Genomic DNA, 56671 nt, shown 5'->3' with positions numbered 1-56671 from the left:
ACAGAAGTGGCACTGGCGACCCAACTTGCCAAAGCAAACAGAAAAGCGAAAGAGAGCGCCCAAGATTGCTTTGAGTGTGGCGAGCAAATCCCATTAGCGCGAAGAGAAGCAAGCGAAGGCTGCCAATACTGCATAGATTGCCAAGTGTTGGCAGATAAGGGGCTTATATGATTCGAGATTGGTTCGACAAACTGACCAACGCCATTGCCTACTGTATGAGCTTGCTTGGCATGACCATGAGCAAACTCACCTTTGAGCAGTGGTATTTCATTCTTTCATTGCTGATCGGTGTGATTGCCCTCGTTCTGAACGTTTGGCACAAGCGCCAAATGCAAAAGATTGCTGCCGAAAAAGGAGTGACAATCAATGAAACTGACTAAAAAAATTGTTTGTTCTGTTGCTGCCATTATTGGCTTAGTCACTGGCGGTACAGCCTTAAACCAAGCGCAGCCCGTTGGCGAAGTAGTGATTGAAAACGAAGTGATCACCACTCTGCGCGTCAGCCCAATCGCCCTAGAGATTATTGGCAATGCCGAAGGGTGCCGATTAAGCCCCTATGTTTGCCCAGCAGGTTTGGTGACCAACGGCATTGGCAACACGATACATGAACCAGATGAAACCATTACCCATGAGCAAGTGGCGATCGATTGGGTGAAGAACATTGCCCACGCTGAAAAGTGCGTTCGCAAGGCCGAACAATCCAGTGGCAAAACCATGACTCAAGGCCAGTTCGATGCGTTCGCCTCGTTCGCCTTCAACACAGGCTGCACTCGTTTTAGGAAAAACAAAAACCACAGCATGACCACCATCTATCGGCTGATTTTAGTAGGTAACTACCAAAGCGCGTGTGACCAATTGCCAAGGTGGGTGTATGGCGGAGGCGTGAAGCTGCCCGGACTGATCACCAGAAGAGGGCTTGAACATGATCGCTGCCTTCATATCGATTAAGTGGGTGAAGTGGGGGGCTTTCGCTCTGATTGCCATCGCGTTTTTCGCCTTGTGGCTATTAATGATCACCGCAGACGCAAAACGAGAAAGTGCAGAGTCGAAGCTTGAAACTACCAAGCAAGAACTGGCCAATGCCCTTAATGCCAACCAAGTCAGCCAAGCCACCATTGATGCGCTCACCGCTGATAATGAATACATCAACCGTTTGCTGATAGACCGCAAGCGGAAAAGTTTAAAAGCCAAGAAGGTGTTACGAGATGAAATTCAGCTGCTGGAACAACAAATGGACAACATTGAGTGCGATATTCCCATTGATGTTACTGAGCGGTTGCGAAGTTCTTACTGATAGAACGACAGCTGTGGAAACTCACGTGATTGTGAAACTGCCGCCTGCGGGGTTAATCGTTCCGTGTGACAAACCCACCGTTCTTGGCACTTGGCCCGAAGTGGTCACTGAAGACATACCCAAATTAAAAGCCGCGCTGAGTGAATGCGCAGCTCAACCAGAAGAATATTTTCAATGGCGCGCTCAGCATGAAGCAAGTAAGCCAACAAACACAAAAGGACAAGACCATGAGTAAACCACTGTTCACTGCCGAACCTGTAAAAGCTGAAATCGCAGGCATTGATTTCATCTTCACGCCTGATGTGATGGCGGCCAATAACTATATCAACGAAATGACGATGGAAAACAAAGTGGTGCCTGCCCGAACTTACTTAATGAGAAGTGTCGATGCAGAAAACAAAGACAACCTCGCTCTGCTGTTAGATTCAGTTCCGGGTTTGATCATGGAGCTATACCAAACGGTCAGCAATAAAGCCAAAGGTGGCATCACCATTACGCTAAAAAACTAACCGAGCGGGTTGAACGACTTGACCAAAACGGCATTGAGCAAGCGTTCACCCTGCGACGATATTACTTGCCCCATGAAGATGATGATTTACAAAACCTAGCCAGAGCCGTTTGGCTAGACAAACGAGAACAGAAACGAATGGAAGTGGCCGTGCAAAACGCAGTGGGAAATCTATTCAGTAGCAAATAAGCGAGCGTTTCAATGAATGAAAAGCTGTTAATGCAGATGAGCCTAGTTGATCAGGTCACCAAACCGTTGCGAGGTATCACCAAAGAGATGACCGCCGCCACGGATTTGGGAAAGCAAGGCTTGCAGAACGTGGCAACAGGTACAGCAGGTATTGTTGCCGCAGGCTTTGCCGTTCAAAACGCATTAATGCCAGCCATTGAAATGGACAGAAAATTAGGCGAAGTGGCTTCACTTGGGGTAGTTCAAGAAGACTTAGACCAACTAGCAGCAACGGCATTAGACTTTTCAGCCGAGTATGGGAAATCAGCAACGGATTTTGTTAACGCTTCTTACGATATTAAATCAGCTATGGGTGATCTCTCTGGCGAAGATTTATCGGGAATTACTAAGAGTTCAGCCATTCTAGCAGCCGCAACAAAAGCAGATACGTCAACCATTACCAATTATATGGGCACCATGTACGGCATTTTCCAGACTCAAGCCGACAATATGGGCAAATCTGATTGGGCTGCGCAAGTGGCAGGAATGACGGCCAAATCTGTTGAAATGTTCAAAACAGACGGCAACAAAATGTCACAAGCGTTTAGCCGTTTGGGTTCGTCAGCTACGGCATTTGGCGTAGACATGAAAGAACAAATGGCAATTCTTGGCTCACTTGGGGCAAGCATGGAAGGTGGAGAAGCCGCCACGAAATACACGGCTTTCTTATCTGGAGCAGTTAAAGCACAAGACAAGTTAGGTGTGTCTTTCTTTGATAGCGCAGGGCAAATGCTACCAATGGTCGATATCCTAGAAACCTTGGAAGACCAAGTAGGTCACTTGAGTGATGACCAACAATTCAAAGTTCTGAAAGATGCGTTTGGTTCAGGGGAAGCCGTTAAGTTAATTCAAAACCTAAAAGATAAAACTGGTGAGTTGGGTAGTCAGATTGATCAGCTTGGAGACATAGAAGGCATTGGGCATGCCGAAATGATGGCCGCCAAAATGACCGACCAATGGGAGCGCCTTGAGTCCTCTTGGTTTGCCGTTCGCGCTGCCGTGTTCGGGGCCATTCTTCCTTCCATTAATGCGTTAGTCGGTTCACTGGCCGATGGCATCGCTTGGCTATCAGGTTGGACAGAACAATTCCCATGGTTAACAGAACTGCTCGGCTATGCCGCTATTGGTGCCTTGGCACTGGGTGGCGTGGTATCAGGTTTATCGCTCGCCATGGGTATCGGGCAGATGATGAGTGGAGGTTTCAGCGTTACTTTGGGTGTGTTGAAAGCGGTTTTGATTGCTACTCGATTTGCTTCATTAGGGCTAGTCAACGGTATCTATATGTTAGGCACTGCGTTGTTAGCTACCCCGATTGGTTGGTTCTTCTTGGCTTTAGGGGTAGGAATTGCAGCCGCTGTGTACTGGTGGGACGACCTAAAAGCCGCGTTCGGTGATACCGCGGTATTCAAGTTCTTGTCAGACACCATTGATTGGGTGATCGACAAACTGAACATGATACCGGGCATCGATATCGATTTATCCTCTTCTGGTTCGCCAGAGTTAGAAGCCGCCACCGTGGCCCAAAGCGTAGAACGCAAACCAATTCCAAACGCTGATGAGTTCATAGCGCCAACCAACCTGCAAAGCAATGCCCAGCTGCCGCCACAAATGGTGCAGAACTTAACGGCAACAAGCCCAACGTCAGCAGGTAGCCAAACGCACATTGGTGAAGTGAATATCACCACCGAGCAAGCTATGACCCCTGACCAATTGGAAGAGTGGAGAGAGTTGAATGCAGGATAAGAAGCACATCGACATCAAAGTGATTGAAGGCGCTTGGAATATGGACGCAGGCCAACAACCTGAACCCGCAAGTGATCTCTACAGCATTGCCCAAGACATTAAACACCGAATTATGGAATCAGGGCTTGCGCGTGAACTGGTTGGCGAACGTAACCCAACCCTACGCGCTGACGTTCTGGTTCAAGTAGAAAAGAAAGCCGAAGAAGATTATCGAGTTGTACCGGGCACCGCGTATGCGCAAGAACTTAACGGCTACAGCGACGACACACTTCGCATTCAACTGACTGCCGAAGCCTATGGCTACGATGAAAACTTAGAGATTGAGGTGACCGAATGAGCCAACGCCCACAAGTTGATTTTGTCGACATTCTAAATCAAGAAGGCATTCCCACCACAGAAGAGGCCTTGACCAAACAGCTTGAAGAAGATGTTGAAGCCGCAGGCAGTGACATTTCAAATGACTCAGACATGAGCCCATTTTGGCGTTGGGTAAAATCAGCCGTGGTTGCGCCCGTTCTTTACCTCATCAATACCGTGTTGGCGCTTCATGTTCTGCCAAACGCTTACGTGGCAACCGCAGCCCGTTGGGGTTTAGACCTGAAAGCGTGGGAACTGGATGTGGAACCAAAAGCCGCAGTAAAAATGCAAGGTGACATCACCCTAACCAAATTAAACGCAGACGATGAAACCACCATTGATGCAGGCTCAATCATTCAAAGCCCTGAGATTGATGGCGTGGTGTATCGCCTGCTTGTACTGGAAGAAACCGTGATTGCCGCAGGGCAGTTAACAGGTGATGTGTTGTGTGAAGCGGAATTTGAAGGGCAAGCGTTCAACCTTGCCGCAGGGTATTACAGCGTGATCCCCGTAGAAATCAGCGGCATTGAATCTGCCGTGAACCAACCGAACTACATCACCACATTAGGTGCCGATGAAGAGCAAGACGACGAACTGGCGTTAAGACTTCAAAACGCCTTCACCAGTTCAGGCGATTGGCACATTGGTGATGTGTATCGAACCATTATTTCCAACGTGGCAGGCATTCGCAGTGATAACGTCTATTTCCAAAACACGGGGCACATTACACCGGGCACCGCAGACGCTTTCATTTTGATGGAAGTAGGGCAAACGCCTCAAAGCATTCTTGATGATCTGAATAAGTACATTATGGACGATGGTCACCACGGCCATGGTGATGTGCTGACCTGTAAAGCCATTGCTGATAAGAACGTGACCGTGTTGGCTGAAGTGGTGCTTTCCAAAGTGGAAGAAGAGAGCGTGAGAACCGATGCGCTACTGGAAGTAGAAAACCGCATTCGTGCCGTATTCAGAGAGTCAGCTGCTTACCCAACCATGACGCGAACCAAGCCGCAAAGCCGATTTTCTCTTTCAAAGCTCGGAAGTGAAATTCATACCGCCATGGATGCCGTGGAATCAGTGAAATTCACCGTGGACGGGAAAATTCAAGAAGACATCATTTCAGCCCTAGAGCAGCCACGCCTTGAAAGCTTAACCGTGACCGAGGTGCAAGCATGAATGTGAACATTCCAAAAATGCTCAAGATTGTGCTGCCTTGGTGGCAAGACGGTGAAACCATTCCCGATGAGAAGAAAGAACCGTACTTTCTAACCGTTGGCGTTCAAGCCTTCTTTGAACGTGTTTACCAGTGGATGCTTTACCCGTTAAACCAAGCCGATGCCCTAACGTGTAGCGTGAAACTGCTCAACGTATTGGCGTGGGATAGAGACATTATTCGATTCGAAAAAGAGCCAATTGAGCTTTACCGAAAGCGCGTGAAGTATGCCGCCATTAACGCCAAAGACGCAGGCAGCGTGGCAGGGTTTATTCGTATCTTCGAACGCCTCGATGTGGGCATTATTGATTTCAAAGAACGTGAAGACCCCGTTCAATGGGACGTTTGCACCATCGAACTGACCGACAGCGACATGGCCAACGATGCCCAATTAGTTCAAACCTTAATTGAACAATACGGGCGAACGTGCCGACGCTACCGCTTTGAAGTGAGTTACCCCGGTCAATTATTTACTAACCATGGTCAGTTTGGTCATGTATTTGCCATGTATGAGGCAGGCGAACCCAACCTGAAAGGGGAAGTGGAAACCAAAGCCCAGCCGATTATGCACAGCCAACAAATCTATTCAGCAGCAATGGGAGCACTAGACAAATGACCCAAACCGCCATTCCACTAGAATTTGAAACATACATGCGAAATCAAATCGCTGTGGGTCAGCCGACCGACATGAACGAGATGATTTTTGCCTATATTCCAGACTTAGACCCCGGTGTTCCGATTGACCGAAACCAAGGCTTACCAGACCCAGCGTTGTGGGTGTATCAGCAAGATATGGATCAGGTTGGGAAACTTGGCCCGAACGCCTTGGTGCATTCCGTTGTGATCGCCAATGATGTGGCAGAATTCACCTTCAACGCAATTTACATGCACGACAAAACCACACCACTTTCATGTGGCATGGTGGTTCACACGGTTGACCAAACCAAGTTGGAAGGGCAAGCGGTGACCAAATCGTTGATGCACCAATATTTGGGCGCGGCTGAGATTGCCAATATCACCATTGATGCTGCCACTTGGCAGATTGATTATTCAGCCCGTTTAATGGGTATGGATGAAGACCACCGCTTAGCCTGCTTGGATAACTATGGGCACACCGCATACGTAGATGGTTATGACGTAACGCGACAACCAGACCCAACCCGTTATTTGGTTTCAGCAGGGGTGGTTTACATTGGCGGCCTTCGAGCGGTATTAGCTGATGAGCTGCTTGTATCTACGAACGTTTACCCAAACGGTATTTATGTGGATGTTCACCGCGACGGCAGCCCAACATCTAAGTGGGTGAATATTGTTGAAATTAAGGTTTCACCAACACCGCTTACTGACTATATCGACGAGAACGGTTTTCAGCATTATGTCGCCAGATTGGCAGGGCTTGACGGTGCAGGGGATGTGGTTGATTGGCGAGTTAATGGCCATAGAAAGAACTTGATGGAAAGCATGACTGGTATGGTTGTACCTTTTCATATGGAAGGAGTAAAACTTGGTTGGGTTGATGCTAAAGGCGGAGAGCTATCAAGAACGGTTGATAAGCGATTATGGGATTATGCACAGCTCACAGGATTGGTGATCGACCAAGCCACAAAAGATAGCGACCCTATGACATATGCAATGTATTTTGGCGATGGAGATGGGGGTAATACGTTCACCGTTCCAAATCATCATTTAGGCCATTTTACTCGTGGTAACCCGAGTGGTGTTGCACATAGTGAAACACAGGGTGATGCGATTAGAAATATTATTGGGACTTGGAGTACTCTATCAACAACAACGGGAAGTGATGCGACGGAAGCGATCCGAGGGACGGTAGAACAAACAGGTTTGGCTACGGGTGGGCCATCACATAGAAATCTAATAATGTCACTTGATATTTCAAGAGTTGTACCAACAGCAACTGAAAACCGCCCATACACAGCAAACCTTTCCATCAAAATTCACAGAGGATGGTTGTAATGAAAATAGCATATCACTTCACGCCAAATGATCGAGTTTACTCTGGGAAAGCAGAAGTCTATCTGTTAACTGGTTACGACGATTACATATTACCTCAGTTAGCAACATGGCAAGGCTTACCGAACCATGACGAGCAGACTGAGCAATGCCGATTTAACGAAGAAGGGATTTGGGAGGTTGTTAAGAAGTTTGTAGTAGTCACCGCCTACAACAAGCAAACACAGCAACCCAAAGGGTTTGAAGACGAAAGCTTAGTGGATGATGAACATACTTTACTTATACCACTGCCATATTCTATTTGGGTGACTGACAAGTGGGTTCAGCAAACCGAATTAGTTTATATAGCCAAACGAGAAGAAATTAATCGTTGGCGCGATATTGAAGAACAAAGTGAACTTAATGATGTGATTGTTGATGGTATCAAGTGGGATGCTGACCCAGCTGCGCGTTCTAGAGTTGAATCAACGTTAGCAAGTGACTTCATTCCACCTTTCTGGACGGATGCAGAAGATAATGATCAGCCAATCGATAAAAACAAGCTGCAAGCCATTCATAATGCAATTGTAGAACGTGGCTTTGATATTCATGCCCGTATGCGTGAAATGAAGCAAGAGATCACGGTATTGAAAGATGCTGATGATTTTGCAGCGTTAGAAGCGTATGTACCGAGTTGGGCTATCCAATGACCCTAATCACGTGGCCAACCTCTGCCCAAACCATTCAAACCAGTGCCGAAACGGTCACCGACCAAATCGGCACTGAAATGAATAATGCATTAAGCCGGTTAACACCTCTTGAAAGTGATGCCAATTATGGGCGTCACCCCTTAAGTGTTGAAGCCGGGGCATTGCTTGGCCTGCGTGATGATCTTGAAGCCTTGATTGAACAAGGCACGGTGATTTCTGCCACTCCTTATCAATACGAAGTGGGGCAACGTGTGGAAAGTGGGCATTACTTAACACCTGATAACGCTCGCAATCTATTGGCGCTAAAGCTTCGAGACCAATTAGATCACCATAGGCCAAACAAAGACATCATTCTTAATAAGCCGCTAGTTTGTATCGCGGTGATGTTAAGCGATACCAACAAAAACGCCTTTGCTTCAAGCCTAAACACCATTACCCAAGTGTTTGCCTTGCCTGATTGGATGCAAACCGCCAGACAAGCCAAAGCACTCACCACGCACGAACGTGACAAAATGCACGTGCCTTCACCTATCATTCAGCCACGGTTTAAACCCATGGCAACCGTGAACGCGATGCCACTGCACGATTATGAACATCATCAAGCGGGGCAAATCGCCACTCTTGAATCATTGGCCAGTGATGCCACCAATGTGATCGGTAAACTTTCCGCCTTAGCCAGTAAACGAGCTGCCACAATGGACAGGCTAAAAGCTGACATCAATGCGCTGAAAAACTTGCAGGGCAGTGTTTGGGCGCAAAAGTACACGGGAACACCAGAAAGCATTGCCAGCCAATTACGAAACACCGCTATGCCAAACAACCATCAACACACCATCATGAGTTTGATGCTTAGCCATGATCCTCTGACCTTTTTTGAACAGCTGCTCAACGTAGGGGGCTAAATGTTAAGTTTAGACGGGGAAATTATCCCACTCAAAAACCTGAAAGTGGGCTGCACCAAAGAGTTCAAATCGAAAGACATGAGCGGTCAAGCGTCATCAACCGATTCTTCAGAGCAAGGTGATAAGGGCGTGAAGATTAATGTGTCGGGGATTTTGGCGTTTCGTGATGAAGAGTGGTTAAGCACGTTGTCTGACATGTCGAGCCAAAAAGACGATAACGGCAACCGTAAAGTGTTTCGCATTGGTAACCGTGACACGCGCCTCTATAAAGTGCGCGAGGTTAAATTTGATGGCAGTTTAAAATCAAACGAGCATGATTCATTGCTTGCTTGGGTGATCAGCTTTTCTTTGCGTGAATACAGTTCAGCCGCAGAGCAAAAACAGATTCGAGAGAACCAACAGAGCCAACCGCAGCAAAGTGAAAACACCGCCCATAAACAAGCCCTGAAAGATGCCGAAGAGGTGCTGCAATGAAGTTGAACAAACGTTTATTCGTAGCAGGGCAAGAAACCAAGTTGGCGGATAATAAAGTCAGCTTGCACCATTCCCTTGGAAGTAGCGCCCATTTCACCTATCAAAGTGATACTGCACCAGAACAGTTTGATGATGTTCGCTTTGACATCGGCTATGAAGAAAACACTCAGCTATGGTTTGAAGGGTACGTTGAAAAGGTGTACCCAAGCGCAAACGGTAGCCATAAAATACTGGTAAAAGAGCACAGCTGTATTCTTTCAAAGCGTTGGCCTGTTGCTGTTGAACACGCCACTATGCGCGAAGTGATTGCCGTTCTTTCTGACTTGGTGGGTTTAACCTTCAACTTACCAAGCGATTTACCTGCCAATGCCAACTACACCGACAAACGCATACCAAACTTCACTAGCCAAGGCACGGGCTATCAATGCCTGAAGCAAATTGGCAAAGCGTTCAATATTCCCGATTTCATCTGGTTTCAAAATACCGACCAATCCATCTACATTGGCGCGTTTGAGCATAGCCGCTTCCATAATAAGAACGTGCAAATACCGGAACACCTCACCACTAAGCAAGTGGGCAATACCATCAGTTTCGCACCGTTCCCAGTGCTTCGACCTGCCGCTATTGTGAATGGCAAGCGAGTGAAGCGCCTTGACCTCATTGGTGATGAGATGTCAGCCACATGGGAAGCAAGCCAAACCGAGCAAACCCCGCAGAAAAAAGAGATGGTGAAAGAGTTTCCAGAACTGGCAGCCGGGCATCATCTTCCACGCTTTGGGCAAATCAAAGCCGTTCGTGGTGAATCAACCGCTGGTCAAATCAATGACCCGTTTCGCCCTCGCTATGCAGCAGATGTTCAGCTGCTAAACGAGAACATGCAAGTGGACACGAAAGTGCCGCTGTATAAATCCATTCCATTGCCGATCTCCATGGTGGGCCATGAAGCAGGAATGTTGGGTTACCCACTCGAAGGCAGTATTGTTGAAATCGCTTTTGCTTATGGTCGTAATGATTTACCCATCATTCGCGCCATTTACGGCAGAGAATTTGCCCTACCAACAATAGAACCAGGTGAACAACTTCAGCAGCAGCGTGAAGAAGTAAGCAAGCGCATCGACCCTGCAGGAAACACTACCGAACAGACAGACCAACAGCAAAATCAAAAGGCTTACCGCAAGTTAGATGAAGCCACACATTACCGAGGTGACTATGGATCCTACACGTTGAATGTAAGCGAACACAGCCAAGAAAACATCACAGGGAAGAAGCTCATTGAAGCACTAGGTGCAATCGACCTACTAGCTGGTGATGACATTACCCTTGGAAGCTTAGGCAACATGCAAACCGCAACGGCAGGTGATCTCATTGAGAGTATTGGCCAAGTTCGAAGAAGTATTGCAGCAGAACATCAATGGCTGCAAGCACCCAAAACGTGGATTGGTTCAAAAGAAGAAAACGTGCTGATATTACTCTCGGAATTGATGCAGGTAGTGAAAGAACTAGCCGACACACTGGCAAGCCATTCGCATGGTGGGGTAGTAGTTGGGCCTGATTCAACCAAAGTACCCAATCAGGCTAGCGCTATCACTGGGCATAGAGAGGATAGTGAAGCAATTAAGAGTCGGTTGGATGAGGTTACTCAGCGATAATAAATACCACAGAATTGATTGGATGAATGCAAAATGAGTCAGTCGATAGTTGACTGACTCGCTAATGAATATTAGATAAAAGGTTTAATTAGCAAAACTCTAGTCTAAATTTACGCGCTCAAATCTCACATTGTGACCACCTGTATTTTCGAACGAATCAATAGCGTAATACAGTGAGACTATTCCATTTGTATTGATGTAGAACTCTTCGTTGGTGTTTAGTTGAAGTGTTTTATTCTGTTGATCGCGAGGGTCTACATAATTGACTGACACTGATGAAATAATGTTGTCATTCTCATCTCTAGCCTCTCCTGATGCGATTACTCGATAGGTAGTGTCGCTGTCGATATAATGAATATTAAATTCACCATTCCCAGCACCAATATTATTATTTATTGCGTTCACCTGTATGCCGTCAGCATCAGGAATAGCTACACCACAAAACTCAGCTGTGAATTTTACAACCTCGATCGCCTCATATGAATCGGTGCGCCCTAGCCCAAGCAGAAGTCTACCATCTTCTAAACGATCAAAATATCGAGCACTATTTAGATGCATCAGAAGTTCATCTCTATTAGCGTTGTTAGATCCACCATTTGCACCGTTCTCGCCCTCTAATCTCCCAGAAATTGACATCGCTTCGGTTGTACGCTCTTTAAGTTTGACTCTAATCGAGAAGCTTCTTGCGTCTTCAATATTATAGTGACCAAAATCTAGCGAAAACTTCTCTACGTCGTCCCAATTATTAGTGTTGTAGTCAATGACGATTGGAGACGTAGGAACTATTTCATGTTTAAACCATTGCGACCCGTCGCTATCTGAGGAGAAACAGCCTGTATTCGCCATTGCTGCACCTGAACTGGCTATTGCCAACATTAGCGTTAGAAATAATTTAATAGTGTTTCTATTTAGTAAGTACATTTTATTGTCCTATTTTATGAATTTAACAAGCAGGTTAGTCAACGTTCCCTAACCATGGCCATGAATCTACATAAGATTTAGGATGCTGGCAATATATGAAATGTAAAAAAATGTAAGTAAAACAACGGCTTATGTAGCTATTGTGCCACAAGGTCCCGTTGTTGGCTAGAGTTTTTAAACATAATTTGGACTAGATGTTCGAGTCTTTCTATTACGTAATTATGAAATTACTCGTTAGAGGTCGACTTACTCACCCAATCGACCGACTCAACCACCAATTCCGTGCAACTCTACACCCGCCTGAGATGTATTTTGAACGCTTTTTTCGCACTTTTGAGTGTGCGCAATTCAGTGGGGCGCTCAATATGCTCAAACATATCGCCAAGCCTTAGCCCACAAGGGCTTTCAAATACGCTTAGAACACCAGAAACAGCCCTTAAAACGGGCAAATAAAATTTCACTCAATGATCTGTTTTGAAAAAATAACCACTCTAAACGATCTCGAAAGATCGCGTTAATCGTTGTAAGTTGTTGATATTTATAGTGCGTGATAGATTTGGTCATGTTTTATAAGGATCTAACGCAATAATTAACGATCACGTTTAACGGCGTAAAACCCTTACGGTATAAAGCGTTGAAGCAAAAACTAGAGGCCACGTACTTTTTCAAAATTGAAAAACTGATATAACTGATACATCAAGGAAGAAGTGACGAAACGGAGTGATGTTTATGGCGAACCCAATAGTTCAGGAAAGATATCAACTAAGCAGAAGAGTCTTCAAGTGCAGTTCTAATGAAGAGGTAACTCAGCAACTATTCATGTTTCAGAACATTCATATAAAAAGTAGAATGGCGGCATACCGCTTATACAAATTTAACATCGACCTCAAAAGGCTTTGGAAACTTTGTATTACCCCATTGTCCGAAAAACTTCAAAGAATCTTCAAGTGATAAAAACCAGAACGATACAAGCGGAATTAGTCGAATTTGAATGTGCCGAGTGCAACAACGGAGTGTACAGGGTTGATACTCAAAGACCGGTGATCGATGCCAATCCCGCTCAGTGGCCCCACATCTGTACCAGCTGTAATTATGAATGTTACTTAGCGATGCCGTTTCCTACTCTAAAATACAAAAACCAAGAGTTTGTTTTGGCTAAGCATGTGAAGCATCTAAGCTACGAATAGTGGCGACAAAAATGGCGGCATTCGACGTATGTAGTCGGCTTTTATCGTAGTTTTTGCTATGATTTTAGGGCTTAAATAGGCGGTGATTTACATTAAGTCGCTGTTTTTTAAGGAATTGGTGTTTTTAGTGTTGGTTCTACGCGAAGAGTGATGCACCTGTTCACTAGTTTCCAGTGTTGAGAATAGAATAGTACCAATCCGAATAGCCTGCTTTTTGCGGGCTTTTTTATCACTTTTGGGTTGAACCGAGTACGATGTTGTAAGATTGAAGGAATGTCTGTTAGGGCCATTTAAACAGAGACAGTATAAACAGATTCAATAAAGGACAGTTAACGCTAGGGAGTGCCTGTTGCCAATTTATCTCGTTACATTTATTACTATGGTCGCGTTCGCGGCAAACTCACTGTTGTGTCGTGTTGCTTTGGCTCAGAACACCATTGACCCCGGCTCTTTTACCCTTTTACGAATTGTCTCGGGTATGGCGACGTTAATCCTTATCCATTTTATCGTACGTAGCGATACACCCAAACTAAAGGCTTTGATGCCTACGAGTCGAAACAGTTTTGTCATGTTACTTTGCGGTGCATTGACGCTATTTTTATATGCCGTTGGTTTTTCTTTTGCGTATATAGAATTGACGGCTGGAACAGGGGCGCTATTGCTATTTGGCGCCGTGCAGTTAACGATGATTGGCTATCATATATGGCAGGGGAATACGTTAAATCGATATGAATGGGCAGGGCTTGCATTGTCCGTTTCTGGATTCGTTCTATTAATGCTGCCGTCAGCGAGCACGCCTGATTTGATATCAGCAATAATGATGATATTGGCCGGGATCTCCTGGGCGGTGTTTACGCTACTTGGAAAGCGTAAAACAGCAGCATCACCTCGTATCGGCATGACTCAAAGTTTTATTGGCGCGGCACTGTTGGCTTTATTTCTTAGCCCGTGGTTATTACAAGCAAATAGTGTTTCAGTTAACGGCGCGATGTGGGCGATGCTTTCTGGTGTGTTTGCATCTGGAATGGGGTATGTGCTTTGGTATTTTGCTTTAACTAAGTTAACCGTTTTACAGGCATCTGTTGCTCAACTTTCGGTACCTATAATTGCGCTTGTATTAGGTATGCTGCTATTGGACGAAGCTTTGTCGCTAATGGTGATGCTAACAAGTGCGATGATTCTTGGTGGGATACTGTTAATATTTCTGAATAAAGAATCGGTTTCTAATAAATAAAAACCGCTGATCTTTAAACGTTAAAGATCAGCGGTGTATTCATTAAGTTCAATCAAGTTTTAGCTTTTAGAAAGTCTACTTAATTGTCCATTCAATATTTTCGCCAGCGCGGATTGGTACTACTTTATCTTGACCAAAAGGCATGCTTGCATCAACTAACCAAGACTCTTTAACCAAAGTCACAGTATCGCTGTTACGTGGTTGTCCGTAAAAATCTGGGCCGTTGTGGCTTACAAATGCTTCTAGATGTTCAATCTTACCTTCAAGGTCAAATACCTCAGCATAAAGCTCTACCGCTGCGTGGGCAGTGTAAGAACCTGCACAACCACAAGCATTCTCTTTATTCTCTTTTGTGTGCGGCGCTGAGTCCGTACCGATGAAGAATTTCTTGCTTCCGCTTGTCGCGGCTTCAATCAATGCTTGCTGATGTGTATTACGCTTTAAGATTGGTAAGCAGTAAAAGTGTGGCTTAATACCGCCAACTAACATGTGGTTGCGGTTATAAAGAAGGTGGTGCGCAGTAATAGTAGCCGCTACGTTGTCACCTGCTTTTTGAACGAATGATGCAGCATCAGCCGTTGTAATATGCTCTAGAACGATTTTAAGGTTTGGGAAGTCGTTAACGATAGGAGCAAGAACCGTATCTAAGAACTCTTTCTCACGGTCGAAGATATCTACATCGTGTGTTGTTACTTCGCCGTGAATTAAAAGAAGCATACCGACTTCTTCCATCGCTTCAAAAACTGGGTAAATGTTCTTAGCTGAAGTAACACCTGAATCAGAGTTAGTTGTCGCGCCCGCCGGATAAAGCTTGGCAGCAACAACAGCGCCAGAAGCCTTTGCTTTGCGAATTTCATCTGGTGTTGTGTTGTCAGTAAGATAAAGCGCCATTAAAGGCTCAAATTGCTCGCTTGGCTTTGCAGCCATGATTCGATCGCGGTATGCGATAGCAAGCTCAGTATCCGTAACTGGTGGGACGGTATTTGGCATGATTAGAGCGCGGCCGTTGTATCGGCTAATATCGCGAACAGTATCGGTAAGAACATCGCCATCGCGAAGATGTACGTGCCAGTCGTCAGGACGAGTAATAGTAATTGTAGTCATTGAAAAGCTCCCACCAATGAGTTGTTATGTGATTGGAGCCTAAACAGAATCTATAAAGCAAACGCTTCCGTCTAGGCGACAGGATGATAGTGGAAAACCACTTTCATTTCACGCTCTTTCTAAGGTTTTGGCGATTAATCTGGTATATTCGGCAGTAAAATTCATTGTTTGATGCGTTGTATTTTCGTTATAATTTTTCTAGCTCGTTATAACGATCTCTAATTATCATAATTAAGGTAAGCCATGTCACTTGCTCATCTCTCTCAAATAAATGTATATCCAGTAAAATCGGTTGGTGGAATTTCTTTATCTAGCTCTTGGGTGGAACTTCAGGGGCTCAGTTTTGATCGTCGTTTCATGTTGGCGACATCTGATGGCACGATGGTGACTGCAAGAAAGTTCCCTCAAATGGTCAAAGTGAGTGCTAGCCTTTTACCCCAAGGCTTTATCTTCACGGCTAAGGGCAAAGATCCACTTAAACTGAGTTACTCAGACTTTAAGCAGCAGGAGACGACCGCAACGGTATGGAAAGACAGCTTTACTGCTTATACGACAACGGATGCTGCGGATGACTGGTTCAGTGACATCGTTGGTCAGAACGTCGAGCTATTGTATTGCGGTGAACAGTCGAATCGAATTCGAGAAAAGATCGGCCACAACGTGAGCTTTGCTGATGGTTACCCACTACTGCTCATTAGTGAAGCTTCACTAGAAGAGCTCAACAGACGCAGCCCTGAATCGCACGTGATGGAGCAATTTCGTACCAACCTTGTGATATCTGGTACGGAGCCGTTTGCTGAAGACAGTTGGAAAACAATCCGCATTGGTGAGGTTGTTTTTGACATTGTTAAACCGTGTGAGCGCTGTATTTTAACGACGGTTGATACAAATAAAGGTGAGTTCCGGACATCGAAAGAACCGTTGAAAACCTTAATCAGTTTCCGTTCTGACGAAAGTGGCGGTGTATTCTTTGGTCAAAACTTAGTCGCTAGAAATGAAGGCGTGATTACCGCTGATGACCAAGTTGAAATCATAGAGTATCAAGATCGCCAGCATTATATTGAGAGAGATGGTGAGAAGACAAGTCATCTCGACTTAGGCGCTAATCAAGCCGCGTCTGACGTTAAGAAAGCGACGTCAGAATTGAAGAACTTAACACTGACTATTAATGGCAAAGCGTTTGTTGGTAACAATCAGCAATCGATCCTTGATCAAGCGGAAGCGGCTGGTATTACGTTAATGAATAAGTGTCGTGTTGGGTTTTGTGGCGCATGTAAGGTTTCGGTTGTGGCAGGTAAGGTCACCCATGAAGATGTGCCTGCTTTAAAGCTAATTGAAGGTATTGAAAACGCAGCGATAGCTTGCTCTTGTATCCCTCAAACAAATTGTGAAATTACAGGTTAACAGATCACTTATCAAAGCAGCTGTACTTAAAATATCAAAAGGGGCGGAGATTGTAGAATTTCCGCCCCTTTTTGTTGTTCAAATTACGTAGGTTATTAGTCTATCCGTTCTCATTAACCTAAGAGCTTTTTAAACCAGTAGCTTCGATAGGTGACTCGATACTCGTTGGCACTGAACGTTTTTTTATTTGCGACAAAATCACCCCTGAAATTACCATCATTCCGCCAATAACGTGGTAGCTATGAACCGACTCGTTTAAAAGCCAAGTGGCTAAGCTTACCGAAATAACGGGCATTAGATTCATGAACATCGCACTTGATTCCGCACCGATAGAGTCGATGGCTTTCACCCACATCCATGGCGCAAGTACTGACGCTAGAATGGCGGCGTATGCGATCAAGGGTAATGATTCTTGTGAAGGAATTAGTTGATCACTGGTGAGCCACAGTGGGGCTAGCATTAATACAGCAAATACTCCCTGACAATAAATTAGAGTCCAGTTGCCCAGTGGCATTTTCCAACGTTTCAGTAGCACACAGTAGGTTGCGTAAATGACTGCGGCTAATACCATTAGCCCATCACCTTGAGTAATGTCTTGGTGTAAGAAAAAGCCAATGTCACCGTGACCAAGCATAAAGGTTAGCCCAGCAAGTGAAATCACTCCGCCAATCACACTGATCATGGAGATAGATTTACCTAATAACGGAACGCTGATAAATACTGAGATTAATGGCACTAATGAGATGATTAATGACATGTTTGAAGCCGTGGTTGTGAGGCCAGCGTAATAGCCTAACGACTGGTTAAGCACCATTCCGAGCATTGATAAGAAAGCGAGCTTGGATAGATAAGGCTTAATGACTTTCCACTGACGTATAACGGTTGGCAAGCAGAACGGAGTCATAATTAACATGGCAAAAAACCAACGATAGAAGCTCATTGCACTAGGCTCTATGGCGGTAGCAGCCATCTTGTTGACGATAGAGTTGCCACCCCAGATGATGACCGTAAAAAGTGGAAGTAGATAAACCATGTGAACCCTATCGCATTATTGACCGTGGAAATAAGTCTGACAGGTCGGTAGAATAACATGTATCTTTTAAAAGACATGTGACGTGATAGGAAGACAAGATTGAAAAAACCAGCTCGAATACTTCATCCATCCTTATCAATTGCGCGAGCACCATCAGATGTATTTATGAATTTTGAAGCGTTTCTATCTAATACTGAAACGCGTGTTCATAGCCATCCTTGGGGCCAAGTTCAATTGATCAGTGGTGGGATCTTAGAGATGGAAGCAGAAGGGACTCGTTTTCTTGCTCCTCCTCACCTAGCTATCTGGGTGCCAGCGGGTGCACAACATTGCAGTTTCAATCGTAAGCCCCTTGATTACTGCTCTTTAAACGTAGCCCATGAGTTAACAGCCGATTTCCCAAGCCATACCAGCCTAATCAAAGTGACCTCCATTGTTTCGGCCATTATTGATGACTTTCGTCAGCGAAAAATCAATGTCGCTGAATCTGAGCAAGATAAGCGCCTTATTCAAGTATTGTTAGATCAATTAGCGACAGAAGAGACAGAGCGTCATTTCTTGCCGACGACGAGTAATAAATACCTTGCGAGAATTTTAGAGTCTGTGGAAGAGAACCCAACAGATACTACATCACTTGGGCAGTGGGCTGAAAGGGTGCATACGACAGAGCGAACTCTTGCAAGGCATTGCCAAACGGAACTTGGAATGAGTTTTACGGAGTGGAGGCTGAGAGTGAGATATCTCTATTCAATGGATCTATTAAGAAAAGGCCACTCGGTAAAAGAGGTGGCCCTAACATTAGGCTATAACCAAGCGAGCCCGTATATTTCAATGTTTAAGAAATACTCGGGCATAACGCCAGAGCAATACAAAAAGCGGCTGCTGTAGTGTAAATGCCGTGATTATTACTTGTGATCTTTACCCGAGAAAGTAGACATCATGTTCATCTAGCCCGTCATTAGTTCACATTCTATGTAATTGATAAATAGAAGCTGTCGTTTATCAAGCGGTACTTAGTTTATTCAGAAGTTCTCGGCTACTGAACTGCTAAGTGTGCAATACCAAAATCTAGCACGCCAATGATCGCCGTCACTTGAGCATGATTACTTCTAAACACTGGTTGTAATTAATAACTCTTGAAGAAGCTGTGAAAGCAATGCATTCATCCATTGGTGAGCAGAACTGTGCTCAGTACGCTCATGTTGAACGAGATAAACAGGCACGGTGTAACGCTTCTCATTTTCCATTGAGTGCAGCAATTGGAAATCCTCATTAAACCCACTCAGTGATTGTAAACTATTAGTACCAAATAGTACGGCATCCGAGCTACACATCACGTCGATCAATATCTGCGTTTGCGAGCTCCTTAGTTTTGGCTTCCTGTCTATCATTAAATCACTGTATACCTGTAAAATAGGCGCGCTAAACGAATGGTAGATATCTTCTTCTACTAACATCCCAAGCAAAGGGTAATCCAACGCTTTATCTAACGTTATATTTTCGCTTTTTAATAGTGGGTGGTCACGACGAGCAAAAAGTTGAGGGCAGAGAATACCAAGCTCTTGAGCAATATATTTATCGTGAGTTGGCTCTAAATAGTGCAATGCAAAGTCCATGTACCCTTGATCTATGGCGGTAAACGGGTTTGCTTTAGCTGGATACTCTTTAATACTGATCCCTGGTGCAAATTCATCAAGCTGACGTAAAAGTTTTGGCGTGATTGCGCTTGAAATGAATGCTGGCAGTGCAATAGAAAATGACTGCTCGCACAGCATAGGATCAAATGCTTCTTCAGCAAAGATCTCATTGAGACTAAGAAGAATCGGCTTTAGTTGTTTCTCAAGCTCTAAGGCCTTTGGAGTAGGGATTAACCCAGTTGCGACGCGAGTAAAGAGTGGGTCATCAAATGTCTCTCTCAACCTTTTTAGTGAACGACTCATCGCCGATTGGGACACAAATAAAACTTCTGCAGCTCTAGAGACGTTACGTTCTTTCAAAAGTACATCTAAGGTAACGATTAAGTTTAGGTCCCGTCTAGATAGTAGCTTTGATATTTCATGTTCCATTAAGGGCTCATTATTCACTTTGATCATAATTAAATATGATTATAAGTCGATATACGCAAATTGGCACGCTGTGTACTATTTAACCCAAGATAAGTCACATTTAGATTAGAAGAGAATCATTATGACGAAATTTACAATTACACGATTAACTGTTGCTGTTATTACCACTCTCACTTTAGCAAATAGTGTGTGGGCTGCTAACTCACCAACTTATGAAGCGAAGGTACCTCAATCTGTTATAACGCCAAATGAAGTGAGCAGTAATTACCTCGGGGAGTTGACGTTTAATGATGGATTTCCTTCTGAACTAACGGCACAGAAAACTTATGATTACTTAGACACAGCCAGAGCTGTTGAACTGTTTATTAATGCTCTGCCTACCGCTTCAATGTATGGAATGCTGAATGGTCATAAAGAGATTGGTTTTGAAGAAAACAAAACAGTTGGTATTACTGAGCAATTAATGGATGCGCGTTCGTTATGGCTAACACCCCAAACAACGACTCCTTATGCTACAACGGAGGTGGATCTAAGAAATGGCCCGGTCGTATTGGATGTACAAACGCCTATATTAGGCATACTTGATGATGCGTATTTTCAATATGTCTCTGATATAGGCATAACGGGGCCAGATAAGGGTAAGGGTGGCAAATACTTTATTGTAGGCCCTGACTATGAGGGTGAGATCCCGCAAGGCTATCATGTAGTAAAAAGTAAAACATACCGTCACTGGTTAATCATGCGTGTGTTTATCAAAGACGGAGAGTTAGAGAAATCAGTCGCTGACTTTAAGCGTGGGTTTAAAATATACCCTTACAGCAACCCAGAGCAAAAAACCGAGTTTGTTAACTTATCTGGTAAACAATACAACACTATTCATGCAATGGACGAGACGATTTTTGATGAAATCAATGAGGTGATTCAATACGAACCAGAAGGATCATATGATCCAGAAATCCTTGGTCTAGCTGCATCAATTGGCATCAAAAAGGGTCAACCTTTTGCTCCTGATGCACGCATGAAATCAATCTTACAAGAAGCATCGAAAATCGGTTCTTCTGCAGCACGCACGACAACGTACCGTCCGAGAAATGAGGCGTTGTTCTTTTACTCAGATCGACAGTGGTATTCACCATTGGCGTCAGGTAGCTACGAGTTTTTAGATGATGGTGCAAGAGCCATCGATGATCGATTAGCTTTTCATTTTTATGCCACAGGCGTAACACCTGCAATGACTCAGCCCGCTATTGGCAAGGGCTCCGTATATGAAATCGCTTCAACCGATCAAAATGGTCAAAGACTTGATGGTGGTCAACATTATGCCGTCACTCTACCAGGGCCAGTGCCTTCGGCTAACTTTTGGTCATTCATGGTGTATGACAACCAAACTCGCTCAATATTGGAAACGGATCAGAAGTCAGGTGGGGTGGATAGCAACAGTAGTGTAATGAAATATAACGAGGATGGCTCGGTAACCATTCACTTTTCTCCAAATGTACCTGAAGGAAAAGAAGGCAACTGGGTACAAACAATGCCAGATAAGGGCTACAACGTATTACTAAGAATATATGGCCCAGAGAAAGCGTGGTTTGATAAGAGTTGGAAGCCAGGCGATTTCGTACCTGTAAAGTATCTTCAATATTAAATTTACGGCTACTTGATTGTTCAGCCGTTTCACAACTTAATAAAAAGGTGAGTTATGAAAAAAACACTGCTAACAACCATCCTATTGTCGGCATTGCTTCCTTTGTCTTCAATTGCAGGCAACAGTGCAGTTGAAGAAACCCAAATAACGGCGGAAGCATTTAATAATACCGACAACATTTTAGAACGAGCTTCTGCTATTGAAGATATCGAATACAAAATGATGGTTCAACGCGCGACTCAAACGGCAATATGGGCAATGCCAGCGGTTACGCAGGTCGACTTCTTAAAAGCGACGCGTCGCGATTTAGGTGGTGATTACAATGATGTTATTTATGTCACTAAACCTTTTGGTTCTGATAAAGGTTTTTTAACTGCCAATGATGTTACTGCGTATTCATGGAGTACTTTTACTTCTCGCAATGGGCCTATTGTTGTGGAGGTTCCGCCAGCGACAGATAAAGTGAGTTACTTCGGTACGTTTGTTAACCAATGGGAACAACCAATTGAGGATGTTGGTCCTGCAGGTGCTGATAAAGGCGAAGGAGGGAAATATCTATTTTTACCACCAAACTACCAGGGTGAAAAATCGAAGAAACAGTTAGAATCAGAAGGTTTCTTGGTTTATGAAACCGACAGTTATGACTACGGTTTTTCATTTAGACCTAGGCTGTATAACGGGGCAACAGACCAAGACGCTGCTGATTATGCTAAACGCGTGAAGATATATTCGCTTGCTGAGGAGAGCAGCCCATCGAAAACGCGCCATATTGATGCAACTGACATAGCATACGATAGTCTTCCTTATTACAACGAAACCTACTTTCAGGATATAGACTACATTGTTCAAAATAACCCGATTCGTGAGCAAGACAAGGTAATGGTGTCAATGCTTAAAGATTTGGGCATTGAAAAGGGTAAACCATTTAAACCAACGGACATACAGAAAAAAGCAATGAATGAAGGCCTACTACTTGCCTATGCTTCGATGCAAAAGTTCTTTGTTGAGCCTGGTAGTGCCACCATTCCATTGTGGAAAAGTAACAGTGGTGAATTAAAGTCGCAGTGGCTAGTTTGGGATTTTGCGCAGGGTCAGGCTAAGGTCGGTTTTCCTTATACTACTGACAGCGAAGTGTTACTAGATGATCGCGCTGGTGGTAGTTATTTTTGGATCACGTATTTACCGAAGTATTTGGGTGGTGGCACATTTTATTTAACAGGACTTCGTGACTCTGCTGGGGAGATGCTTAATGGTGATAAGACCTACAAACTTAATGTCCCTTCAGATACACCGGCAAAAGATTTTTGGTCTGCAATTGCCTATAGCATGGAAACGAAGAACTTTATCAAAGATACAGAGCGTGTCGGGTTTTCCTCTCGTAACGCAGAGGAGATGAAAGTTAATGAAGATGGTTCGTATGATATCTATTTTTCGCCAGAGGCACCAAAAGGAATGGAGTCAAACTGGGTACCAACAGGAGAAGATTTCTTTTTATTATTCCGCCTATATGGTCCTGAAACAAAAGACTTCTACAAAAGTTGGATGCTAGGGGATATAGAGCAAGTTAATTAGGTTATCTTTGATTATTTTGATTCGATGGGGCAGTAAACAATCGAACTCTATCCACCTTCTCATCACTATTAAAGTGTATGAGAAGATGGATTGAAGGGTAATGATTGATTAGAAATGATCCCTAACCCTGCTTTAAATACTCAATACCAAAATCTAGTGCACCGATAATCGCAGCAACTTGAGCATGATTACACTCTTCATCGTTTACTTTAGGGCTGTCTGGGTAAACTTCTGTTGTCGTTCCAAATTGGCAATTGCTTAGACCACCACACAACGAAAGCTCTTTTAGTGGGTAGTTAATTACGCCATGTTGCACAACATCAGAACCGATGATTCTGTTATTGCTATCAGCAGGAGCGATATGAGTGACTTGCTTCACTGAGTCGATCACTGCTTTTTGAAAGGCTTCTTGTGGGTTTTCAGTATCCCCTACGGTGTAGAAACCGTCAGGAATCATTCCTTCAATAAGCTCTTTTCCATCACGAGCAGCTAATGCCGGGCGAAACTCGGTTTCATCACTGTCAGTTGTTTCGTGGAGATCAACGTGAATGAAAATGTCTGTGTTTAGGCTTTCAACCATTGCCATCAAGTTAGCAGACTCTTCAGCAGGCGTGTCTTTATAAAATGAACGGTTTGGGTCAATTGCGTTTGGATTCCAACGGTTGATAACCTCGTAACCCCAAGGGCTTACACATGGCGCGACAACAATATTAAAGTGCTTGCTGTAAAATTCCGCCTGAGTCTCGACAAACTTAAGCGCGCCATGCACACCACTGGTTTCGTAGCCATGAACGCCACCGGTAACAAGGACCGTTGGCTTACTTTCGTCCCAATTGCGGCTTTTAATACAGAAAAGCGGGTAACGCTCAGGATCATAAGATAGAGAACCGTATTGCTCGACATCGTACTTATCGGCTAATGCTTGAATCTTAGGAACGACTTCAAGGTTGTATTCACGCTTGATGATCGCCTGATCACGCCATTCTTTACGTTCTTGGTCACCCCAAGGTTTTCCTTGTACGCCAATAGGGTACACAAATGAGCTCTTCATAACTTTACCATTTATTATTGATTTGAACTGAGCTTATGATGGCAGGCTAGTGAGAGCAACGTTTATTCGTTATTAATATGATAACCAATAGTTGTATTGACTGTATTAGAGTCTATTCACAATAGAATGTCGTTGATTATATCGGCAAGTGTCGATTCTGTTTGAGCGCCAATGAGTACCTGTTTCTGATTGAAAATAAAAGCAGGGACAGCGTTGATGCCCGCTTCTACCCATTGCAGCTCTGTTGTTGTTACTGCATCTTGCCAAGTTTTGTCGTTAATGACTTGCCTTGCAACGTCGGCATTCAGACCGACTGATTTTGCTATGTTGCATAAACTATCAATGCAATTAATGTCTATTTTTCGGGTGAAGTAGGCATTAAACAGCGCCATTTTTAGGCTGTATTGCAAACCAAATTGCGCTGACCACATCAGCAACTGATGGGCTTTGCGAGTATTATAGATTTTCATGTCAGTTGTGAAATTGAAGAAAAAATCGAGCTCTTGGCCGAGCTGGGTTATAGATTGGCGAGCACTTTCACTAGCATCGCTGGTCGCGGCGTATTTTTCAAACGTATGCTGATACAAATCCATTCCTTCTTGACTCATGGCGGGGTTTAGCTCAAAGGGGTGCCAATGTATTTCGATAGGTTGTGTTAGGGCTAGCTGATCTATGACACGCTCTAAACGTAGATAGCCAATGACACACCACGGGCAGACCACATCTGAAACAATATCGACACGTAACGCCATTATGCTTTCCTTCTATTCCTCGTTAAAAAGTGACCAACTAAGTATAGATGTGGCTTCAGCGATTGCGATGTTATGCGCGAAACTCATACGGAAGAGTGAACTATGAGGGGGAATATAAGTTTCCTGTGCGCTGAATTAGCATCTACTACGCCCCTTTACTCATACGGGTAGATAGTAAGGCGGGGGGAATGTATTTTAATAAAATGCTTATATAATGGCGACATAGAAAGTAGAACTCATAACTAAAGGATTAAATACGTATGGAAGACGTGAATTATGCCAACGTTATTTTACACGCATTTGATTGGCCCTATGCGTTAGTAGAAAAACGTGTAGAAGAGATAGCAAGTGCAGGTTATAAAACCGTATTGGTCTCTCCGCCTATGAAATCACTAACTCATCCAAATGGTACGCTGTGGTGGCAACGATATCAGCCTCAAGACTATCGAGTTATCGACAACCAACTGGGTAATACTCATGACTTCATTGCAATGATCGCGAGTTTAGCCAAGTTCAACATCTTTGTTTATGTCGATGTGGTGTTCAATCACATGGCTAATGAATCCTCTATACGCTCTGATTTGCAGTATCCGAGTGCCAATGACGTCACGGAATACCAGTCGAACTCTGAATATTATCAGTCGCTACGCCTATTTGGTGACTTATCAACGCCTCTATTCAATGAAGAAGATTTTGTCGATGCGTTCGGTATTAAAGATTGGAAAGATAAGTGGGAGGTTCAAAACGGTCGAATCACCGGAGGGCCAAAGGATCCCGGCTTACCAACGCTCCGAGACAGTGATTATGTGATCAAGCAGCAAAGATCGTATTTACTAGCTCTTAAAAAACTAGGGGTGAAAGGCTTTCGGATAGATGCAGCAAAACACATTACTTTGAAGCAACTGCAGCAAGTATGGAGTGAAGAAATCACTCAGGATGTTCATATCTTTGGAGAAATTATTACCGATGGTGGGGCAACAAAAGAAGAGTACGAACTGTTTTTGCAGCCTTACTTAAAAGAGACGCGTCTTGGGGCATATGACTTCCCACTGTTTCAAACGTTATTTGATGCACTACAACCAAAAGGGAGCCTGAAATCTTTGGTTGATCCATATTGCTTCGGTCAGGCGTTATCCAAACGTCGTGCTATAACATTTGCCATTACTCACGATATTCCAAATAACGAAGTCTTTGAGAATATGGTGATGAGTGAAGCGAATGAATGGTTAGCGTACACGTATATTTTAGGTCGAGATGGTGGTGCGCCGCTAATCTATAGCGATCTAAATACAAGTGGCGTAAAAGATATAGAAGGTGGTCCACGTTGGCAGCAAGCTTGGCACGACGAGCGAATGATAAATCGAATTCGTTTTTACAATGCAATGCAGGCATTGCCGATGGTGATGGTAGAGGCCAGTGAAGATTTACTCATCTTTAAGCGTGGAGAAGCCGGAATTGTTGTGTTGAATAAGTCAGCAAAGACAACATCGGTTGACGTTAACGCTACGGGTGAGTGGTGCGATTGTCTAAGTGGCTTTGATGTTAAATCAAAAGGTGGTCAACTTACATTTTCTGTTCCGGCACACAGCAGCATGATGCTGGTCAAGCTGTAGCTAAAGTAGAACATTCATAGGCTGACCGTTTTGATAGGGCAGCCTTGGTTCAGTACTTTATTATTCGGATAGAGAGTCTGTACTGATTACAACGAAATTAGAACGTGTGACCTAAGATGAGAGTCGCCACCTGATCACACTCTTTTTCATTTCCAGCAAAAAGCTGCTCGACAATGAGCGGCTTTTTTTGGCCTGATAGGGTGCGTTTTTTTGCTTCTCGGATGAGCAATGCAATTTGAATTTGTGCATCCAGTTTAGCTGTTGCTAAGGGCTTCCATGATGAAATCGCTTGGCTGAATCGATCAAGCTTTAGGTTTGGTTTTAGATTTAACGCTTCCAGTTTTATTAAGGTAAGAATCGCCTGAGTGTATAGTTCATCTTCAGGTTGGTTACGAAGCTCAACGAGTTGATTTAAAAGTGCTGTAAGCAGCTCTTGGGGTTTCAGTTGGCCAGAGCTCGTAGGAAAGTTTAAATCTAAGCGAGAAGAAAAATCGATAGTTTGGATTAAGCTACTAGGAAAGAACGTGATGCTACAAAGGCAATCAAGAGGAATCCAAATAGATTCTCCCTTGTGAAGCGCATATTCATTCTTACCTAAACGAACCAACATCATTCCATCAATAACACGGATTAGGCTGCTCTTAATGACCTTTTTACGAGGTGTTGTGGTTAAGAAATCGTATTGGGTAATTTGATGTTGAACTGCGTAATTCATGAGTTTCGCCTTATTCTCTGCGGCAACTAGATGTGTTGCGACCCGCTTTGGGGCGACAAGATTACCTTTTCTGTCAAAAAATGCCAATAGAACTGAAGGGTAATCACATTTATCTGGTCAGACCTTAGTTGTTATGAGAACTCTATTGCTGATAACCCTGTGAACTATGCGTAGAATAGGCGAGCTTTTTTCCTTTTTTCGATTACGTAGTAAATAATGACTTTAAATACTGATCCATATGTAGATATTCGTCCATACAATGACGATGAGATTCCAGCAGCAATTGAACGCCTTATTAATGATGAGGAGTTTATCGGTGCGATTCTTCACCATCGTTTTTCAAATCATGCTTCTTGGTTTATGGCGGTAATGAGTCCGTTTGTTAAAGCGTACTTGAAATTCAAGTGGAAAAAACTGACCAGCATTGAAGCGATTCAAATTGAAGTTAAAAAATATCTCGCAAAGACACTAAAAACGACCACCAACGGTGTGACATACAGTGGCCTTGATAAGCTAGACAAAGACACTTCTTACCTGTTTGTCTCTAATCATCGCGATATTGCCATGGATCCAGCGCTGGTAAATTACGGTCTTTACCAAAGTGGTCACAAAACAGTACGAATTGCGATTGGCGATAATCTATTGAAAAAGCCTTGTGCAACAGAGCTTATGCGTTTGAATAAAAGCTTTATTGTGAAGCGGTCGGCGAAAGGCCCGCGTGAGATGATGAAGATGCTAGGCACATTGTCTGGCTACATTAAGCACTCATTAGATTCTGGTAACTCGATTTGGATAGCGCAAAAAGAGGGTCGAGCAAAAGATGGTAACGATTTTACCGATCCGGCTATTTTGAAAATGTTCCATGTAGAAGGTCGCAAACAGAAAATCAGTTTTGCTGACTACACCAAGTCACTGAGAATAGTGCCAGTCTCTATCTCTTATGAGAATGACCCTTGTGATATTGCTAAAGCTCGTGAGCTTTATGAAAAAGCAACGCATGGCGAGTACAACAAAGGTGAGTTTGAAGACATCGAGAGCATTATTCAGGGTATTGTTGGTGACAAAGGTCGAATTCACGTTGCTTTTGGTGATGTGATTGCTGAGTCATACGAAGCCCCTGATGAGTTTGCCGCTGAAGTTGACCGCCAAATTCATGAGAACTACAAGCTTTTCCCAATTAACCAATTAGCCGCTGACATTGAGTCTGACGTAGAGCAGGGCACACGTGAACGTCTACAAGAGAAGCTTGAGCAACTCCCATTAGATGCGCACAAGTACCTGTTAGATAGCTATGCGAACCCAGTTCATAATCAGAACTAATTGAGTATTGTGTTAGAAAGCAGATATAAGAAAGAGATGCACTTAGCATCTCTTTTTTTATCCGGTAGATCTAAACGGCTTATCACGCTCGTCTCTAGCGGGCAACAGCGCCGCCAAGAGTGAGGTTAGAGGGCCACTTAGTGATGGTGTTTCCACCGAGGTAAATATTACCGTTAACGGTCATTGTATCGGGGAAGGTTGTAATACCTGAACCACCTATAAATAAACTGCCTTCAACAATAATGCCCTCAGGAAGCTGCTCTAAGGGCGTTCTAATTACGCTTAAATCTCCTTTTACTTTCATTCTCGGTGGCAAGGTTGCAACCTTTGTGTCCGTGAGATTGATGTACCCGCCCACTTTTACTCCACCTGGCCAGCGAGTCAGTTTGGATCCCAGTAAATTCGCGTAGCCCTTAATTGATGCACCTCGTTGGATCTGTTTTAACTCGCAGTTCGTTGCTTCAAGGCTCCCATTAATTTCGATGGCTTTTGGTAGCTTAGCGATAGAGGTCTTAGAGATATTCAGGTTTCCTTTCACGATCAGTCCATCGGGTAACGAAGTGTAAGGCTTATTACGTAGGTCTAAGTTGCCATAGTTATCTAGGTGATTAAGGATTTTATAGTGATCCAATGGCTCGCTAAGGGCGGCAAAAGAAAAAAGCAGTAGCAGAGTAATAAAAGTGGCTTTCATACAGAAGAGGGCCAAGCATTGCGAGTCAAGTACTCAGTATCGTTAGGATGTCGAAAGGATTCAATGATATTGAGAAAAAACTGTGATTTTCACTCTGACTAAAATAAAAGAGTAGAAAACGTAACGAGATTTACGATTCCTACTCTCTGTAATCAATGGATATTAATTAAACTTAATGCCTTTAAACCTAACGTCTGAGAGAACGCGTCTTCAGTTCAAAAATCAGCTTTTCAGCACTGACTTCAAACTTGAAACGTGCAGTGACTTCTGTAGAAGCTTCAGTAATCTCAGACAGTTCGAATTCGACGTTTTTACATACTTCTTTAGCAAGAGTTAGGTATTTATCTAATTCACTCTTTAGCTCGGCAGAATCAGGGGAGCTAATCGTAATTTCAGAAATTTCATCCCCTTCTTTAATCATGAAGCCAATTTCGCCAGCAGAACCGCAAGCTTCACATACATCATTGTCGATTTTATCGATGCTCATTACACATACTCCTAAGTAAACTGCCGACATATTACATATCAATTTGATCTCTATCCACAAAAAAGCACGCTGTTCTGCAAGACAGTAACAGAATGTTATACTGCACAGGTATCGACGATTTAACTATCAAACGTGAATTGGTTATAAGCTAATCGATCACATCGATGCTTAATTAAGTGTGATCAAGGTCGGATTTATACGTAACGATATAGAAAAAGAGCGCGAGAATCTTTGCTTGTGAGTTGTCTATTGCTTAGATATGTAACATCATTCTGTTCAATGATTTCTTGGTGATAAATAACCTGTTCTTTTGATAGGTATCTATGAGCAATCATTGCCTGTTTCTAGCCAACGTACATGTGCTACTTAGTTGAGTAACGCGTTTATAGGCACATAAACGTTTCATAGATACAAAAACATGTCATAGATACGAAAATAGTTATTACTGGGTTGAATTGTACTCAGGCTGAGTGAAGTAGTTAATAAAGAGAAGAGTTAAACCATGCCAAAGCGTAGTAAAGAAGATACTGAAATTACGATTCAAACAATTATGGATGCGGTCGTTGACCAGCTGTTAAGGTTAGGCTATGACAAAATGTCATACACCACCTTGAGCCAACAGACTGGCGTATCTCGTACTGGGATTAGTCACCACTTCCCAAAGAAAACAGACTTTACTGCGGCATTGGATGGTCGAATCTTCAAGATCTTTGTTGAGCATTTAAATGTAAGTGGTGATCTAAAACTGTTTTCAGAAAGTTGGATCAACGCATTAAGCAACAAAGAATTTTTGGCAATCCTTCGTCTGCTATTCCACCATATTGTTACTGCTGACCGTGCTCATGAGTTTGCATCGCAGGGGATTTCACGTTTATACAAAATGACTGAAACGCAATTTGGTGAAGAAAGCACTCGTGAAATTGAATGGTTAATTGGAAAGTCGCTCATCCAAATGGCGAAATAGAATCTAAGTAAAATTGAACGAATCTAAGTAAAATAACGATGAATTTTAAAAATACCCTCACTAGAGGGTATTTTTTTGTCTTGAGCTTTTCAGTATCAAAAACAGTCCGATTTCCCAGCTTAATTTATAATAGAATCAATAAAAAGAGAGAAAAATGTCTATTCGGAGAGTGATACGGTAACTATCTGTTACACTCTAATTAAAGGATAGTTAAATAATAATAGGTGAACGCATGTCTTACCCCGTTCTCATCTGTGATGACTCTGCATTAGCACGCAAACAGATGGCTCGTTCTCTCCCTGCATCACTTAACGCTGAGATTACTTTCGCAGTACATGGCCTTGATGCATTAGAGAAGTTAGAACAACAAGAATTTAAGCTAATGTTCCTAGATCTCACCATGCCTGAGTTAGATGGATTCGGAACTCTGGAAGAAATTAAAAAACGCGATTACGACATTCCCGTTGTCGTCGTGTCTGGTGATATTCAGCCGAAAGCAAAAGAGCGTGTCGATACGTTAGGTGCGAAAGCATTTATTCAAAAGCCGATCGATAAGAAGCTGCTTAATGATGTATTAAAAACTCTTGTTGCGCCAAGTGTACAACCTCAAATAATCACGCCTGCTCCTCTTGATTTGCCGATCCTTCGCCGTAGAGATATCTACATGGAAGTCGCGAACGTATCAATCGGGCGAGCTGCTGATGCGTTGGCGCGTCATTTTGATGTGTTTGTTCACCTGCCACTACCTAATGTGAATATTCTTGAGCTCAGTGAACTTCATATGGCATTGCGTGACTTGGCTGAAAATGATCAAGTCTCTGGTGTGTGCCAAGGGTTCAGTGGTGAAGGTATTGCAGGTGAAGCTTTAGTTTTATTGAGTGACTCAAGTGTTTGTGATCTAAAGAAATTGATGAAGATCCCCGCTGATAGTGAAGAGCTAGAGGAGCTAGAGCTATTGATGGATGTGTCGAATATTTTAGTCGGTTCATTTTTAAATGGCTTAGGTGAGCAATCAGAAGTCCGTTTCTTCCAAAGCTCACCAGTACTGCTAGGGCAGCATATTTCCATAGATTCCATCATCAACTCGACAAGTGGGTCGTTTACCAAAACAATGACCTTTGAAGTTAGCTACAACATAGATGGCACATCTATTCGTTGTGATTTACTGTTCATGTTTGTTGATGAATCTCTACCACTTTTAGACAACAAACTTGCTTACTTGATGGAGGACTTTTAATGTTAAATCTTCCTGCTGAATTTGAACAATTCCACTGGATGGTGGACATGGTACAGAACGTTGATATGGGGTTGATCGTTATCGATCGTGACTACAACGTTCAAGTATGGAATGGGTTTATGACTCACCATAGCGGTAAGCAAGGGCATGACGTTCTGGGTAAGTCGCTCTTCGAGTTGTTCCCTGAAATCCCTCAAGATTGGTTTCGACTAAAAACAAAGCCGGTTTATGATCTTGGTTGTCGTAGCTTTATTACTTGGCAGCAGAGACCTTATCTTTTTCATTGCCGAAACGTACGACCTATTACGCAACAAGCCGAATTCATGTATCAGAACGTTACTCTGAACCCCATGAGGACTCCGACAGGCGAAATTAAATCGATGTTTTTATCTATTCAAGACGCGACAGCAGAAGCATTAGTTTCTATTCAAGCAAAAAATGATAAATAATTGACGCGGGTAGTTTGATTTTTGACCATTGAGGCGTAACCGGTTGGTTGTTAGCGGTTACGCTTTATTATAACCGATTAAAGCTTGAAGCTCGCACCAACCAAAAATGCCGAGTTAGAGTAGTCATCTTCTAACTCTTGATGGATATACTCAATATTGATGTCTAGGTGTGGCTGAAAGAAGGTATTGATTTTAATGCCTACTCCATAGTAAGGGTGTGTTCCCGAAGTCTCGATAGGCGTATTAGGGTTACTGGTTAGGTTAGTCTCTTCTAGAGTTGTGTAACTCATCCCTCCTTTAGCGTAGACAAAACCGACACTTTGGATTGGATGCTGTATATGTGTACCTACAAAGTAACCTTGATAAGAAAGATCAATAACATCTAAATGCTCATTGGAATATTGAGGGGTGTCAGAAACGATATTGGTATACCCCACATCTAAGCCCACAAAAGGGGACAGAAAATAGCTGTAACCTATGTTCGTAACCCATGCGTTTTCACTACCTAGTTCGCCTTTAATGTTTGCATAGCCTGTATCTGCAAACAGTTGATGTGTTTTTTCGTTGGCAGTTACGCTATGAGAAAAGAGTAATGCATTACTAATTAGTACCACCATAAATAAGATACTCACTGTTTTCATTGCCATCTCCCTGACTATTTCACAATTTAACTGCCGCTTTTTTGACCGTGTTTTTCTACTGCAATAACTGATCCAAAAGTAAACCACCGTCAATCTAAAAACTTTCACTCCCATTCAGTAAAAATAGTTTCGAAAAAAGGCCACTTTTTTGCGTAAACGTCGATCGTCGACCGCTTTTTAATTAAAAAGTGATGGAAATTGACTCAGCGAAAGAGTGATTTAGATCGAGATATGGGTTGAAATTGAGTAAGAGAGTGTAACGTGGATGAAATTGGAATTTATGGATAACGAATGAGTGCAACGAAGAGTTAAGATAACTTATTGATACTTTTCTAATTTTAACCGATTGAAAGCATGAGGAGTAAACGATTGCTTTCTCTAGGTGCTTTCCTACGTAAGGTAACATAAAAAAAATTAATTTATCAGACTTGCAGGAAAAAAATCACGACCTATAATGCTGAAAACCGGAGCGTCTGCCAACGCTCCGGTTTTTTTGTGTCCGAAGAAAGGTAAACCGTCTGCCAACGAGTTACCAACGCACTATGCTTAATGATGGATGTAGTTATTCATACGAGCTAGATGCCCACTGGAACATGTACTACTAAATCAAGGAATTTACACAATGCGTATCGAACAAGAACTTAAGTTAGGCTTTAAAGATGTACTGTTTCGCCCTAAGCGTTCAACACTAAAAAGTCGTTCTCAAGTAAATTTAACCCGCGATTTTACATTTAAGCACAGTGGTCGTCAATGGTCTGGTACTCCTGTTATTGCAGCTAACATGGATTCAGTTGGTAGCTTCGAAATGGCAACCGAGCTTGCAAAGCACGGTGTTATGACTGCAATGCACAAACACTACTCTGTTGAGCAGTGGGCTGACTTCGTAAAAGGCGCGGATAAAGAGACTCTAAACAAAGTATTTGTATCAACAGGTACTTCTGACCGTGAATTTGAAAAAACAAAAGAGATCTTAGCGTTAAGCGAAGACCTAGAGTTTATTTGTATTGATATTGCAAACGGTTACTCTGAGCACCTAGTTGAGTACGTTGAGCGTGTACGCGCTGAATTCCCAACAAAGACTATCTCTGCTGGTAACGTTGTTACTGGTGATATGTGTGAAGAGCTAATCCTAGCGGGTGCTGACATTGTTAAAGTTGGAATCGGCCCTGGTTCTGTATGTACGACACGTGTTAAAACAGGTGTTGGCTACCCACAACTTTCAGCAATCATCGAGTGTGCTGACGCTGCGCACGGCCTTGGCGGTATGATCATCGGTGACGGCGGTTGTGCTTGTGCTGGTGACGTTGCTAAAGCGTTCGGCGGCGGCGCTGATTTCGTAATGCTTGGCGGTATGTTAGCAGGCCACGAACAGTCTGGCGGTGAAGTGGTTGAGCAAGACGGTAAGAAGTTCATGAAGTTCTATGGGATGTCTTCTCAGTCAGCTATGTCTAAGCACTCTGGCGGCGTTGCGAACTACCGTGCAGCTGAAGGAAAAACCGTACTGTTACCATACCGTGGTGACGTGAACGACACTATCAATGACATCCTTGGTGGCGTACGTTCAACTTGTACATACGTAGGCGCAGCAAAGCTTAAAGAGCTAACGAAGCGTACAACGTTCATCCGCGTACAAGAGCAAGAGAACAACGTTTTTGGTAAAGAGTAACCTTTACTTTAAGAAGTAAAACTTTTTATAAGAAAAACAAATAGTAAGAGCCGCTTTTGAAGTGGCTCTTTTTTTGTTCGGAACATAGTAAGTTTAGTTCTAATACCACGCATTTCTATCGTCAAACTTAATATTAACCTATCTGTCAAATTACCTATTTATCGTTCTAATCTAAAATGTGAGCAAAATACGTTATACTGTGTTTTTGTACAGTTGTTGTGGTTTTTCTATGTTTCAATCTATTCAAGTTAGCTCTGGTTACAGCATTTTGAAATTAAATGGTAGTGGGCCAATAGGGGAAAGCACAAAGAGCGATGGTAAAATTGCAGCACTATTAAAGCGCGGTAATCAATTTTGGGCGCCGTTTGGCGGCTTCATTGAGGCAGATAACATTATTGGCCTGAAGTGGATAAAACTCCTCGACATTAAATATCTTTGCACCGATGCAGAAGCTGAAGTCGTTGAGTATGTAATACAGAACGATCACTACGTGGTAGGAACGTACCGAGATAATCAACTCTACATTCTTTTGTTTGGCGGAAAGCCCAAGCATCATCAGTTGAAAGGGAAAGAGCAAGATGGGAAGAACAATGTGTATGGGTTGTTTTGAATTGAAATAAAGCTCCAATGAAAGGAGCTTTCAAACACAAGAAGAGAGGGAAAGTTCTAAGAGTTCGTTTTTCTTCTAAGGCGAACAGTCCAAGAAATTGCTAATTATCGCTTTTGTACTTTTCTAATCATCGACATGTTCAGTCATGCTTTTTTCATTATCAAGGTGTGGGAGGTTGTAGCGTTTGCAAAGAGCTTGTTGTTTTTCTTTAGATAAGTTGCCTTCACTAACGAGCTCTTGCCAATATTTGGGCTCAACAAGCCGTTCGCGAAACTTCTTTTGTTGCATTTTATATAAAATATACAGTACGAGAATACCGATTAATCCAAGCAGCTCCATCTATCGTCCCTTGTTAATTTGGTTTAAATAGAACAGGCAGTCTATATCAACTATGTCCGAACCGTCTGCTTCTTGGTGCGGTTCATTGAAACTAGTTTGCATATTACTCCTACTCTACATTCAATTGATTCAATAACTTAGTAGGGTATCACTACCGTCTCGTATCGAATAGCCATTGTTCAATTTTTTAATCAGTCTTACTAGCTAAGTATGTCTTAAAAATAACGTTGAACTTTTGATGTGTAATTAAGGAGTTGTCATTGCGGTATGGCTAGAACTAAATATGAGGAAATGTGACGATTGAGGCTGGAGTGGTGAGATATTGAGCCGCAGGCTGCTATTTTGAGAGGAATTGAAAATAGACAGCGGAAATATAATCTAGTGTGCGATTGTTAAACTTGAAATACATGCGACTAGATGATTTTTCATTTGTGCGGCTTTTTTACTTTATGATAATGGTTTTTACTTATTACGTTCTTTCTTACTACAGCAGCAATCGCTTATTCAGATTTATAGGATTGTGAAATTTCCTAATCTGGCGCCTGAAACCGATGTGACGTTACCGGTTTGTGAAACTTCATCAAATTGGAAGTTTATGGGGCTGCTGAGGTTCTTGAGCTTTGGCAGTATATGGCGAAATAAAATATCGCTGTTGAGCTGGTGTATCTCTGCGACCCAAGATAGGTCTTCGTTGTATAAGTTTATTTCTATTTTGAACATTTATTTCCTTTTGATTGAATCGTGTTTTTCTTGTTTGTTAATTTGTACCAATGGATTTGGCGGCTCGTTCTGCGAGACATAGTGTTGTACCTTTTAATAATTAATTTGTACCCTTAGATTTAGCATATAAATATGACTATTTTGTGAAGGGTAATTTATTTGGTCTGATTAAAAGCTATTGAATGAACGATTGAGGTAAAGCTGACGCAGAGATGTTGTACGAGAATATCGAGAACTGTCTATGAGGGAACTTGGACTAAATGTAACATTAACAACTCTTAGGTAAGAGCCAAGGCTGCACTATACTCCAAGTTTTGAAGATAGCTAGTACTAAATTAAACATTAATTAAAAGAATGAACAATTAAAATTAAGAGCTAAGCTTCAACTGCTGAGTTTAATGACCAAACAATTGTAGCCAAGCATCAATAGCATGGCTTTTTATTAGAATCTCATTAACTCAATACGTAAGTGACAATCGTCTTCATAAGCGACAATCGCCTGAAAATGGCTATCTTGTTCAACAGCGTTAGAAAACTGCTCTTTAAAATCCGCATTACCTACGAACAGCAGTTGTGTTGATTGGGTCATTAGGCCATCTTCATCAAAGCTTGAATCAAGACTTTCATCGACAACACAAACCAATACCTGCCCAAAACGTGCATCTAAGTCGATATCTTTCGCTAAAGAGTATTGAACCTTGGTTTTGAGCTGTGACTCAATGTTCATCACTAAACTGATAAACTGATACAAGTCTGTTGAACATGTTTCTAGAAGCTGTGAGTGCTCTCTAGTTAAGAAGACTTCGAAGTCGGCTTTTAATTGACGACCAGCTAATAGCCATTGTTTTGTTGTTTTTTTCACCGTGCGAAAACGAGCACTCTTTACTATTGGCTTTATAAATTGGACCAGTATTTGGTTTTTTTCAGCAATGTTTAAGTGACGTTCTAGCTTTTTAAATTCAAGATGCAGTAATGCATGAGTCGATATGTCTAATAGTAATTGTGATGGGTGCATGAAAATATAAGGTTACGGCAGGTAACAAGAGCATAACACACTGAAACCATGATCAGTTATCCCTCATTTCATAATGTCATATACGTTATGGATTCCGACAATAACATCCATTAAAATGGAACCAATACAGGCATAGAAAGCCAAATTAAGGACCACAGTTTAAATGAGCGAACTTACGCCACAACAAGAACATGCTAAAGCGACGTTTAAGAGTAACATTCACCTTCCAGGTGGTGGTTTCCACACGCTGATCATCGAAAAAAGTAAAGAGTTTCAGCTGCCTTTTCAAAAAGTGCGTTCAGTTGTAATGTCGGCTCAAAAAGCGGTAGAAAGAAAGATCCGCGAAGATTTTCAGAATATGGATGAAGCGGAATTAACCAAAGAGAGTTGGTTTGATGCAATTAATGTCGCGTTAATCGATCTAGCTAAGACCAATCAGTCTGTGATGGATATATTAGCTACGAATCAGAATTACATTCATGCACAAACAGCACTTAAAGCGTCGATAAAAAGTGAAGGTGAGCGTAATGAGCTTCTTGAGAACCTGTTCCTGGCGTATGAAAAGGTGGTGTTTAAACCTTTGCTAGCGATGCTGCATACTAGCCCTCTATATTGGAAGTTAATGCTACTAGAAGAGTTGTATCAAATGACCGAAGAGAAGCGTCAGCAGTTTGAGCTTTACCCTCAGTACATGCAAGCTACAGAGACGCTGTTTATACTTGATCAAAAAATTAGAAATATAGAGTTAGTCGATAGCTTGTGAGTCATTTAGTTATAATCTTTGTTATGTAAATCAGTAGAAGATTTTTACACTTATTGGTGAGGTCTATACTTGTAATTGGCCCCCAATAAGCTAGTGTTGATTGTCTTGTATTTATACGCGGTCTTCAATCCGCATGGTTTGTAGAAGGTTTTTAGTAAATGATTAGCTTGTTTGTTATTCTTATAACTATAGCTTTGCTCGATAGTACATCAATGATACCACTAGCTCTTATTCCTATGGCTGCTATTCTTGGTGGGAAACAGTACATATCTGGGGCCCTGGGTTTTATTCTTGGTATATTCGTAGTCTATTTTTTCTCTGGAATACTATTGTTGTTTGGGTTCGATTATGTATTCGAAGTTATAGGCCCGAGTTTTTCACGATGGTGGGATGAACCAAAAACATTAGAACTTGTATTTCAGACTTTAGTTGGTATTTGCGTACTGCTCTATGCTTGGAAGCAATATAAACTACCAAAAATAGAGGTAACTGAAGAATCTAGCAATAAATCAGAGGCTGCCTTTACGCCTATTAGTGCTTTTACACTAGGCATCACTTTAACAATAGTTGGTGTTCCCGGGGCTATCCCATACTTCGGTGGTATTGAACAAATCCTCAGAGCTGACTTAAATTTAGTCGCTTCAATGGCTGCTTTACTTGTCTACAATATTGCATTTGTAACAGTATTCTTCACTATGCTACTCATCCGTATAATTGCACCGAATAAGACAGAATTAGTATTTGGATCGATATCATCGGTTATGAAACGTTGGGGAAAACCTGCAATTGTAACTTTACTCGTTATTCTTGGTTCGGTATTCATAGCAGATTCGGTAGGGTGGCTATTTGGGTACCCGTTACTGACGGTTGGTTAATTGTAGTCAAATATATATTATTAACGCCTTGATCTATTGTTGATTAAGGCGTTTTATTTTGTACTGCTGTAGATATATGCAAGCTCAAAATCGTAGTCATCCATGCAGTGTGGTAGCATTCACCAAATTATACTTTAAGACCATTCCATATGAGACATCTTACAACCATGGTTCACCCGAGCATAGAGCACTTGGATGAACAAACTATCTATAAGCGTAACGCGGCAAGAGCGATTGTAATAGATGGTGAGGATATACTGCTTCTTTACACTGAAAGGTATCATGACTACACCATTCCCGGTGGTGGCCTTGATGAAGGTGAGGATGTTATTGCAGGTATGGTGCGTGAGCTCGAAGAAGAGACGGGCGCACAGAATATTCACAGTATTAAACCGTTTGGTATCGTTGAAGAGTTTCGTCCTTGGTATAAAGATGATGCTGATGTCATGCATATGATTTCGTACTGCTATACTTGTAAAATTGACCGAAATCTTGGCGATACGAATTACGAAGATTACGAAATCAAAAATGGTATGAAAGCCGTGTGGCTTAATATTCATGATGCGATCACACATAATGAAAAAACCATGGCTGAAAGCGAGAAGAAAGGCATGAGTATTGAGCGTGAAACGTTCTTGTTGCATTTGATTGCCAAAGAAATGCTGTAATCAATTTGCCATTGAAGCCGTATAAAAACAAAAAATCCGAGTCAGAAGTGACTCGGATTTTTATCGTCTATAACGAATAAAGATTAAACCCTACCTGGCAGGGCAACTTTAACAGAGCTTATTTTTTAGCTTGATTCGTTTGCTTGTCTTCTTCAGTAAGATCGCGAATGCGGCGACTGATATCACGACGTGCTTTTGAAATTTCTGCACTTTTGATGATGTGATCATCAACACGATCTTCATAGTCTGCTTTCATGTTTTTAACGATAGAGACAATCTCATCGTGGCTCATACCTGAATGAACGTAATCTAGTAAGTTCTCTAGCAGATCGACACGCTTACGGTTATCACGAACCTTTTTTTCGTTGTCTAAAAGTTCACGCTTTAATTTGTTCTTACGACGTGCTTGGCTTACGATTTCTAATACACTACTCATAGGTTCCTTTTCCCAACAATTAACGTTAACTGCCCCGATTAAAGCACAACACTGAAAGACATAACAGTCTTTAGATCAATACGAACAAGATCTTGCCCATTTATTCACCAACCACTCTAGAGTGCATTGTTTTATTGGCCTGAGTCGCTATATTATGACGTGAATTATGAAGAGAATATTGACGACATGAACAGCTCAGAAATAATAGTGCCAGTTGAATTGCAAGTTCATACAGGTGAAGAGCCAACTAAATTAGAACTCGACCGCTTTGAGTCTGATGTTGAGGGTGCACAAGCACTTTCGTATAAACTGCGTAGTGCTTATCAATCTGAACGCGATAAGCTTGAAATGACGGAAGTAGAGCTAAATCGCTCACGCATTTTTATGGTTGATGAAAATGGCAATATGAGAATTGTACCGCTAATGTCAGAGCACTAGTGGTGTAGACTTTCTTATCTTCGTTTAGATAAGTAAGCATGAGTTATAGCGAAAAGGATAATAAAAATGACGATCGAACTAAGCCCAATCGAAGCGCGAATTATTGGCTGTCTCATTGAGAAAGAAGTCACAACGCCTGATTACTACCCACTGACGCTAAATAGTTTAACGACCGCCTGTAACCAAAAAAGTAATCGCGATCCTGTGTTAGCGATAAGTGATGCAGAAGTACAAGACACGCTAGAAGCGTTAATCTCTAAACGACTGGTTAATGATGAAAGTGCCTTTAATAGCCGAACTAAGAAATACATTCATCGTTTTTGTAACACAGAATTTGGTGACTTAAAGTTTACCGACCAAGAACGCGGCATAGTCTGCTGCTTGCTTCTTCGTGGTGCTCAAACACCCGGTGAGCTAAGAACGAGAACCAATCGTTTGTGCCAGTTCACGGATGTAAAAGAAGTAGAAGCCATTTTGGATGCAATGAGCCATCGTGAAGCGGGCGCTTTAGTTGTTAAGCTACCTAGAGAAGCCGGAAAACGTGAATCTCGTTATCAGCATCTATTTAGTGGGGAAGTCGATATTGAAGCGTTAGTTGCGGCAGCACCAACAACAATACCTGTGGCAGGTAACTCGCGTATAGATCAATTAGAAGCAGAAGTTTCTGAGCTGAAGAATGAATTGGCGAACCAGAAGCTAGAATTGGCTGAACTTAAAGAGTTAATTGATAGCTTAACAAGTTAATGACTCAAGGTAGTGAGCTAAGCTCAAATGAAAAGGAGAGTTCTAACTGGTACGTTTACTTAGTTAGAACTCCCAACAACTCTCTTTACTGTGGTATCACTACAGATGTCGACCGCCGCTTTCAAGAGCACTGTGAAGGTAAAGGAGCGAAAGCTTTAAAAGGAAAGTCCCCGTTAGCCTTAGTTTGGTACGAAAAAGCGGGTATTAATCGCAGTAAAGCCTCTCAAATTGAATATCGTATTAAACGATTACCCAAATCTAAGAAAGAGTCCTTGGTTTCTGGTTTAGTCGCATTAGAGCAAGTCATTGAAATAGCCTAAATGTAAAAACTCTGTGGAAATTGTAATCATGTATTAACCTTATTATGGGAACATAAAAAAGGTTGGTAAGGAAATGAAACAACTAATAAAACTATCAGTGGTGTTCGGCTTATCTATTGTAACAACACACGCTCTTGCGGCTACATCGGTTGCAGATGCTCGAAGTAATGGTATGGGAAATACGGGTGTTAGTACAGCTGATTACCTTTTAGCACCATTTCATAACCCGGCACTTGTTGCTGTCCATCGTGACGGTGATAGATTCGGAGTGCTTTTTCCAGGCTTAGGAGCCAATGTTAGAGATACGGATAATACAATTGATACAATCGATGACCTCCAAGATACAATCAATAATTATGATGAAAACAATATTGATCCAGCCATTGAAGCTGAATTAAATGCTTACTTAGATACTTTAGAGTCAAACAAACCAGTAGTAGCCAGTGGTGGCGCAGGGGCAGCAGTAGCCATCCCTCTAAATCTTTTATCGATGAATATATTTATGCGTGGCTATGCTGAAGTATTAGCGTTACCAGATATCACATCTGTAGCAGATTCAACAGATACGGCAGATCGATATGAAACATCAGAAGTTGATATGGTTGCTTTTGGCTACAGTGAAATCGGCGTGGCATTAGCAAAACGTTTCTCGTTTCAAGGACAAGATATCGCTTTAGGTATTACACCAAAGTTTCAAGATATGACTACATATAAGCAAATTCTAAGTGTAGAAGATTTTGATATTAGCGATTATGACCAGAGTGAAACATCAAAAACGTCTTTTAATATAGACCTAGGAGCAGTATGGCTGTATCAACAATTTAGAGCGGCAATAGCGGTGAAAGACCTATTTTCTCAAACCATCGATACTGTTGTTATCAACAATGAGGCGACTCAATATAAGCTTGATACTCAAGTAACGGTATCGGGTGCATACACTATGGATTACTTTATAGCGACAATGGATTGGGACTTAACCGAACAGTCAAGATTCAGTGGTTATGATGATGATACTCAATTCTTACGTTTTGGTGTTGAAGGGAATGCATTTGGTTGGGCGCAGCTTCGCGCTGGTTATCAAATGGATCTTGAAGATACGCTTGATGACTCAGTAACAGCCGGTATTGGTATTAGCCCTGGTGATCTAGTTAGTCTTGATTTTGCGGGTAATTATGCAGGTGATAATCAATATGGTCTGTCTGCTAATCTGGCGTTTACCTTCTAATTTCGTTACATAAAGTTGTTAATTAAAGAATAAATGAAATAAATTACATTGGCGCTCTTACCTTTCGTGACGGGAGCGCCTATAGTAGCCGTCCAAATATGGAAACTATGCTTACAAATACCCGTATGAAGTATTTCTTAAAATTCATTATTATCTCTTTTTGCTTACCTTCAGCAGTACTTAATGCTCACTCTACGCAGGAGCTATCAGACTACTGGGGATATAATGAGTTTTTAAAAGCTCACCCTGACCAATCCGTGCTTACCGATCGGTTTACACAAATCGTGCGTGATGACCCCAGACCAATTAGCATTAAGCAGAATAGACCTGTTACCATCTCAATTGTCTCTCCTGGCGATCAGATCTCCGACTATTGGGTCAGGAATATTAAGGCCTTTGAAGTAAGAATGGATAAACTGGGTATCGATTATGAATTAAATCAGGTGACTACCAGAATAAATAGCGATACCCGTCAGCAGAATCAATCCTTAATGAGAGCGCTAAAAAATAAGTCGGATTACCTGGTTTTTACCTTATACACCGCTCGGCACCGAAAGTTCATTGAACATGTTCTAGGCTCAACTGATACCAAATTAATTCTACAGAATATTACCACGCCAGTAAGAGCGTGGGATGATCGTCAACCGTTTATGTATGTAGGGTTTGATCACGCAATGGGAGCACAAATATTGGAACATTATTTTAAGGAGAGTGTTCCAAAAGGTAGCGCTTATTCAATGCTCTACTACTCAAAAGGCTACATTAGTGACGCAAGAGGAGATACTTTCATTGCGGGTATGAACTATCAAGGGGATTATACGTTATCGTCTTCATTTTATACTAAAGCGAACAGGGAGTCGGGTTATCAAGCTGCATTGAGAGCGATTGAAAATCAGAGTGATATCTCCTTTATCTATGCCTGCTCGACAGACGTTGCTTTGGGTGCATCAGAGGCGCTAAGGGATCGTGATCGTAAAGATATTATCTTAAATGGCTGGGGTGGCGGAAGCGCAGAACTAGAGGCGATTGAGTCAGGAGACTTAGACGTAACCGTAATGCGAATGAATGACGATACTGGTATTGCAATGGCGGAATCGATTAAATTGGATTTAGAGGGGAGGGAGGTTCCGTTATTATATTCGGGAGAGTTCGAGCTTGTGACAACGAAAGATGTCGGTGAAAGAATTGAAGAGCTTAAGCGCTACGCCTTCAGGTATTCAGACCAATAATGATCTATCAACAATTTTTGGCTAACAAAACAATAAAATTAGCCACATTAATAACACGAACGGTTTTCACCGTAATGGTTGTGGTGACGCTATTTGTTTTATTTCAAAACTTCCAAGCCACATCTAGAGCTGTTGATAATGAAATTGAAAGGACAAGGCTTCAAACCAACAGTTTAGTGCAGGTTCTTTTTAACTTAGAGCTCACCTCATTAAGAAGTCAGCAAGATAGTTACAGTAGAAATGATACGTTAGTTCATGCATTAAAAACGGGTTATGTCGAGCTGCTAGATCAGTTTTTCGCAAATGTTGATGAGTTAAACCCGCAGTTAACACCTGATTTTCGCTACATCATTACCGACGACGCAATATTCTGGGGTGATGAAAGCTATACATTTTTTGGTATTGAAGAGAGCTCAATCATCAAGTTTAGCCAAGACCTTACTAGAAGCAATAACTGGCATTTAGTAAAAACCTCTTCGTTATTAGGTGCTAAGTTTTTACTTATCAGACGTACCCCGATAGTGGACTCAAGAACGGGGGAAGTACTGGCGATGTACCACATAGGTGTCGTTCTCAATCAGAACTATTCGTTAATGGATGCCTTAAAATCAGACAGTAATTCAGATAACGCATTAATGGTTATTGATGAAGATGTCATAGCATCAACCATTGGTAACATAAATTCGTCGTATAAGGAAAAGGATGTATTAACCTATTTCGATGGGTTAGCAAATTCTAGTAAATATATTGTGATTGAAACGCCACTAAAGGTAAGTGGGAGTGCAACCTCAATAGTTATTTATACGGTACAAAAAAACCTGTCTTCAGCGGAGTTTATTCAGCATTACAATTTTTTGGGCGGAGTATTATTACTATTTATGCTCATACTCGGCGGAATTACATGGTATTGGCTAAATAAGCGAGTGTCAGTTGAGCTAGATATGTTAACGCAATATACTTCAGAAGCGGTTGCCCTGCGTAATGTAAATAAGTTTTCTGGTAGCCCTATCAAAGAGTTCGATCAAATTGGACACACCCTCGAAGATGCATTTAAACGATTAACAGAGCAAGAGAAGCAGTTTGAAGATTTGTTTAACTTTTCACTGTCGCCTATTTTATTTTGGAATATTGATGGTCGAGTAAGTAAGGTTAACCCGGCTGCTGAAAAACACTTTAGTATTTACAAAGATCAAGATGATACCTATCAACAGCTGTTGGATAATCTTCGGCCTCAAATAAAAATGGCTGCTCAAGGTGCAACGCTAACGGGCGTTAATATTCCTATCGGAAATCAAGTCTTTCGCTGGAATCTATCTCCAGTAATATTTGATAATGAGGTTCAACAGGTAATCGCTCAAAGCCAAGATATAACAAGTTTAATTGAAGCAGAAAAACAGAGCGAATTAGCTCGTATTGAAGCGGAAGAACTTGCTAGGGTCCGAGCCGATTTCTTAGCCAAAATGAGTCATGAATTAAGAACACCATTGAATGGAATTTTAGGGGTATCACAACTGCTTCGAGACTCGTCTATTGACTCTGTGATGCTCGAAAACGTGAATGTACTTTGCAATAGTGGCGAGCATCTTCTTGCCGTTCTTAATGACATATTAGACTTCTCGAAACTAGAGCAAGGGAAGTATTCAATACAACTATCTCAGTTTAACCCTATCGAGACGTATCAGGCCGTCGACAAAATTTTCTCGCCTTTATGCCATGAGAAAGATGTCGAATTTATTATGGAAACCGACTTTACTGAAGAGACTGTTATTTCAACGGACAAAGTCAGACTTACTCAAATCTTGTTTAACTTGACTAGCAATGCCGTTAAATTCACACACAGCGGATTCGTAAAAATTTCATTCACTCATAGTAATAGGGGCGGTGAGTCTGTGTTACATATAGCAGTCTCTGATACTGGGATAGGTATTGAAGAGTCGTATATAGATCGAATCTTTGAGCCGTTTGTACAGGCTAGTGAGTCAACTGCAAGAGAATATGGTGGCAGTGGATTAGGTTTAACCATAATTAAAAACCTAGTGGAGTTACTTGGTGGAGAATATCAGATCAAGAGCGAGTTCGGCGTCGGGACTTCATTTACTGTCGATTTGCCAGTTCGATGCATTGAGTGTGGAACAGTAGAAGAACTTGCTCCTACCATCATTTCACCGGAGACTCTTTTTGATTCACCGCTCAATGTTCTTTTAGTTGAAGACAACCATACCAACGCATTTATTGCGCGCGCTTTTTGTGAAAAATATGGAATGAATATTACTTGGGTGAAAGATGGGCAAGAGGCGATTGATAAAGTCAAACATCACTCGTTTGACCTTATTCTTATGGATAATCAACTTCCAAAGGTGGATGGGGTAGACGCGACTCGAATAATAAGACAAGAGCTTAACAGCCAAGTCCCTATTTTTGCTTGTACCGCTGATGGGCATCTGGGGACTAAAGAAGATTTTATGAGTGCGGGTGCAAACTACATAATTATAAAGCCGATTAAAGAAAATGAGCTATATCAAGCGTTTGAGTATTTAAAAGATGAGTGTTTATAGAGATGATGATTGAACTGCTAATTCCAACACTTTATTCTTAATTTCTTCACCCATTTCGATAGAATGATTAAATCGAATGCCGATTTTATGCCCATCCTTTTGTTTCTGAATATTGGCGATGTTGTACTTAATGCTTTCTTTAATTAACTCTGTCACTTCAGATTTAACATCAATAACGCTACTTAGAGTGAGTTCGTTTTCACCAACTATGAATAGTGCGCAACCTGATATGGAAATATCAATTAAATGAGCGTGATAGGTTTTAGTTTTTTCAGTGATGGTGGCTGGAATATCGAAAGAAAAACGTTCATGTGTTCGTGCTGGCTTTGAAATAAAATGCTTAGGTAGCCTGAGGAACATAATACTAACGGGGCGAGATATTTTACTGATTATTCGACTTTTAAACGCGATGACATGCCCAAGTTTCGTATTGCAAATGCCACGAACGATAATAGTAACATTGTCAGTTTTCCGCATTAACAACGCTTCTTTTGCCTTGGTTGGTAGATCTATAATAATGTAACCATCAGCCTTATGGCCAATTATGTGAGTTGGAAAGGAAAAGCTGTCATTTGGTCCAAACTCGATTGAAGCAGAGAACTTTAGCCCAGGCACAAGTAGGGGATAAAGGTCGGCAATTGGGTTTGAATTTGGCGTCATATGAGAATATTAGTGATAATTCAATAGTTAAATTATACACCGCCTCATCGAAGGTGGAGGAAATTTGTTCAAATGTGATTCAGAATCGAGAAGAAGCTAACAGATTGTATATTTCTTATGTATCGCTATTGATAAAGAGTATAAATGAGTTAGCTTTTCGTTAGGTGCGTATCTACCGAGCGAGTTTATGGTGAGCTCTTGAGAAGTGTCCTGCGCAAAATGCACCTACAATAGATAGTTCGCCAGCTAAGCAAAGTACAGCTGCGACTTCAGCCAAAGCTTGTGATTTACCACTGCCGTGTAGTCCTAGAATGTCTAAACAAGCTTTTTGACTTGGTAGGCCAGTTCCACCACCGACAGTACCAACCATAATGTTCGGCAGTGTAACGCTCGCATACAGTCCGCCATGCTTGTTTACTTCCATTCTTGTCATGCCAACAGCCGATTCACCAACACACGCTGCATCTTGTCCACAAGCGATGTATAGCGCTGCCAATGCATTCGCATAATGCGCATTAATTCCAATGGTGCCACTTAATGCCCCACCAACGGTAGTCATCTGGCCAAATTGCATCATCTTTTCTGGTGTTGTATGTAAATACTTAGCAATCAACTCTTTCGATAAATGAACTTCAGCGGTGACTTTTTTACCGCGAACACTGCGAAGAGAGTGAGCATTTGGCTTTTTATCACCAGAGAGATTGCCATCAAGAAAGGCATATTCAGGATCTACTGGAGTTGTCGACAGTATGTATTCAAATACTGCATTGGTGGCAATGGTTACCATGTTTTGCCCAGACGCATCGCCAGTTAAAAATTCAAACACCAGATAAACGTGATTGCCTTCAATGTTGACGTTGATGTCTGTGAGTTTTCCATGAGAAGTAGTTGCTTGAGCAATCTCTTTAAATCGGTCGTATTGGGTGACAATCCAACCTACAAATTCCCCCGCTTCTTTTAAGCTGTAAAACGCAAAGCCTGGCGTTCGAGTTACACCTTCGTTTAACAGCATGGCACTTGCGCCACCAGCGGCAGTGATGAGCTGAGAACCGCGATTATAAGAGGCAACGAGCGCAGCTTCTGTTGTAGCGAGTGGGACTAAGTAATCATTTTTAGCGAAAAGTCCATTAACTCTCAGAGGACCAGCGATACCAACAGGGACTTTGACTGTCCCAATAAAGTGCTCGATGTTTTTTTCATATGCCGATTTTTGGCTAAGCGTTGACGGGTCGAGAAGTTGTGCTTGATCCGTCATTGAGCTTAGTTTCTGCCAACGTTTGTCTAAATTTCGGTCAGTCAAATATGGGCTAGGAGTAAGGCGAAGCGAGGACTTGGTGAGATTAGGCTTAAATGTTTGCTCTAACTTAAGAGAATCGGCATCTCCATTGAGAATGGAGACGTAATCGCGTCGATGTAAATTTAATTTAGGCATAGTAAGTCGAATCTATTATTTTGATGAGATTCTACTGCGAAAGTGAATAAACTCAACGTCTGATATACGGTTAGGGGCAAAAAGTAGTAATTAAATATGAATATCTAACAATGTACCTATCATATCTTGATCTCTTTGTAGCATGTTTGTACCGATATTGTTGTATTGATGCGCTTGATTGAGTTTTATTAGGGGGTCTGTGTATGAAAATGACGTTTCTTCTGGGGGTTCAAACTTTACTTTATTGAACTCAAAATCATTTTTAATTTCAACGGGAGCCATCGGAGGCTGTGGCTGTACTTGAATTTCATGCGCAGCTTCTTCTGCCATTCTCGATGACTGCTCGATGATTTGATATCCAGACTGAATACTCGATACTGACATAGGGCACCCTCTGCTATTAAAAGCTTAAGACCCATTTGTAATTTCCGCAAGTTGTGCTAACGAATGGCATTGCAGTTATCTAAAGGATAGTGAATCGGTCAGGCGATTAGTGAGGTGATTATGCAAACAGGCTGGAAATAAGATTAAGCTCTTCGTCAGTGATTAGCTCTGCCTGAGTTGGGCTGAGATTAGTATGAATTTCACCTTGTAGAGCTTTTAATTGCTGAGGAGTGAGTAGTTGAATTTGGCTTTTCAACTGTTCAAATTGTAGTTGTGTCATGTTGGCTCCCCTTATTACAGGCTGCTTGCCACTACCTTGGCAACTCAATTCAAAATCATCCTGACTGAATTATAAAAATGATAGAGCAAATAATAAGCGAAGCGATACTTGAATTGTCCGAATAACGTAAATGTTATGTAAGTCTCTGGTGTTATTCTGGTCAACTGTTTGTTTGATAAGGATTATAATCGAAAAAAATTATGGTTTTTTTCCTCTAACTGCAAGCTTTGTAGCCAAAGAGTGGAGTTCAGGTAACATGCGGTAAATGAGATAAAGTTGTTGCAACACCATGCGAGCAGACTTTTCATCATCTTCACGCCATTCATTTAAACGACGTGTTAAATCTAACTCATCAATTAATGCGGTATCACAGCTATCGCATTGGTTTAACATTTGTTGTTGAATCATATTAAGGTGCTTGTGAACCACATTGTGTGTATCAAGAATTAACTGGTGAATTGTTGTATCTTCAATACGTGTTCTATGAGCGCCTAGCGCTGAGATATAACTAAGCAGCGCATGATTTAATGTTAGGAAACGAAAGCTTTCATCAACGGCTGTTTGATATTTACCTGGCTCAGCTAACATAGCACTTATGGCATGAGTCAAATCTGCATCGTTATTGTGAGCGTTTCGACGAGCAACACGATAATTTAGAGTGTCTTTTTTACCGACTCTGTATTGAGCGATGATCTGTCCCAAGTACAAATTATTAGACTCAACCGCATGAGCGATAACCTTGTGTAATCGTTTTGACTGCCAGTCCGGAAAAATAAACATGACAGCCGCAACGGCAAGTGTACAACCCACCAAAGTATCGGTTAAACGGGGCAGTAAGACAGCGTAACCTTCACCTAACTGATTAAAACAAAACAGAACGAGTAACGTTATAAATCCAGTTGCGAAACTGTAATTGTTCATACGGAAAGCAAAAAACATGACACCTGTTACTATGATTAAGGCCAATTGACTTTCCTGAGATGGGAAAAGCATCAACAACGGAGCACCAATTAACAACCCAGCTATCGTCCCAATAACGCGTGCAGTTAGTTTTTGTTTTGTTGCAGCATAGTTTGGCTGGCACACAAACAGTGTGGTGAGCAATATCCAGTAGCCGCGATCTAAGTCAAACAGTTGGATAATGCCGTAGCCCACCGTTAGTGCAATAGAGAGCCGAACAGCATGTTTAAACAGTAGAGAGTCTTTATTGAAGTTACTTTTAATTCGAAGCCACATGGTTTTTAGTGTGTGGGCATCGGTGTCGAATAGGTCGCTCTCTTCAAGTGGGTTAACCTCAGGGGAGCCCACGTGATGCAACTGCTTTTCTACCGTAGTTAGATTATTAAAAAGGTAGCCTAATTGAGCAAGCGAGATCCGCCATTTGGGTTGTTCACTCTGCTGGAGAAATGCTAACGATGCTTGCAACTCATTAATTGCCGTCATTGATTCTGACGAGTGCTGATACGGCGTTCCTAAGCGAATAGATTGAGCGATTTCTCGGCAGGCTTTAGCTTGCGCTTCAAGAACGTACTTAAAACGGAACATAACGTCTGAGCGCTGAAAGTCCTGCGCGAGTTCTTGGTATCGATAATGGCTGGAGCTGACCCGTTCGTGAATATCTTGTGCGAGAAAGTAAATATTCATAAATTTGCTGTTGCGACTATCGACTCGCCCACGTTTCGAACGCGTTAATAAGGAGCTCTTACACTGATTTAGCGCTGTTACCGTTATGGCGTTTAATTTTGCTTCTGCAATACGATGGGGCTGTGGAATGAGATTCGAAACGGGATGAAACAGATTACTTTTAGACTCAAAATAGTTTGCTAGTTGTAAAAAAACATTGGCTAGATTTTGTTGTACGGGTTGCATCGGCCAAACAATGTGCCAAATCATCGACATGACGTAATACCACGCCGCACCAGTAATGAGCAGCAACGGCTGGAACCAAATGTTAGTACTATTGTGTGCGCCTAGCATCGCATATATAGCAATGAGCAACGAACCAAACGCTATACTTGCATACCTAGGGCCAATGGCACCTAGCATGATGAAACCAAAAGTCGATAAAGCGAGGCCGATGGCAAAAATAGCAGGGTGGAGAAATAAGAGCTCTATGGATGTTGCAGCGAAAGCAAAGCAACATAACGTTAATAGAGAAGACTTAAGACGACCAGTGAAGGAGTTATCATTTTCTGCAAGCGCTGCTGCAATTACACCAAGAATAAGCGGTATGATGAGCGAGTTAAGTTGGTAATACCAAGCTGGTACAACAACACCAAGCAGAGTGACTAAAATCAATACGCTATAGTTGAAGGTTTTATTTGCCCAATAAAGGCGGATTTGATTGCTAAATGGCACGATAACAAGCTTACAGAAGAAAAATGTAGTGTATCAGGTTTTCATAACAAGGCGCTAACCTTATGACATCTAACTAAAAGTATTGGTCGTTCAATGAAGCGACTTATAAAATACTAGCGATAAACCCTCAAGATTTGACATTATTTTATCACATAGCTAAATGGCTGTAATATACTCATTCAACAGCAATTGTGGACCTATTTTCAATGCAGTTAACCGCTAACAAAACCGCCCAGTATTTAATTCAAACTGAGTATCATCAAGCTGAACTTCAATCAGCAGTTCTGATCTTGTCTTCGCAGTCGACGGAAGAACACATTCCTTTTCATGTTTGGAACGGTACGGTGACGCTGAAGCGTGGGTTGTTTTGGGGAAGTATTCAATTTTTTGCTCACGAAGAAGCGGGTGAGCAGCGTTCTTGGTTGGTACAGGGATTACCGTGGGAGCGTTGTCGAGAGTTCGTTCGTTTTGCTATTGCGAGCTATCAACGCTGGCATAATACTCAATGTGAACAATTGAACTGTTATTTACCTAAATGGGAGCAAACTCTTACTCATTTAACCAAGCTTCCCGCTTTTTTGACTCACTCTCAAGTAGCAACTTGGTCGAATCAAGTGTTAAATGATTTTTCTGATATAGAAATGACGCTAGAAGAAGCGGCGCAACGAATGCCTAGCCGTGTAAAGGCTTTAGAGCCTTGGCTGATTGACGCTGAAGAGTCGTTGTTATTACGAAACAAACAGTGGCTCGAAACTGAGCGTTTAAATTGGCAAGTACTGTTTAACCAACTAGAGTCGTCGCCGCTCAATTTGTCACAGCAACAAGCCGTATTAATTAATGATGATCATAACTTGATACTCGCGGGGGCAGGGTCAGGGAAAACCAGTGTATTGACCGCACGAGTTGCCTATTTACTACAAAGCCATGCGGCGCAGCCTGAAGAGTTATTGCTCCTCGCTTTTGGCAAAGAAGCAGCAACTGAGATGAATGAAAGGCTTTCTCAAAAAGTAGGTTTACCTGCAGATAGTGTCAAAGTGAATACATTCCACCAGCTTGGTTTACACATCATCAATAGCGTAGAAGACCAGCGAGTCGAGCTATCGCCAATTGCTATCGACGATAACCTTCGTAAAGCGTGGTGTATTGATTGGTTGAAAAAGCACTGGATGACACCAACGAATTTCAAACGTTGGCAAAAACACCTTTCTAAGTGGCCAATTGCTTATCTAGCTGGGGATGATGAATTAGGCAGCCACGTTGAAAATCCGAAGTTGATCGCGTGGCTAGAGAAGCAGTTAACACAATTGTCCTCTACTGGGTTAACCAAAAAACAGATTCAAGAAAAGTTAATATCTCACCGAGAATACGCACGCCTTAATAGTGAGCTTGGCTTGGTGTGGCCTTGTTATCAAGCTTGGCAGCAGATGCTTAAAGAGCAGAAGCAAATTGATTTCAATATGATGATTCGTAGTGCCACTAAATATGTTGAAAAGAACAAATTTAAAGGTAGTTGGCGATACATCATGATTGATGAGTATCAAGACATCTCGCCGGATCGCTTAGCACTGGTTGAAGCACTGTGTAACCAAACTCGGAGTGAAAGTCCGTGCGTGTTGTTCGCTGTGGGCGATGACTGGCAATCTATTTATCAATTTGCAGGATCAGATGTTGATTTGACGACAGGCTTTGAAGCCCGTTTCCCACACTCGACTGTGCACCATTTGGATACAACTTATCGTTTTAATAACCAGATAGGGGCGGTTGCAAATCGATTTGTTCAGCAAAATCCTACTCAGCTGAATAAAGAACTTAATAGTCATAAAGAGATTAAACAAAAGTCGGTGTATCTTGCATCAATGAGCCGAATAGAGAAAACACTTGATCAGTTAAATAACAACGCAAAAAGTAAAAAATCGGTATTACTGCTAGGGAGAAATCATTACCACAAACCTGAACTTTTAGCGGATTGGAAAAAACAGTTCACTTCGCTCGATCTGGTGTTTATGACCTGTCATGCCAGTAAAGGTAAGGAAGCTGATTTTGTTTTCATTCTCTCTGTAGACGAAGGGCAATTTCCGGCGAAAGTGAAAGCCTTACATTTAAACAGTGCGCTAACACAATCAGACGATGATTTTCCATATGCAGAAGAGAGGCGTTTATTCTATGTTGCAATGACGAGAGCGAAAGAGAAAGTGTGGATTTGTCATTCAGGAAATGGTTCTAGCTTTGTACAGGAACTTACTGGCTCTGATTATCCAGTGGTCAAAAAGAAATAGGCCAAGCCAAAGGCTATTCGCGAAAATCTTATCACGATGCATCTGCTGCTAGAATAAAATAACGCTTCATCTCTGTTTGAGTATGAAGCGTTATTGTATAGATGCCCTGACAGCTTGATGCTCAAACAGCATGGAGGTTTGACCCACGATGTCGCGCTCGATACATCGCGTCTTTTAAGTTCTATTTGCTAGGTAAGCGGCATAGTCTGGAATCTCGATATCGATCTCTTTCTCAAGCAGTGGAGATTCAATGATGAAATTTGCCGTAGCACGGTTAGTTGCAACAGGAATATTCCACACGCTGGCGATTCGCAGCAGTGCTTTAACATCTGGGTCATGTGGAACTGCATTAAGTGGGTCCCAGAAGAAGATCATCATATCAATCTTACCTTCCGAAATAAGCGCACCTAATTGTTGATCGCCACCCATAGGGCCACTGATCAAACTCTTAATTGCTAGTCCTGTCTCTTTGCTAAGCATATGACCTGTTGTGCCTGTGGCGTACAGAAAATGACCTTGTAGTTTTTCTTTGTTTTCTTGAACCCAGCGCAATAGCTCAGGTTTGTAATGGTCATGAGCAACCAAAGCAACGTTCTTATGCGCTGGCATGGTGCGAGTTGTTTTTTCCATGGAGAGTTCCTTATTAATTATTATCTCTATCATTATGAAAAATCAGTTGTTAATCAATACTGCCGACTGAAAAAGTAGGCCTGTAACCAGATGGAGAAAGCGAATCTTCGATAATATCTTGTTGGGTATCAAAATTTGTAATGATTTGAATTTTTGGCTCTTGAATAGCCTCGTAGGCTTGGCCCGATAAATAGTGGTAAGCCTGCAAAAGTGACAGTCGACCTTGTTTAACCATTTGATCAGTTGGTGCAAACTCAACTCGGTTACGTACAATGCCTCGGTAAACCCCATGACTTAAATAGGTTGAAATCAATTTTATTGGCGCTGTTTGCTTTAAAGTTCTTACTTCGCTTATAGCAGCTTCAATCGCTACAGCACTACCAACGATGTATTCAACGTTGTATCCCTCAATGAGTTCTTGCACTAAGTTACGCTGTAACTCCTTGTCGTTGTCTGCCCATGAAGTTTTAATTATCTTAATGTCGCTATCATTTATTGCGTCATAAAAACCTTTAATAACAGGCTTCGTTCCGCCACTAGAAGAAGGGCCGGGGAGTAGGGCAACGTTTACCGAACCGGAGTTACTAGGGTGTTTGTTTGCAAGATACTCCCCGGTTAAATAGCCCATCCAATACCAATCAACGCCAACAGTTCCTTTTAGTACATTTTGATTGTTTTTACTGACCGAGAGGTGGTTTACAGTGGCGAAAATGGGTGTGTTGTCAGTGATCTGTTTTAAGTCGTTATAATAGATGTTTGGGGCAACGGTCCCCAAAATGATTGCATCAGCGCCCCACTCAACACATGCTTTGAGTTGCTGTTTCTGCTTTACTTGATTTGGGTAACCACCAGCTTCAAAAACTTTTAAATTAACACCAAGTTTTGTCGCTTCTTCAACCATGCCGTAATTAACCGAGAGCCAGTAAGAGTCTTTTAGGTGAGGGTATACTGCACAAATATTGTGGGAACGAGTCGGTAAGCTGCTTTCTTCGATGTTTTTAGCTTCGATACTATTAGCATTGATATTGTTAGCTTCGATATTGTTTGCTGAGACTGAAAACGTAGCCGCCCAAATCGATAGTATAAATGGCAGCAGAAGGCACAAGCGATATTGCATAGCACTATTTTGGAACGCGATAGGTCTGTTAGTTAAAAACTGTGGTGCATGCATAAAGTTATTCGTTGGCATCTTCATCATAAACACTGCAAAATATAGCTGATTATTAAAAACTTAAGAAGCGAAGTTTACCATGTTGTTGGCTAAAGCGAGTATTGGACGCAAGTTGCTCATTGCCTTTTCTGCGATGGCTCTGATTGTTTTGCTATCGGCATTGGTTGGTGTCTTTGGCTTCTCATTTGTTGCCAAAACAGAACGCAACGTGGTGAATCGAAGTATTCCATCGATGATTGAAGCTCGTAAGGTATCAGAGCTAAGCGCTCGGATTATCACTTCTGTTCAAATGCTCTCTAGTGCTCAATCTAAACAAGAGCATAAGCAGGCGGGTCAAATTCTTTTCAATCAGTTGGAGACGTTACTGTTTCATATTACGCAGCTTGGCTCTGATACATTCGAGCCGCGTTTACTTGACACACTTGAACAAGATGTACAGGTAATCATCGACACCTTAGCAAAACTTGGCATTGTGGTTGAGCAAAAGCTTCAGTATGCGTCTGATATTGATAAACAAGTCATTCTAATGCGTAAGCTAGCGACAGAACTTGAACAATTGGCTCGCACACAGGTACTGAATACCAGTACCGTTGCTGTCGCAAATATTACCCACATTTATGACTTACTGGATAAAAATCAGGTCGAAAATGTCTATCACGCGCTAGATGATCTGGTCGAAGTGGATCTGGATCTTTCAGAGCGACTCCATGAATTTCATTTACTGGCGTACAAAGTACTCAATCAGATTGAAGAGATACAA

The 56671-nt window shown here is 42.1% G+C and carries 59 protein-coding genes (2 of these 59 running past the window's edge); 39 read left to right on the top strand and 20 right to left on the bottom strand.

Annotation, left to right across the window (positions count from 1 at the left end):
* The 16 genes in view from L4C54_RS12870 to L4C54_RS12795 are tightly spaced (at most 32 nt apart) and all read left to right on the top strand, a layout consistent with a single transcriptional unit that may run on beyond the window.
* Positions 1-171, top strand: the 3' portion of a protein-coding gene (locus tag L4C54_RS12870; RefSeq protein ID WP_428808513.1) for a TraR/DksA C4-type zinc finger protein. Its footprint begins 45 nt before the window's first position; only the last 171 of its 216 coding nucleotides appear in the window; the start codon falls outside the window, past its left edge; it ends in the stop codon at positions 169-171.
* The gene (locus L4C54_RS12865) at positions 168-380 is read left to right on the top strand and encodes a hypothetical protein (RefSeq protein WP_428808512.1); all 213 of its coding nucleotides are present in this window, start codon (positions 168-170) and stop codon (positions 378-380) included. The genes L4C54_RS12870 and L4C54_RS12865 overlap by 4 nt, the downstream gene beginning before the upstream one ends.
* Positions 367-948 carry a lysozyme gene (locus tag L4C54_RS12860; protein ID WP_428808511.1) on the top strand — a complete coding sequence of 194 codons (582 nt, stop codon included), beginning with the start codon at positions 367-369 and terminating at the stop codon, positions 946-948. The genes L4C54_RS12865 and L4C54_RS12860 overlap by 14 nt, the downstream gene beginning before the upstream one ends.
* On the top strand, positions 923-1294 hold the full coding sequence (locus L4C54_RS12855) for a hypothetical protein (RefSeq protein WP_428808510.1): 372 nt from the start codon (positions 923-925) through the stop codon (positions 1292-1294). Before L4C54_RS12860 ends, L4C54_RS12855 begins: the two co-directional genes overlap by 26 nt.
* Positions 1295-1319: 25 nt before the next feature.
* Positions 1320-1529: an Rz1-like lysis system protein LysC gene (lysC, locus tag L4C54_RS12850; RefSeq protein ID WP_428800506.1), complete on the top strand. Its 210-nt coding sequence runs from the start codon at positions 1320-1322 to the stop codon at positions 1527-1529.
* Positions 1522-1803 (top strand): putative phage tail assembly chaperone, encoded by a 282-nt coding sequence (locus L4C54_RS12845; RefSeq protein WP_428808509.1) that lies wholly within the window; start codon positions 1522-1524, stop codon positions 1801-1803. Before lysC ends, L4C54_RS12845 begins: the two co-directional genes overlap by 8 nt.
* Positions 1804-1835: 32 nt before the next feature.
* Positions 1836-1991 (top strand): DUF6890 family protein, encoded by a 156-nt coding sequence (locus tag L4C54_RS12840; RefSeq protein ID WP_428808583.1) that lies wholly within the window; start codon positions 1836-1838, stop codon positions 1989-1991.
* A gap of 12 nt (positions 1992-2003) precedes the next feature.
* Complete coding sequence (locus L4C54_RS12835) at positions 2004-3773, top strand: phage tail tape measure protein (protein ID WP_428808508.1); 1770 nt, start codon at positions 2004-2006, stop codon at positions 3771-3773.
* Positions 3763-4110 carry a DUF2590 family protein gene (locus tag L4C54_RS12830; protein ID WP_428808507.1) on the top strand — a complete coding sequence of 116 codons (348 nt, stop codon included), beginning with the start codon at positions 3763-3765 and terminating at the stop codon, positions 4108-4110. The genes L4C54_RS12835 and L4C54_RS12830 overlap by 11 nt, the downstream gene beginning before the upstream one ends.
* Positions 4107-5309: a baseplate J/gp47 family protein gene (locus L4C54_RS12825; protein WP_428808506.1), complete on the top strand. Its 1203-nt coding sequence runs from the start codon at positions 4107-4109 to the stop codon at positions 5307-5309. Before L4C54_RS12830 ends, L4C54_RS12825 begins: the two co-directional genes overlap by 4 nt.
* The gene (locus L4C54_RS12820; protein WP_428808505.1) at positions 5306-5962 is read left to right on the top strand and encodes a phage tail protein; all 657 of its coding nucleotides are present in this window, start codon (positions 5306-5308) and stop codon (positions 5960-5962) included. Before L4C54_RS12825 ends, L4C54_RS12820 begins: the two co-directional genes overlap by 4 nt.
* Positions 5959-7320 (top strand): phage tail-collar fiber domain-containing protein, encoded by a 1362-nt coding sequence (locus tag L4C54_RS12815; RefSeq protein ID WP_428808504.1) that lies wholly within the window; start codon positions 5959-5961, stop codon positions 7318-7320. Before L4C54_RS12820 ends, L4C54_RS12815 begins: the two co-directional genes overlap by 4 nt.
* Positions 7320-8006 carry a DUF4376 domain-containing protein gene (locus L4C54_RS12810; RefSeq protein ID WP_428808503.1) on the top strand — a complete coding sequence of 229 codons (687 nt, stop codon included), beginning with the start codon at positions 7320-7322 and terminating at the stop codon, positions 8004-8006. The genes L4C54_RS12815 and L4C54_RS12810 overlap by 1 nt, the downstream gene beginning before the upstream one ends.
* Complete coding sequence (locus L4C54_RS12805; protein WP_428808502.1) at positions 8003-8908, top strand: hypothetical protein; 906 nt, start codon at positions 8003-8005, stop codon at positions 8906-8908. Before L4C54_RS12810 ends, L4C54_RS12805 begins: the two co-directional genes overlap by 4 nt.
* Positions 8909-9382 carry a baseplate complex protein gene (locus tag L4C54_RS12800; protein ID WP_428808501.1) on the top strand — a complete coding sequence of 158 codons (474 nt, stop codon included), beginning with the start codon at positions 8909-8911 and terminating at the stop codon, positions 9380-9382.
* Positions 9379-11031: a hypothetical protein gene (locus L4C54_RS12795; RefSeq protein ID WP_428808500.1), complete on the top strand. Its 1653-nt coding sequence runs from the start codon at positions 9379-9381 to the stop codon at positions 11029-11031. Before L4C54_RS12800 ends, L4C54_RS12795 begins: the two co-directional genes overlap by 4 nt.
* A 99-nt stretch (positions 11032-11130) precedes the next feature.
* Here L4C54_RS12795 and L4C54_RS12790 read toward each other — a convergent pair whose 3' ends face one another.
* Complete coding sequence (locus L4C54_RS12790; protein WP_428808499.1) at positions 11131-11952, bottom strand: hypothetical protein; 822 nt, start codon at positions 11950-11952, stop codon at positions 11131-11133.
* Between the two features lie 1566 nt (positions 11953-13518).
* On the opposite strand from L4C54_RS12790, the gene L4C54_RS12785 reads away from it, so the two are divergent.
* Positions 13519-14373, top strand: coding sequence for a DMT family transporter (locus L4C54_RS12785; protein WP_428808582.1), 855 nt, complete (start codon positions 13519-13521; stop codon positions 14371-14373).
* Between the two features lie 75 nt (positions 14374-14448).
* Here the strand turns inward: L4C54_RS12785 and pyrC are convergent, their stop codons facing one another.
* On the bottom strand, positions 14449-15477 hold the full coding sequence (pyrC, locus tag L4C54_RS12780; protein ID WP_428808498.1) for a dihydroorotase: 1029 nt from the start codon (positions 15475-15477) through the stop codon (positions 14449-14451).
* 243 nt (positions 15478-15720) lie between these two features.
* On the opposite strand from pyrC, the gene L4C54_RS12775 reads away from it, so the two are divergent.
* Complete coding sequence (locus L4C54_RS12775; RefSeq protein ID WP_428808497.1) at positions 15721-16881, top strand: YcbX family protein; 1161 nt, start codon at positions 15721-15723, stop codon at positions 16879-16881.
* Positions 16882-16999: 118 nt separating this feature from the next.
* On the opposite strand, the gene L4C54_RS12770 is transcribed toward L4C54_RS12775, so the two are convergent.
* A complete protein-coding gene (locus tag L4C54_RS12770) occupies positions 17000-17914 on the bottom strand; it encodes a DMT family transporter (protein WP_428808496.1) in 915 nt (304 codons plus the stop codon).
* Between the two features lie 99 nt (positions 17915-18013).
* Here L4C54_RS12770 and L4C54_RS12765 point away from each other — a divergent pair, with 99 nt between their 5' ends.
* Entirely contained in the window at positions 18014-18802 is a 789-nt protein-coding gene (locus L4C54_RS12765) for an AraC family transcriptional regulator (protein ID WP_428808495.1), read from the top strand.
* 221 nt (positions 18803-19023) lie between these two features.
* Here the strand turns inward: L4C54_RS12765 and L4C54_RS12760 are convergent, their stop codons facing one another.
* Positions 19024-19980 carry a LysR family transcriptional regulator gene (locus L4C54_RS12760; RefSeq protein WP_428808494.1) on the bottom strand — a complete coding sequence of 319 codons (957 nt, stop codon included), beginning with the start codon at positions 19978-19980 and terminating at the stop codon, positions 19024-19026.
* Between the two features lie 121 nt (positions 19981-20101).
* Here L4C54_RS12760 and L4C54_RS12755 point away from each other — a divergent pair, with 121 nt between their 5' ends.
* Entirely contained in the window at positions 20102-21625 is a 1524-nt protein-coding gene (locus tag L4C54_RS12755; protein WP_428808493.1) for a DUF1254 domain-containing protein, read from the top strand.
* Between the two features lie 54 nt (positions 21626-21679).
* Entirely contained in the window at positions 21680-23197 is a 1518-nt protein-coding gene (locus L4C54_RS12750) for a DUF1214 domain-containing protein (protein WP_428808492.1), read from the top strand.
* Positions 23198-23318: 121 nt separating this feature from the next.
* On the opposite strand, the gene L4C54_RS12745 is transcribed toward L4C54_RS12750, so the two are convergent.
* Both L4C54_RS12745 and L4C54_RS12740 read right to left on the bottom strand, forming a co-directional pair.
* A complete protein-coding gene (locus L4C54_RS12745) occupies positions 23319-24248 on the bottom strand; it encodes a M14 family metallopeptidase (protein WP_428808491.1) in 930 nt (309 codons plus the stop codon).
* 116 nt (positions 24249-24364) lie between these two features.
* Positions 24365-25000: a DsbA family oxidoreductase gene (locus L4C54_RS12740; protein ID WP_428808490.1), complete on the bottom strand. Its 636-nt coding sequence runs from the start codon at positions 24998-25000 to the stop codon at positions 24365-24367.
* 260 nt (positions 25001-25260) lie between these two features.
* On the opposite strand from L4C54_RS12740, the gene L4C54_RS12735 reads away from it, so the two are divergent.
* Entirely contained in the window at positions 25261-26613 is a 1353-nt protein-coding gene (locus L4C54_RS12735) for an alpha-amylase family glycosyl hydrolase (RefSeq protein ID WP_428808489.1), read from the top strand.
* A gap of 97 nt (positions 26614-26710) precedes the next feature.
* Here L4C54_RS12735 and L4C54_RS12730 read toward each other — a convergent pair whose 3' ends face one another.
* The gene (locus tag L4C54_RS12730; protein ID WP_428808488.1) at positions 26711-27328 is read right to left on the bottom strand and encodes a cupin domain-containing protein; all 618 of its coding nucleotides are present in this window, start codon (positions 27326-27328) and stop codon (positions 26711-26713) included.
* Between the two features lie 216 nt (positions 27329-27544).
* On the opposite strand from L4C54_RS12730, the gene L4C54_RS12725 reads away from it, so the two are divergent.
* Positions 27545-28648: a 1-acyl-sn-glycerol-3-phosphate acyltransferase gene (locus tag L4C54_RS12725; RefSeq protein WP_428808487.1), complete on the top strand. Its 1104-nt coding sequence runs from the start codon at positions 27545-27547 to the stop codon at positions 28646-28648.
* Between the two features lie 94 nt (positions 28649-28742).
* Here the strand turns inward: L4C54_RS12725 and L4C54_RS12720 are convergent, their stop codons facing one another.
* Positions 28743-29339 (bottom strand): hypothetical protein, encoded by a 597-nt coding sequence (locus tag L4C54_RS12720; RefSeq protein ID WP_428808486.1) that lies wholly within the window; start codon positions 29337-29339, stop codon positions 28743-28745.
* Positions 29340-29526: 187 nt separating this feature from the next.
* The gene (locus tag L4C54_RS12715) at positions 29527-29826 is read right to left on the bottom strand and encodes a DUF406 family protein (protein ID WP_428808485.1); all 300 of its coding nucleotides are present in this window, start codon (positions 29824-29826) and stop codon (positions 29527-29529) included.
* A 502-nt stretch (positions 29827-30328) separates the two neighbouring features.
* Between L4C54_RS12715 and L4C54_RS12710 the strand changes: the two genes are divergently transcribed.
* From L4C54_RS12710 to L4C54_RS12700, 3 genes are all read left to right on the top strand, one after another.
* Entirely contained in the window at positions 30329-30790 is a 462-nt protein-coding gene (locus L4C54_RS12710) for a TetR/AcrR family transcriptional regulator (RefSeq protein WP_428808484.1), read from the top strand.
* Positions 30791-31022: 232 nt separating this feature from the next.
* Positions 31023-32027 (top strand): response regulator, encoded by a 1005-nt coding sequence (locus L4C54_RS12705; RefSeq protein ID WP_428808483.1) that lies wholly within the window; start codon positions 31023-31025, stop codon positions 32025-32027.
* The gene (locus L4C54_RS12700) at positions 32027-32476 is read left to right on the top strand and encodes a PAS domain-containing protein (protein ID WP_428808482.1); all 450 of its coding nucleotides are present in this window, start codon (positions 32027-32029) and stop codon (positions 32474-32476) included. Before L4C54_RS12705 ends, L4C54_RS12700 begins: the two co-directional genes overlap by 1 nt.
* A gap of 77 nt (positions 32477-32553) precedes the next feature.
* Here L4C54_RS12700 and L4C54_RS12695 read toward each other — a convergent pair whose 3' ends face one another.
* Positions 32554-33117, bottom strand: coding sequence for an outer membrane beta-barrel protein (locus tag L4C54_RS12695; RefSeq protein ID WP_428808481.1), 564 nt, complete (start codon positions 33115-33117; stop codon positions 32554-32556).
* A 622-nt stretch (positions 33118-33739) separates the two neighbouring features.
* Between L4C54_RS12695 and L4C54_RS12690 the strand changes: the two genes are divergently transcribed.
* Positions 33740-34783 carry a GMP reductase gene (locus L4C54_RS12690; protein WP_428808480.1) on the top strand — a complete coding sequence of 348 codons (1044 nt, stop codon included), beginning with the start codon at positions 33740-33742 and terminating at the stop codon, positions 34781-34783.
* Between the two features lie 229 nt (positions 34784-35012).
* Positions 35013-35393: a hypothetical protein gene (locus tag L4C54_RS12685; RefSeq protein WP_428808479.1), complete on the top strand. Its 381-nt coding sequence runs from the start codon at positions 35013-35015 to the stop codon at positions 35391-35393.
* A gap of 123 nt (positions 35394-35516) precedes the next feature.
* Here L4C54_RS12685 and L4C54_RS12680 read toward each other — a convergent pair whose 3' ends face one another.
* Both L4C54_RS12680 and L4C54_RS12675 read right to left on the bottom strand, forming a co-directional pair.
* A complete protein-coding gene (locus tag L4C54_RS12680; protein WP_428808478.1) occupies positions 35517-35732 on the bottom strand; it encodes a hypothetical protein in 216 nt (71 codons plus the stop codon).
* Positions 35733-36894: 1162 nt separating this feature from the next.
* On the bottom strand, positions 36895-37467 hold the full coding sequence (locus tag L4C54_RS12675) for a DUF2913 family protein (RefSeq protein ID WP_428808477.1): 573 nt from the start codon (positions 37465-37467) through the stop codon (positions 36895-36897).
* A gap of 163 nt (positions 37468-37630) precedes the next feature.
* On the opposite strand from L4C54_RS12675, the gene L4C54_RS12670 reads away from it, so the two are divergent.
* The 3 genes from L4C54_RS12670 to L4C54_RS12660 all read left to right on the top strand — a co-directional run bounded on the left by L4C54_RS12670 (position 37631) and on the right by L4C54_RS12660 (position 39773).
* Positions 37631-38230, top strand: a complete 600-nt coding sequence (locus L4C54_RS12670; RefSeq protein WP_428808476.1) for a hypothetical protein — start codon at positions 37631-37633, stop codon at positions 38228-38230.
* Between the two features lie 158 nt (positions 38231-38388).
* The gene (locus L4C54_RS12665; RefSeq protein WP_428808475.1) at positions 38389-39105 is read left to right on the top strand and encodes a GAP family protein; all 717 of its coding nucleotides are present in this window, start codon (positions 38389-38391) and stop codon (positions 39103-39105) included.
* Between the two features lie 149 nt (positions 39106-39254).
* Positions 39255-39773 (top strand): NUDIX hydrolase, encoded by a 519-nt coding sequence (locus tag L4C54_RS12660; RefSeq protein ID WP_428808474.1) that lies wholly within the window; start codon positions 39255-39257, stop codon positions 39771-39773.
* Between the two features lie 118 nt (positions 39774-39891).
* Here the strand turns inward: L4C54_RS12660 and L4C54_RS12655 are convergent, their stop codons facing one another.
* Positions 39892-40209, bottom strand: a complete 318-nt coding sequence (locus L4C54_RS12655; protein WP_428808473.1) for a DUF496 family protein — start codon at positions 40207-40209, stop codon at positions 39892-39894.
* Between the two features lie 186 nt (positions 40210-40395).
* On the opposite strand from L4C54_RS12655, the gene L4C54_RS12650 reads away from it, so the two are divergent.
* The 6 genes from L4C54_RS12650 to luxQ all read left to right on the top strand — a co-directional run bounded on the left by L4C54_RS12650 (position 40396) and on the right by luxQ (position 46720).
* Complete coding sequence (locus L4C54_RS12650; protein ID WP_428808472.1) at positions 40396-40647, top strand: hypothetical protein; 252 nt, start codon at positions 40396-40398, stop codon at positions 40645-40647.
* A gap of 66 nt (positions 40648-40713) precedes the next feature.
* Positions 40714-41391 carry a YceH family protein gene (locus tag L4C54_RS12645; protein WP_428808471.1) on the top strand — a complete coding sequence of 226 codons (678 nt, stop codon included), beginning with the start codon at positions 40714-40716 and terminating at the stop codon, positions 41389-41391.
* Complete coding sequence (locus L4C54_RS12640) at positions 41391-41711, top strand: GIY-YIG nuclease family protein (RefSeq protein WP_428808470.1); 321 nt, start codon at positions 41391-41393, stop codon at positions 41709-41711. The genes L4C54_RS12645 and L4C54_RS12640 overlap by 1 nt, the downstream gene beginning before the upstream one ends.
* A 73-nt stretch (positions 41712-41784) precedes the next feature.
* Entirely contained in the window at positions 41785-42936 is a 1152-nt protein-coding gene (locus L4C54_RS12635; protein ID WP_428808469.1) for a conjugal transfer protein TraF, read from the top strand.
* Positions 42937-43061: 125 nt separating this feature from the next.
* Positions 43062-44165, top strand: a complete 1104-nt coding sequence (locus L4C54_RS12630; protein ID WP_428808581.1) for a substrate-binding domain-containing protein — start codon at positions 43062-43064, stop codon at positions 44163-44165.
* Entirely contained in the window at positions 44165-46720 is a 2556-nt protein-coding gene (gene luxQ / locus L4C54_RS12625; protein ID WP_428808468.1) for a quorum-sensing autoinducer 2 sensor kinase/phosphatase LuxQ, read from the top strand. The genes L4C54_RS12630 and luxQ overlap by 1 nt, the downstream gene beginning before the upstream one ends.
* Here the strand turns inward: luxQ and L4C54_RS12620 are convergent.
* The 5 genes from L4C54_RS12620 to yccS all read right to left on the bottom strand — a co-directional run bounded on the left by L4C54_RS12620 (position 46715) and on the right by yccS (position 51834).
* Positions 46715-47380, bottom strand: coding sequence for a PilZ domain-containing protein (locus L4C54_RS12620; protein ID WP_428800466.1), 666 nt, complete (start codon positions 47378-47380; stop codon positions 46715-46717). The two genes, luxQ and L4C54_RS12620, sit on opposite strands and share 6 nt — an antisense overlap.
* A 172-nt stretch (positions 47381-47552) precedes the next feature.
* Positions 47553-48812, bottom strand: a complete 1260-nt coding sequence (locus tag L4C54_RS12615; protein ID WP_428808467.1) for a hydroxymethylglutaryl-CoA reductase — start codon at positions 48810-48812, stop codon at positions 47553-47555.
* 90 nt (positions 48813-48902) lie between these two features.
* Positions 48903-49196 carry a hypothetical protein gene (locus L4C54_RS12610; RefSeq protein ID WP_428808466.1) on the bottom strand — a complete coding sequence of 98 codons (294 nt, stop codon included), beginning with the start codon at positions 49194-49196 and terminating at the stop codon, positions 48903-48905.
* 118 nt (positions 49197-49314) lie between these two features.
* Positions 49315-49476, bottom strand: coding sequence for a hypothetical protein (locus L4C54_RS12605; RefSeq protein ID WP_428800463.1), 162 nt, complete (start codon positions 49474-49476; stop codon positions 49315-49317).
* 198 nt (positions 49477-49674) lie between these two features.
* Entirely contained in the window at positions 49675-51834 is a 2160-nt protein-coding gene (gene yccS, locus L4C54_RS12600; protein WP_428808465.1) for a YccS family putative transporter, read from the bottom strand.
* 206 nt (positions 51835-52040) lie between these two features.
* On the opposite strand from yccS, the gene helD reads away from it, so the two are divergent.
* The gene (gene helD / locus L4C54_RS12595; protein ID WP_428808464.1) at positions 52041-54110 is read left to right on the top strand and encodes a DNA helicase IV; all 2070 of its coding nucleotides are present in this window, start codon (positions 52041-52043) and stop codon (positions 54108-54110) included.
* A gap of 174 nt (positions 54111-54284) precedes the next feature.
* On the opposite strand, the gene L4C54_RS12590 is transcribed toward helD, so the two are convergent.
* A complete protein-coding gene (locus L4C54_RS12590) occupies positions 54285-54740 on the bottom strand; it encodes a methylglyoxal synthase (RefSeq protein WP_428800460.1) in 456 nt (151 codons plus the stop codon).
* A 49-nt stretch (positions 54741-54789) separates the two neighbouring features.
* The gene (gene torT / locus L4C54_RS12585) at positions 54790-55857 is read right to left on the bottom strand and encodes a TMAO reductase system periplasmic protein TorT (RefSeq protein WP_428808580.1); all 1068 of its coding nucleotides are present in this window, start codon (positions 55855-55857) and stop codon (positions 54790-54792) included.
* Between the two features lie 133 nt (positions 55858-55990).
* On the opposite strand from torT, the gene torS reads away from it, so the two are divergent.
* A protein-coding gene (gene torS, locus L4C54_RS12580) for a TMAO reductase system sensor histidine kinase/response regulator TorS (RefSeq protein WP_428808463.1) crosses the window boundary here: on the top strand, positions 55991-56671 show its 5' portion. It continues 2361 nt past the right edge of the window; only the first 681 of its 3042 coding nucleotides appear in the window; its start codon is at positions 55991-55993; its stop codon lies beyond the right edge, outside the window.

The sequence above is a fragment of the Vibrio lamellibrachiae genome, from assembly GCF_050337265.1.
GTDB classification, from domain to species: domain Bacteria; phylum Pseudomonadota; class Gammaproteobacteria; order Enterobacterales; family Vibrionaceae; genus Vibrio; species Vibrio kyushuensis.
Note: the sequence above shows the minus strand (reverse complement) of the source record. Positions and strands in the feature narration are given on the sequence as shown.

What these genes read in the sequence shown, in the direction of transcription:
- L4C54_RS12650 (WP_428808472.1), top strand. Translation starts at nt 40,396, where the DNA reads ATGAACAGCTCAGAAATAATAGTGCCAGTTGAATTGCAAGTTCATACA.
- L4C54_RS12745 (WP_428808491.1), bottom strand. Translation starts at nt 24,248, where the DNA reads ATGAAGAGCTCATTTGTGTACCCTATTGGCGTACAAGGAAAACCTTGG.
- L4C54_RS12705 (WP_428808483.1), top strand. Translation starts at nt 31,023, where the DNA reads ATGTCTTACCCCGTTCTCATCTGTGATGACTCTGCATTAGCACGCAAA.
- L4C54_RS12605 (WP_428800463.1), bottom strand. Translation starts at nt 49,476, where the DNA reads ATGACACAACTACAATTTGAACAGTTGAAAAGCCAAATTCAACTACTC.
- L4C54_RS12810 (WP_428808503.1), top strand. Translation starts at nt 7,320, where the DNA reads ATGAAAATAGCATATCACTTCACGCCAAATGATCGAGTTTACTCTGGG.
- L4C54_RS12805 (WP_428808502.1), top strand. Translation starts at nt 8,003, where the DNA reads ATGACCCTAATCACGTGGCCAACCTCTGCCCAAACCATTCAAACCAGT.
- L4C54_RS12740 (WP_428808490.1), bottom strand. Translation starts at nt 25,000, where the DNA reads ATGGCGTTACGTGTCGATATTGTTTCAGATGTGGTCTGCCCGTGGTGT.
- L4C54_RS12665 (WP_428808475.1), top strand. Translation starts at nt 38,389, where the DNA reads ATGATTAGCTTGTTTGTTATTCTTATAACTATAGCTTTGCTCGATAGT.
- L4C54_RS12835 (WP_428808508.1), top strand. Translation starts at nt 2,004, where the DNA reads ATGAATGAAAAGCTGTTAATGCAGATGAGCCTAGTTGATCAGGTCACC.
- torT (WP_428808580.1), bottom strand. Translation starts at nt 55,857, where the DNA reads ATGCAATATCGCTTGTGCCTTCTGCTGCCATTTATACTATCGATTTGG.
- L4C54_RS12760 (WP_428808494.1), bottom strand. Translation starts at nt 19,980, where the DNA reads ATGGAACATGAAATATCAAAGCTACTATCTAGACGGGACCTAAACTTA.
- L4C54_RS12830 (WP_428808507.1), top strand. Translation starts at nt 3,763, where the DNA reads ATGCAGGATAAGAAGCACATCGACATCAAAGTGATTGAAGGCGCTTGG.
- L4C54_RS12785 (WP_428808582.1), top strand. Translation starts at nt 13,519, where the DNA reads ATGGTCGCGTTCGCGGCAAACTCACTGTTGTGTCGTGTTGCTTTGGCT.
- L4C54_RS12770 (WP_428808496.1), bottom strand. Translation starts at nt 17,914, where the DNA reads ATGGTTTATCTACTTCCACTTTTTACGGTCATCATCTGGGGTGGCAAC.
- L4C54_RS12640 (WP_428808470.1), top strand. Translation starts at nt 41,391, where the DNA reads ATGACTCAAGGTAGTGAGCTAAGCTCAAATGAAAAGGAGAGTTCTAAC.
- L4C54_RS12610 (WP_428808466.1), bottom strand. Translation starts at nt 49,196, where the DNA reads ATGTCAGTATCGAGTATTCAGTCTGGATATCAAATCATCGAGCAGTCA.
- L4C54_RS12775 (WP_428808497.1), top strand. Translation starts at nt 15,721, where the DNA reads ATGTCACTTGCTCATCTCTCTCAAATAAATGTATATCCAGTAAAATCG.
- helD (WP_428808464.1), top strand. Translation starts at nt 52,041, where the DNA reads ATGCAGTTAACCGCTAACAAAACCGCCCAGTATTTAATTCAAACTGAG.
- L4C54_RS12710 (WP_428808484.1), top strand. Translation starts at nt 30,329, where the DNA reads ATGCCAAAGCGTAGTAAAGAAGATACTGAAATTACGATTCAAACAATT.
- L4C54_RS12800 (WP_428808501.1), top strand. Translation starts at nt 8,909, where the DNA reads ATGTTAAGTTTAGACGGGGAAATTATCCCACTCAAAAACCTGAAAGTG.
- L4C54_RS12620 (WP_428800466.1), bottom strand. Translation starts at nt 47,380, where the DNA reads ATGACGCCAAATTCAAACCCAATTGCCGACCTTTATCCCCTACTTGTG.
- L4C54_RS12755 (WP_428808493.1), top strand. Translation starts at nt 20,102, where the DNA reads ATGACGAAATTTACAATTACACGATTAACTGTTGCTGTTATTACCACT.
- L4C54_RS12660 (WP_428808474.1), top strand. Translation starts at nt 39,255, where the DNA reads ATGAGACATCTTACAACCATGGTTCACCCGAGCATAGAGCACTTGGAT.
- L4C54_RS12675 (WP_428808477.1), bottom strand. Translation starts at nt 37,467, where the DNA reads ATGCACCCATCACAATTACTATTAGACATATCGACTCATGCATTACTG.
- L4C54_RS12865 (WP_428808512.1), top strand. Translation starts at nt 168, where the DNA reads ATGATTCGAGATTGGTTCGACAAACTGACCAACGCCATTGCCTACTGT.
- L4C54_RS12795 (WP_428808500.1), top strand. Translation starts at nt 9,379, where the DNA reads ATGAAGTTGAACAAACGTTTATTCGTAGCAGGGCAAGAAACCAAGTTG.
- L4C54_RS12715 (WP_428808485.1), bottom strand. Translation starts at nt 29,826, where the DNA reads ATGAGCATCGATAAAATCGACAATGATGTATGTGAAGCTTGCGGTTCT.
- L4C54_RS12690 (WP_428808480.1), top strand. Translation starts at nt 33,740, where the DNA reads ATGCGTATCGAACAAGAACTTAAGTTAGGCTTTAAAGATGTACTGTTT.
- L4C54_RS12590 (WP_428800460.1), bottom strand. Translation starts at nt 54,740, where the DNA reads ATGGAAAAAACAACTCGCACCATGCCAGCGCATAAGAACGTTGCTTTG.
- L4C54_RS12655 (WP_428808473.1), bottom strand. Translation starts at nt 40,209, where the DNA reads ATGAGTAGTGTATTAGAAATCGTAAGCCAAGCACGTCGTAAGAACAAA.
- L4C54_RS12630 (WP_428808581.1), top strand. Translation starts at nt 43,062, where the DNA reads ATGAAGTATTTCTTAAAATTCATTATTATCTCTTTTTGCTTACCTTCA.
- L4C54_RS12680 (WP_428808478.1), bottom strand. Translation starts at nt 35,732, where the DNA reads ATGGAGCTGCTTGGATTAATCGGTATTCTCGTACTGTATATTTTATAT.
- L4C54_RS12635 (WP_428808469.1), top strand. Translation starts at nt 41,785, where the DNA reads ATGAAACAACTAATAAAACTATCAGTGGTGTTCGGCTTATCTATTGTA.
- pyrC (WP_428808498.1), bottom strand. Translation starts at nt 15,477, where the DNA reads ATGACTACAATTACTATTACTCGTCCTGACGACTGGCACGTACATCTT.
- L4C54_RS12820 (WP_428808505.1), top strand. Translation starts at nt 5,306, where the DNA reads ATGAATGTGAACATTCCAAAAATGCTCAAGATTGTGCTGCCTTGGTGG.
- L4C54_RS12720 (WP_428808486.1), bottom strand. Translation starts at nt 29,339, where the DNA reads ATGAAAGCCACTTTTATTACTCTGCTACTGCTTTTTTCTTTTGCCGCC.
- L4C54_RS12860 (WP_428808511.1), top strand. Translation starts at nt 367, where the DNA reads ATGAAACTGACTAAAAAAATTGTTTGTTCTGTTGCTGCCATTATTGGC.
- L4C54_RS12825 (WP_428808506.1), top strand. Translation starts at nt 4,107, where the DNA reads ATGAGCCAACGCCCACAAGTTGATTTTGTCGACATTCTAAATCAAGAA.
- L4C54_RS12685 (WP_428808479.1), top strand. Translation starts at nt 35,013, where the DNA reads ATGTTTCAATCTATTCAAGTTAGCTCTGGTTACAGCATTTTGAAATTA.
- L4C54_RS12725 (WP_428808487.1), top strand. Translation starts at nt 27,545, where the DNA reads ATGACTTTAAATACTGATCCATATGTAGATATTCGTCCATACAATGAC.
- L4C54_RS12615 (WP_428808467.1), bottom strand. Translation starts at nt 48,812, where the DNA reads ATGCCTAAATTAAATTTACATCGACGCGATTACGTCTCCATTCTCAAT.
- L4C54_RS12845 (WP_428808509.1), top strand. Translation starts at nt 1,522, where the DNA reads ATGAGTAAACCACTGTTCACTGCCGAACCTGTAAAAGCTGAAATCGCA.
- luxQ (WP_428808468.1), top strand. Translation starts at nt 44,165, where the DNA reads ATGATCTATCAACAATTTTTGGCTAACAAAACAATAAAATTAGCCACA.
- L4C54_RS12695 (WP_428808481.1), bottom strand. Translation starts at nt 33,117, where the DNA reads ATGAAAACAGTGAGTATCTTATTTATGGTGGTACTAATTAGTAATGCA.
- L4C54_RS12730 (WP_428808488.1), bottom strand. Translation starts at nt 27,328, where the DNA reads ATGAATTACGCAGTTCAACATCAAATTACCCAATACGATTTCTTAACC.
- L4C54_RS12735 (WP_428808489.1), top strand. Translation starts at nt 25,261, where the DNA reads ATGGAAGACGTGAATTATGCCAACGTTATTTTACACGCATTTGATTGG.
- L4C54_RS12700 (WP_428808482.1), top strand. Translation starts at nt 32,027, where the DNA reads ATGTTAAATCTTCCTGCTGAATTTGAACAATTCCACTGGATGGTGGAC.
- L4C54_RS12815 (WP_428808504.1), top strand. Translation starts at nt 5,959, where the DNA reads ATGACCCAAACCGCCATTCCACTAGAATTTGAAACATACATGCGAAAT.
- L4C54_RS12670 (WP_428808476.1), top strand. Translation starts at nt 37,631, where the DNA reads ATGAGCGAACTTACGCCACAACAAGAACATGCTAAAGCGACGTTTAAG.
- L4C54_RS12645 (WP_428808471.1), top strand. Translation starts at nt 40,714, where the DNA reads ATGACGATCGAACTAAGCCCAATCGAAGCGCGAATTATTGGCTGTCTC.
- L4C54_RS12750 (WP_428808492.1), top strand. Translation starts at nt 21,680, where the DNA reads ATGAAAAAAACACTGCTAACAACCATCCTATTGTCGGCATTGCTTCCT.
- L4C54_RS12855 (WP_428808510.1), top strand. Translation starts at nt 923, where the DNA reads ATGATCGCTGCCTTCATATCGATTAAGTGGGTGAAGTGGGGGGCTTTC.
- L4C54_RS12790 (WP_428808499.1), bottom strand. Translation starts at nt 11,952, where the DNA reads ATGTACTTACTAAATAGAAACACTATTAAATTATTTCTAACGCTAATG.